We start from the raw sequence: 57,671 nt of genomic DNA, 5'->3' as shown, positions 1-57,671 counted from the left end.
GCGAACCCGCGGGCGCGGCTGGCCGGCTGGCTCGGCGTCGTGGCCACGTTCGCCCTGACCCTGCTCGGCCCGCTGTTCAAGCTGTGGAACTGGATCCTCGGCATCAGCCCGCTGTGGCACGTCCCGAACGTCACCGCCACCAGCCCCGACTGGTCCGGCCTCGGCATCGTCACCGTCGTCGCCATCGCCTTCACCGCCGTCGCGTTCGCCGGGTTCCGCCGCCGCGACGTCATCTAGCCCACCAGCCACCGACGGAAGGAGGTCTGATCATGGCCCGACGCAGCGGACGCCGCCCCGGCAGCCCCGACACCCGCGAGGCGATCCTCACCGCCGCCCGCACCGCGTTCGCCGAGAAAGGCTACGACCAGACCTCCATCCGCGCCATCGCCGCCGCAGCCGGCGTCGACCCGGCCCTGATCCATCACTACTTCGGGACCAAAGACCAGCTGTTCCTGGCCACGATGAACGCCCCGTTCGACCCGGCCGAGGTCCTCCCGCGCATCATCGACGGCCCCCGCGAGGAGACCGGTAATCGCCTCGTGCGGTTCATCCTGACCCTGTGGGACTCCCCGGCCGGCGCCCCCGCCGCAGCCCTGATGCGCTCCGCGGTGAGCAACGAGTGGACCGCCCGGCTCGTCCGCGAGTTCGTCGTCACCCGCATCCTCGCCCACGTCGTCAAGGGCCTGGACCTCGACGAGTCCGAGGCGCCGATGCGGACCTCGCTGGTCGTCACCCAGATCGTCGGCCTGGTCATGGTCCGCTACATCGTCAAAGTCGAGCCGATCGCCTCCACACCACCGGCGCAGCTGACCGCCGCGATCGGCCCGACCGTGCAGCACTACCTCACCGGCGACCTGCCCGCCGGGCTCCGGCACGCCGAGCTACCCGCCCGCACCTCCGCAACCTCCTAAAACCGATCGGATCGAGGCGTCATGTCGGTGCTGCCCGGCCAGACCCGTGCGGTCAGCCACGGGCCCGCCCAGCCCAGCATCTGCGGCGGCGCTGGCTGCGCCGCACCGCCGTGGTCGGAGTCGTCGTGCTGTTCACCGTCGAGCTTGTGCTGGGCTGGCCGTCGCTGGCCGGCGCGCTGACCCAGCTGCGCGCGCCACAGCCGGGCTGGCTCGCCGCCGCGGTCTTCGCCGAGATGGCGTCCATGACGGCGTACGCGCGGATGCAACGCCGCCTGCAACGCCGCCTGCTGCGCTCCGCCGGGCTCGTCGTGCCGTGGCCTGGGGAGACACCAAGGTCACGACCAGTGGCCAGGTGCAGTGGACGGGCAGCTGCGGTCCGTGGATCACGCCGACGGCCACGCTCGCCTCGCGGTGCGACGGCTCCATCGTCGTCGACATGCAGAATCCGAGCACTGGTGTCACCGCGCCCGTCGAGGTCTGACGGAACGCCACGGAGCTGGTGCAGAGTGTGACCCTGGCGCCTGGCGGGACGGCGACCGTTGTCGTGCCCGGCATGACCGGCTACCACGACTACCTCCAGGTCGCCAGCTGGGGCAAGCAGCTCGCCTACGGCGCCTGGGCCTGGCCCGACGGCTGCCTGCCGCCCGGGCCGTCGCACCCCGACCGGCTGCTCAACGGCGAGTCGCTCATTCGCGGGGCGCCACGATCTCGTCGCCGGACGGGCGGTTCACCCTCGTGCTGCAGGCCCTCGACGGCAACCTGGCCTTCGCGTCGGCCGACAGCCAGCCGAGGGGTTTGAACCCGGTGTCGCGCAGCCCCGCGCGCGCCAGGCGGGAACCGGAAGCCGGCGAACGCCGACTTCGGTGGCAGCCAGGGATGAGGACGGTGGGCAGCTTCACCGGTCAAGCAGGCCGCGATCATGCCAACGCTCAATGCAACAGAGCCCGGCAGTCTGCTCGCCGTTCCGTCCTGCCCACCGCGGGGTCCGTTCAAGCGGCCGGAGCCGGGACCGTGCGCGATCGGGCCCGACCCGCTCCCGGTCACCCCGCCGGTGTGACGCCGGCGGCCGCGGCCCGCAGTTCGGCGCGCAGCCGCTCGTCGTCCCACACCATGCGATGCGGGCGGTAGTCGTAGGCGACGGCGCGGTCCCGCTCGGCCAGCCGGGTCAGGTGCGGGGCCGCCGCCCGCGCGCCGATGGCCACGAGGGCCCGCACGGCCTCGGCGGGCCGGACGCCGTGCTCCACGACGGTGACCAGCGCGGGCGTGAGCTCCTCTGCCGTCGCCGCGCCGAGCCGCCACAGCGCTTCGGCGGCGGCCGGGGCCGACCAGTCGTGCTCGCCGTGGGCGAGGTCGCGGATGGCGTCGGTCAGCCAGTCCCAGCCGAGCTGCGCGGCGAGCAGCGCGGCCTCGCCCCCGGCCGCGCCGCCCTCGGCCATGATCTGGCGGATCGTGGCCCGGACCTCGGCCGGCGGGTGCGGCCCGGGCCCGTCGGTGGGGAGCAGACGGGCCGCGGCGAGCTGCGTGCGTCGTACCATGAGCGGCGCGCCGTTCGGCCACGGCGACTCGTGCAGTTCGGCCGGCAGGTCCGGCACCTCCAGGCCGGCTTCGGCGGCCATCGTCAGCCCCAGCGTCATCGCCGGCCAGTCCGACGTGTCGTGGGCCCGCCGGAGCGCCGCGAGGACGACGTCCCGGTCGCCGGTGAGCCGCCAGACGGCGAACGCGGGCTCCGGCTCGACGCCCTCGGCCGCAAGGACCCGCAGCTGGGGCAGGTCGACCGGCTCGGCCGCGTTCGCCCGGGCCAGCGCCAGTGCGACGGCCCGCGGCGCCAGTGCCCGCACCGCTCGTAGCCGCGACACCTGGCCGGCGCGGGCCGGTCGCAGCCGCTCCGCCAGGACCGCGACGGCGGCGGCGTCCCCCGCCGCGATCGCCTGGTCCAGCCGGTCGCCGACCGCGTCGAGCTCGGCCACGGTGCCCGCTGGCCCCCATCGTTCGAGCCCGACCCCGCGCGCGTCGCCGAGCTGTAGGAGCACCCAGGCCGCGGTCTGCCGAGCGACCTTCGGCGTCTCCTCGTCGGCCGACAGCCGGGCCAGGTCGTCGGCCCACGGCGCGGCGGCGGGCCCGGTCGTGGCGACCGCGGTGACCGCCGCGACCCGCACCGCGGGGTCGCCGTGGCGCAGCCACCGCCCAGCCCACGCGGCCAGCCCGGTCCGGGCCGGCCGGTGCCAGCGGCAGGCGTCCTCGACCCCGCGCAGCAGGGCCACCGCAGCGGCGAGTGGGGCGAGCGGGGTCCAGGGCCGGAGGGCCCAGATCACCGGTAGCACCGACGGCAGCCCGCGCGGCGCCCCGGCGGTCTCGTCGACCGGCTTCGCGCTGGACATCACGCTCTCGCCCACGACGACCGCGCCGACCATCGGGCCGCCCGTGACTCCCTCGGCCGGCAGCGCCCGCAGGAGCGCGTCGAGCAGCGCCGTCCCGGCGGCCGGCTCGGCCGCGCAGAGCAGGTCGGCCAGCGGCGACTCGCGGCGCAGCCAGTCCTCGGGCACCCTGACGCCGGCGGCGAGCGCGGCCGCGACCGCCTCCACCGTGCCGGCGGTCCACGGCACCCCGCTGCGGGCCGCGGCCAGCGCGCCTGCGACGACGACCGTCGGGTCCGCGTCGACGGGCGACGCCCTGGTGGCAGCCTCGCCCAGCCCGAGCAGCAGAGCCGCCCGCACGGCCGGCTCGGTCTCCACCGCCAGCCGCCGCCGCAGAACGTCCGGGCCGGCGCCCGCCTGGGTCAGCGCGTAGGCGGCCGCGGCCCGCACCGCCGCATCCGGGTCGTCGAGGAGCGGCGCGAGGTCGCCCGCCAGCCTCCGCAGCGCGGCCCGGGCCTCGGCCGAGGGGCGGCGCGAACGCTCGGGGTCCGCTGCGCGCCCGGCCGCGGACAGGGCCGCAGCTCGGCCGGACGCCGCCGACCGCGCCCGTTCCACGAAGCCCGGCACCGCGGCGGCGATCCCGGGCGTCAGCCGGTCCGGTCCCGGATACATCTCGTGCACGCCGAACATCCGCTTGAAGGCGTGCTCCCACGTGGGTGCCGCATCGGCCGTCACGGCCATCAGCGTAGGCGAGCGAGTTCCTTGTACTGGTCAGCGGCGCCTTCCACCAGGACGGCCGGCGGCTGCCACCGGCCGCGCCCGCCGGGTCATGAGCGACCAGCCCGCCGAGGTCTCGCCCGACGGCCCCGGCTGGCGGACCACCGTCATCGAGCGGACCGTAGCCTCGGCCGCGGCGGGTGACCGGGCCCGACCGGCGCGGATCCGCGGCGGTGCGCTGGCGCACCCTGGGGCGCTGTTGCGTTGGTCGCGGGCAAGATCCAGGCAGGCTTGAGCGGTGAAGCTGGCAACCCGTCACGCCCTGCGTTGCCGACCAGTTCTGCGTTTGCCGGGTTCCGGTTTCCGCCCGAGGTGATCGTGGTCGCGGTCCGCTGGTACCTGCGCTATGGCCTGTCCTACCGCGATGTCGAGGAACTGCTCCTGGAGCGTGGTGTCGAGGTCGACCACGTCCCGGTGTTCCGCTGGGTGCAACGGTTCACGCCGCTGCTGGCCGACGCGGCCCGGTTCCGGCACTCGCCCGGCGACCGCTGGTTCGTCGACGAGACCTACGTCAAGGTCGCCGGTGTCTGCCGGTACGTCTACCGCGCCATAGACCAATACGGCCAGATCATTGACGTGCTCGTCTCGGACCGCCGCGACGCCGCTGCGGCCCGCCGGTTCTCCCGGCGTGCCCTGAAGATGCTCACGGTGAAGCCCAGCGAGGTCGTGACTGACGCCGCGGCGATCTACCCGGCGGCGCTCGACGAACGCATCCCCTCCGCATGGCACCACGTCGAGCAGTACGCCAACAACCCGATCGAAGCCGACCACGGCCAGCTCAAACACCGGCTCAGACCGATGCGCGGACTGCGCACCGACCAAACAGCCACCGTGATCATCGCCGGACACGCCCTCATCCAGAACCTCCGACACGGACACTACGAACTCGGACTCGACGCCCCACGCGGACTCCGCGTTGCCGCCGCGTTCACCGAACTCACCCGCGCCATCTGAGTACAGACATGATCACGATCCACTGTGCCACCGGATCGGTCAACGCAACGGCGCCATCTGTAATGGCCGCAGCAGTGGCTGGGCGCGGACTGCGGGGCTGTAGGCTTCGAGTCTGGTAACGGCCTGCGTCGCCGCGGCAACGCCGAAGATAAATGGCGCAAAAGATACATAAACTACGAATCTATTTACGGGTCGACGTGCCGCCGTTGCAGAGTGCTTGCGCCTGGGGAACGTTCGCCGATCTCATGACGGGACACCCGTGAACGGAGTCGAGAAAGGCGGAACGTTGGCCCGTATCGGCATCGCCGAGCTCCTGCTGATCCTCATCATGCTCGGCGTGATCGTCACGGTGATCGTCGTCGTGTCGCGGCTCAGCCGCCGCCGCGCATCGGCCGCCCGGACCCCGGCCGCCCCCTCGTTCAGGCCCTCGCTGCCGATTCCCGCCCCGGTTCCGCCATCTCCCGTCTCGGCGTCCCCGGTTTCCCCCGCCTCCGTCCCCGCGGCGGCGTACCCCGTATCGGCGCCGCCAGTCGCCTCCCCCGTGTCCGCCCCGCCCGCCTCGGTGTTCACACCGTCCTCGTCAGGGCCGCACCTGGGGATCGACTTCGGCACGTCCAACACCGCGGCCGTGCTGCGTACCGCGGACGGCCGGCGGCTGCCGCTGCTGTTCGACGGCTCGCCGATGCTGCCCTCGGCGGTGTTCGCCGCCGAGAACGGCCGGATCGCCGTGGGCCGCGACGCGCTGCACCTGGCCCGCACGGCGCCGGAGCGCTTCGAGCCGTCGCCGAAGCGCTGCATCGACGACGGCCACGTGCTGCTCGGCGACCGCGAGTATGCCGTCGCCGACGTTATCGCCGCGGTGCTGGCCCGGGTCCTCGACGAGGCCCGACACACCCTGGACGGCGCCACACCCTCGATCACCGTCACGCACCCGGCCGCATGGGGCCCGACCCGCCGCGACACGCTGCTCGCCGCCGCCCAGCGCGCCGGCGCCCCGGCCGCCGACCTGCTGCCCGAGCCGATCGCCGCGGCCCGTTTCCTGACCCGTCTGCACGGCGCGACGGTCCAGCCGGACGCGGCGATCGTGGTGTATGACTTCGGCGCCGGCACCTTCGACGCCACCGTGCTCCTGCACCGCGACGGCCGGTTCAACGTCGCCGCGACCGAAGGCCTCACCGACACCGGCGGCCGCGACATTGACGCCGCGCTGCTGCAGCACATCGCTGGCATGTACGCGGCCCGCGACGCCGCGACCTGGCAGCGTCTCGAGCGCCCGGCCACGCCGGCCGACCACCGCGCCCGGTGGACCCTGCTCGACGACGTGCGCACCGCCAAGGAGATGCTGTCGCGCGCTCCCTCGACACTGATCCACCTGCCGCTCTTCGAAGACGAGCTGCTGCTCACCCGGGACCATGTCGAGGCCCTGGCCGGCCCGATCGTCGACCGTACGGTCGCCGCGACCAAGTCCGCGCTGTGGGCGGCGGGCCCGGCCGCGGCCCGGGTGGGCGCGGTGTTCCTGGTCGGCGGGTCGAGCCGGATCCCGCTGGCCGCCACGGCGCTGCACCGCGCCATCGCCGTCCCCCCGACGACGCTCGAACGCCCGGAGACCGTGGTAGCTGAGGGCGCCGCCGCGGAGGTGCTTGCCTAAGAGTTCCTAACAAAGATAGTCGATGACCCACTGGTGTCCTTTGTAGACGTTCGTCTACCATGCTGAGCTGTGCGGCGTGGTGAACAGCCGCCGTGGATCGTGCCCGATGGGCTGTGGCAGCGGATCGAGCCGCTGCTGCCCAGACATGTCCCACGCGATCCACGGCGACCCGGTCGGAACCGGATCCCGGATCGGCAGGTGCTGTGCGGGATCTTGTTCGTGCTGCATACCGGGATCCAGTGGGAGTTCCTACCCCAGGAGCTCGGATTCGGCTCCGGGATGACGTGCTGGCGGCGTCTGGAGGAATGGAACCGCGCCGGGGTCTGGCAGCAGCTGCACGAACTGCTCCTCGCCGAATTGCAGGGCGCGGGGAAGCTGGACTGGTCCCGAGCGGTCATCGACTCCTCCCACGTCCGCGCCGCCCGGCGCGGCCCAAAAGCGGTCCGAGCCCGGTCGACCGCGCCCGAGCGGGCTCGAAGCACCACGTCCTGACCGAGGGCGCCGGCATCCCCCTGGCCGTCTCACTGACCGGCGGCAACCGCAACGACGTCACCCAACTCCTGCCGCTGATCGACAAGGTCCCACCCGTGCGGGGCCGCCGCGGCCGGCCCCGCCAACGCCCCGACGAGGTCTTCGCCGACCGCGCCTACGACCACGACAAGTACCGCCGAGCGGTACGGGCCAAGGGCATCCGCCCCCGCATCGCGCGCCGCGGTCAACCGCACGGCTCCGGCCTCGGCGTGTTCAGGTGGGTGATTGAGCGGACGATCGCTTGGTACCACGGGATGAAACGACTCCGCATCCGGTGGGAACGCCGCGACGACATCCACGAAGCCTTCCTTGGCCTCGCCACCTGCATCATCACGTACCGACACGTCGTGCGACTTTGTTAGGACCTCTAAGCCTCGATCCACCGACTAACGATGACGTCGTGAGCTGCGAGGGTATGGGAAATGCCCTCTGACCTGGAAGGATGGGAGTTCTCTACGCTTCCATCACCCTGGTCGAGAGGGCATCTCGTAGGTGCGATTGTTGCATGCTCGCCGCGCGGTCGACGTGGTGTTCGACGAGGCGAATCTGGTGTCGTGCGCCGGCCTGGTCCCGGTGATGAGTCTCGCTGAGCAGGTCGATCTGGCCGGGCTGGTCACATCCCGGGTGCGGCCGGACCTGTCCACGGGGTCGAACCCGGGCGCCAAGGCCGCCGCCGTCGTGGCCGGCATGGCTGCCGGCGCGGACAGCATCGACGACCTGGACGTGTTACGCCACGGCGGGATGGCCACGCTGTTCGCCGGGGTGTACGCACCCTCGACGCTGGGGTCGTTCCTGCGGTTCTTCACCTGGGGCCACGCCCTGCAGCTGGAGGCCGCGGCCCGGGACCTGCTGACCGCCCTCGCCGCGGCCACGCCGCTGCTGCCCGGCGCGGGCAGGCAGGCGTACGTCGACGTGGACTCGTTGCTGCGGCGGGTCTACGGCCACGCCAAGCAGGGCGCGGCGTTCGGCCACGCCAAGGTCGGCGGCTACAGCGCGCGACTGCGCGGCCTGTCCCCGCTGGTGGCCACGATCAGCACCACCACGGCGGCGCCGGTGATCGCCACGACCCGGCTGCGTGGCGGCAACGCCGGCTCCGCCCGCGGCGCGGCATCCCTCATCCGCCAAGCGATCGCGACCGCGCGGGCGTGCGGCGCCACCGGCCCGATCCTGGTCCGTGCCGACTCGGCGTTCGGCTCCGGCCCGGTGGCCGCCGCCTGCCGCAACGCCGGAGTGAACTTCTCGCTCACCCTGCAGTCCAACCCCAAACTCCGCACCGCGATCGCCAGCATCGACGAGACCGCGTGGACCCCGGTGCGCTACCCCGGCGCGGTGTTCGACGAGGAGACCGGAGGCTGGATCTCCGAGGCCGAGGTCGCCGAAACGGTCTACACCGCGTTCGAGTCCACCCGCTACAAGATCACCGCCCGGCTTGTCGTGCGCCGGGTCAAGGAACGCAACCCCGCACCCGAAGGTCAGGAGGCGTTGTTCCCGCTGTGGCGGTATCACGCATTTCTCACCGACACCACGGAATCCACAGTGGATGCTGATCTGACTCACCGCGGTCACGCCATCGTCGAGCAGGTCTTCGCCGACCTCATCGACGGACCCCTCGCGCATCTGCCTTCGGGCCGGTTCGCCGCCAACGCCGCCTGGCTGACCCTGGCCGCGATGAGCCACAACCTGCTCCGCGCCGCCGGCTGCCTGACCAGCCCCCGCTACGCCACCGCCCGGGCCGCCACCATCCGCCGGCAGCTGATCACCATCCCGGCCCGGCTGGCCCGTCGAGCCCGCCGCCTCATCCTGCACCTGCCCACCCACTGGCCCTGGCAGCAGCCCTGGCAGACCCTCTTCGACCGAGTCCACGCACCACCCGCCACAGCCTGACCCGGACCAACCGCCCACCCCGGGCCCCACCATCGCCACGGAGCACGCCGGAGCGCCCGGCGGGTCCATCACACCCACCAACCAACCCAATCAGCACATATCGATGCAATGCCTACGACGCGAGCGCTCCAGCACCGATCGTAGGGTCGGGAGCTGGCGCGGTGGCCCGGGTTGGCGGTAGGTCCGACAGCCTTCTCGTTCCAGTGGTTTCCCGTCCGGTTGTCCCACTGCCGTAACCATGACCAGGGTGCTCCGTTTCCAGCTCCCGCCGCATCGAACCGTGCATGCGGTTCTCCCGCACACGGCTCACCGACGCCGTTCACCGCCGGCATTCGGCTTGTCCCGCCGCCACGGTTTGAATGGCCGTGGCGCGACGACGGTCCCCAGGCCGACCAGGCCCAACTCGTTGTCCGACTGGAACGACAGCACCTGCCAGCCGAACTCCCGGCTGCGCTTGTGCCGTTTGGCGATCACCAACGCCAGCCGCAGCTTCGCGTAGTACCTGATCTTCTCGAAATGGCGGGCCGAGTTGCCGTACTTGAAGAACCCGGCCCAGCCGCGCAGGAACATGTTGATGTCCTGCACGATCCACTCCGTCGACAGCAACAGCCGCGACCGGTCCGTCAACTGCCGGATCCGGTCACGGGCATGCTGCATAGCCTTGCTCGCGGGCCAGCGGGCCAGAAAAGTGACCTGCTTGCCACCCGTGCGGGCCCAGGCGCGCACCAGCCGGTGATGGAAACCGAGGAAATCCACGCCTTCCCCACCGACCTCAAGGTGCACGATCCTGGTCTTGGCCTCCTTCGGCTCCAAACCGAGGTCGGCCAACAGCTCCCGAAGCCGCTGCAACGCGGCCTCGGCCTGCGCCCGAGAGGCGCACATCACCAGCAGATCGTCAGCGAACCGGACCAGCACCCCATGCGCCCGCGCATCCCACGCCCGATCGAGTCGGTGCAGGTAGACGTTACAGAGCAACGGTGAAATGACACCGCCTTGGGGGCTTCCGGTGACCGGCCGCCGGACCTGGCCGTCCTCCATCACCCCGGCGCGCAGCATCGCCCGCAAGAGCTTCAAGACCGCCTGGTCACAGACCCGTTCCTGGACTGCTTGCATCAACTCGTCGTGCGGAATCGCCGAGAAGCAGTTGGCGATGTCCGTCTCGACCACCCACCGCCGACCCCGCCAGGACTCGTCAACGAGCACCTGCAGGGCATCGTGCACCGAGCGTTTCGGGCGGAACCCGAAACTGCACGGCAGCATGTCGGCTTCGAAGACCGGCTCGAGCACGATCTTCACCGCTGCCTGCACGATACGGTCACGAACCGCGGGAATCGACAACGGCCGCTGCTCGGTCGTTCCCGGCTTCGGGATAAACACCCGACGAGCCGGTAACGGCCGATAACCGCCGTGCCGCAGTTCCGCGGCCAGTTCGTCGAGCAGCCGGGCCACCCCGTACTCCTCGACCTGATCCAGGGTGATCTTGTCGATGCCCGGCGCGCCGTTGTTGCGGCGCACCGCGACCCACGCCCGCCACAAAACGTCCCTGCGGAAGACCTTGTCTCGCAGCGCATGGAACCGACGCCCGGGATCGGCCTTGGCCGCCCGGTAGAGCGCATGCTGCAAAGCTCGAACCGGGTCCAACACGAACCCCAACGCGGCGGGACTAGCCGAAACGGCACTCACCGGGCACCCCTTCACCAGCACTACGCATCGACGAAGTAGCGGCCCTTCCCATCACCGGCGGTTGTGTTGTCCGCCCGGCTCAATCGGTACTACGACCGCCTCCGACTCCCTCCCGGCACGAAATCCACTTCCCGGCGTGAACCGGTTATAGGACCCGACACTCCAGTGCGCATCCGCAGCACACCGGGCCGGGGAGGGTCTCCCCAGTTCCCGCCGCCACCATCTGAACGTTCCGCGCCCAGTACGCCGGGGAGTTCTTCGCGGCTGCAATCCAGGAGCTACACCGCTTCCATGGCCTTCACCCTGACATCGGGGGCTCGGCTCTCCCTCTGCCCCACCCTCAACAAGTGAGACCTCTAACGACGCCGCAGGCTTCGCGTCATGCTACGGACCGCTCAGTCGCTCCCCCATCAGGGCTTTTGACGCTGGGCTTCGACCCGACCCGTTTCCAGACCGAGCCGCCAGCCTGCTACCGGGCCTCCTGGCAGCTACCCGGACCGGACTTGCACCGGCAGGCGACGACGAGCTTACGACTGCAGCTGAGCTACACACTCACCTCCAGGTTCGCTGGGCGCACGGTGGATCCAGGCTAAGAGCCCGACGGCGATCGCCTCGGGATACGTCAACAACTGCACGGAGCCGCATGATCGCGCCGCAACGCTGAGAAAAGGCTGAAGAGCCTGCCAGCGGACACGGCATACTCGGGTTGGCGGACAGTTTGGTCCGGGCTGACGGGACATGAGAATTGGCTCTGTCGACGATCTTGTGACGGGGCGACCTATTGACTTACCAGGCCTCGATAGTTCAGAGAATCCGTAGCAGGTTGAAGTTCGAGCGGCCGAACATGGATCGTTTGATGGCCTTGAGTTTGCAGACGGTTCCTTCCACAGCGCCGGAGCTCCAGGGCAGGGTCAGGCCGTTGGTGATCGCGGCCCAGTCTCGACGCAGGCCGGTGACGAAGACGTGCAGGTCGGGCAGGTCCTCGGCGTCGGCGGCGTCGAGCCAGGCGCTCAGGCGGTCACCGCCGCGGGTGCAGAGGATCTTCGCGAAGTCGGTGACCAGTTCGGCGAGGGTGTGTAGTTCGGGACAGCGGGCGAGGATCGCCTTGAGCCGCAGCTTCTTGCTCTCGCTGACCTGGTCGGGGTGCCGGGTCATCCAGTTGGTGACCTGCCTGGGCTTGGGCGGGGCCGCGGTGCGGCAGGCCGGGCTGCCGGACCCGCGGATGGGTTCCAGGTAGCCGCGCACGGTGCGGGAGGTGCCCTGGTAGGCCTGCTCGCGTAGTTCCTCGGTCAGCCGCACCGCGTCGGTGCAGCCGGCGTTCCACCGGGCGTCGAGGTAGTCCTTGAACAGGTCGAGCTTGCTGGCGCGGGACTTGCTGACGAGCAGTTCGTCGATGCTGGTCGCGTCGGCGTAGCGGGCGACGGTGTCCGGGTGCAGACCCAGCCGCGCGGCGATGACCTTGCGCTGCATGCCGGTGGCGAGCAGTTCCCGCACGGCGGTGTAGCGTTCCCGCAGCCGGATCGTGGTCGGTGTTTCCGGTCGCTGGTAGGGTTGCGCGGTCGTCGGTAGCGGCTCACCCGGGTCGGCTGCGGCAGCGGTCGGCGGTTCGGGTAGACAGGCCCGGTGCCGAGTGACCGAACCGTGGCCTCGGTCAGCCGGCGCGGCACCTTGAACAGCGGGGTCCGTCCCCAAACCTGCGGCTGCAGTACTCCGCTGGCGGATCGTGCGGTTGGCGTTGCCGGAGTTTGCGCCGCCACTCCTCGCCCACCCGCGAGCCGTCTCCGATGCCGCGGTTCAACGGCCGGGCCATGTTGGCGTAGTCGCGCCCCGTGCCGAGGAGGAGCTGCAGGTGGCGTGGCGGTGCCCCGGGCAGCGCGGCCAGCTCGGCCTCGGTGCAGACGAACGGCCGGAGCTGGTTGGCCCGCGCCGCCCGCTTGCATTCAGGTGGCTAACCTCGCCGCACCGCAGGCCTGCGGAACCAGCAGGCTCCTGCTCGGGCAGCCGCAACAAGCGCGCACCGCACTGACTGGGTCACGAGATGACTTGCCGCAGGCCCACACCAAGGCACGTGCCGTGCTGAATCTGTTTCTCGCAGACACCGCCGCGCAGTCCGGCGACGCACCGCAGGCGGTCGATCTCGCTCGGCACGCCCTGCTCTCGACGATGCACCAGCCGATCCTGCCGATCCTGCAGCAAAGCCGTCGAGTCCGCCGGCTGGTGCAACGCAAGGCGCCGGCGGAAGCCGAGTTGCTCAGCGAAACGGTTGAGGAATTCAGCCACGCGCTTGCCGCCACCGCCGCGAAGGCGAACGTATGAACCTGACGGGTATTGGGATCTGCACTGCGCAGTTCGACTTCCAGCCCGCCACCGTGGTCCGCGACGCTGTCCGGGAACTGGAGGCTCTCGGGTACTGTTCGCTCTGGACCGGGGAAAACGTTGGGCGCGAGCCGATCAGCCAGTCCGCCCTGCTGCTCGGGGCCACCAGCCGCATCGTCATCGCTACCGGAGTCGCCAACATCTGAGCACGCGATCCAATGTCCACGCTCGCAGCACAGCAGACACTGACAGAGGCATACCCGGGACGGTTCATCCTCGGAATCGGAGTCAGCCACCCTAGGCTCGTCAACGACACACGCCGACTGAACTACCGCCAGCCACTGCGGGCCATTCAGGACCACCTCGCAACGATGGACGAACTCGCCCCGCGCTACCGAGCCGTGCCAGCAGACGGCCCGAATCGCGTCCTCGCGGCCCTTGGCCCGCGCATGATGCGGCTCGCCGCACAGCACGCAGACGGCGCGCACACCTACCTGGTACCTCCCGAACACACCGCCCAGGCGCGGCACATCCTCAGACCCGACGAGCTGCTGATACCAGAGCAGGCGGTAGTCCTCACCACTGACAAGCCCAGGCTCACGAAGTCGGCCGACGGCACCTACGCCGATACCTCTCGTTGCCCAACTACGCCAACAATCTCCGCCGGTTCGGCTACACGGATGACGACCTGGAACACGACGGCAGTGACCGACTCCTCGACGCGCTGACTGTCTGGGGCGACGAATGTGCGATCGCAGAGCGCACACGCCAACACCGGCGGGCCGGCGCGAGTCACGTCTGCCTCCAAGTCCTTGATCCCGAATTCCGGGCGCTACCACTCCCGCAGTGGCGACGCCGTATTGGTCGTTGGCGCGGTAGACGTACCGGCAGACACCGGCGACCTTGACGTAGGTCTCGTCGACGAACCACCGGTCGCCGGGCGGGTGCCGGCAGAACCGGGCCGCGTCGGCCAGCAGCGGCGTGAACCGTTGCACCCAGCGGAACACCGGGACGTGGTCGACCTCGACACCACGCTCCAGGAGCAGTTCCTCGACATCGCGGTAGGACCGGCCATAGCGCAGGTACCAGCGGACCGCGACCACAATCACTTCGGGCGGAAACCGGAACCCGGCAAACGCAGAACTGGTCGGCAACGCAGGGCGTGAACGGGATGCCAGCTTCACCGCTCAAGCCTGCCTCGATCTTGCCCTGCGACCAACGCAACAGCGCCCTTTGCCGAGGCCCTGGCCGCCGCCCCGCCACGTGCGCATCGATGAATCCGCGGGACCAAACTGTTTCGCGCCGGTTAACGGAGGCTTAACCTGACGGTGGGAGGAGATCGCCGAATGTATGTCACCCAGGCACTGCACAGAGCGGTTCAGCTGGACAGGCAGCGGCCGATGACGATCTTCGGGGACCGGGTACGGTCCACGGCCGAATCCGCGGACCGGGTCGGCCGCCTGGCCGCCGGCCTACGGTCGCTCGGGGTCGGCCGCGGGGACAGGGTGGCGCTGCTCGCGACGAACTCGGACCGTTTCCACGAGAGCCTGCTCGGTGTCGCGTGGGCGGACGCCGTCGCCGTGCCGATCAACCACCGGTGGGTTCCCGACGAGATCCTCTTCGCGGTGCGCGACTGCGGGGCGCACGTCCTGATCGTCGACGAAGGCCTGCTGGCCACCGTGGCCGCCGTGCGCGAGCGGGCCGACCTGTCGGCCGTCGTGGTCATGACCGACACGGACGCCCCGGTCGGCACTATCTCGTTCGAGCAGCTGGTCGCCGGCCACGTGCCGTTGCCCGACAGCCGCCGGGGCGGCGACGAACTGTTCGGCATCTTCTACACCGGCGGCACGACCGGACAGCCGAAAGGCGTGATGCTGACGCACGACAACCTGCTCACGTCCGCCTGGGGCAGTCTGGCGACCGGGCAGTTCGTGACGCCCGGCGGCCGGTTGCTGCACGCCGCGCCGATGTTCCACCTCGCGGACCTCGCGACCTGGGTCGCCGCGCTGGTCACCGCGGGCACGCACGTAATTGTGCCGGGGTTCACACCGGCGGGAGTTCTGGCCGCCGTGGAAAGCCACCGGGTGTCCGACATGCTGCTGGTGCCCGCGATGATCCGGCAACTGGTCGACTTCGCCGATGCGGACCGTTTCGACGCGTCGAGCCTAGCCCACCTGATCTACGGCGGTTCCGGCATGCCCGACGCGTTGCTTGCACGGGCACGCGCGATGTTCCCGCAGGCCGGGTTCGTCCAGGCCTACGGCATGACGGAACTGGCACCGGTGGCGACTCTGCTGCTGCCGGACGACCACAATCGGCCCGAGCTCGCGGGCTGCGCCGGGCGCGCCGCCCCACACGCCCGGGTACGCGTCGTCGACCACGACGGCGAAGAGGTGCCATCGGGCACTGTCGGCGAGATCGTCGTGGCCGGCGATCACGTCATGCGCGGCTACTGGCAACGGCCGGACGACACTGCCGACGTGGTCCGTGACGGGTGGATGCACACCGGCGACGCCGGTTACATGGACAGACATGGGTACGTCTTCGTCGTCGACCGCCTCAAGGACATGATCATCTCCGGCGGCGAGAACGTCTACTCGGCCGAGGTGGAGAACGTGGTGACGCTGCACCCGGCGGTGGCGGCCTGTGCCGTGATCGGGTTGCCGGACGAGCAGTGGGGCGAACGGGTCCACGCGGTGGTGGTGCTCGCGGCGGAAGCGGAGGTCACCGCCGAGGAACTGCGGGAGTTCTGTCGGCCACGGCTGGCCGGTTACAAGATTCCGCGCAGCGTCGAGTTCGCCGACTCGATGCCCGCATCCGGTGTGGGCAAGGTGCTCAAGCGACAACTGCGTGACGAACGGCTCGCGCGATGAGCCGTCGATCGCCGCCGGCCGCTGATGCGCCTCAATCATGGTCGGGCGCTGACGTGCGCCCGAGCCGCACCGGCAGGGCGCGCACGCCCCTGATGATGCGGCTGTGCCGCCACTCGATCGTGTCGACCGGTACCGCCAATTCCATATGAGCGAGGGCCGCGAGCAGTTCCTCGAGGGCCACTCGGGCCTCCAGCCGGGCCAGCGGTGCCCCGAGGCAAGTAGTGCAGTTCCCTCGTGCTCGACGTCGAGGGCCAGCTCCTCGCGGCGCCGACGAATGAGATCCCCCAGTATGGTCGCGAGTCGCCGCGACGCCTCCGCCTGTAGCTCGCCCTCGCTCTCGGAGGCGTCCGCGTACCTGTCGGTCCAGTAGCGGAACTCCCCCAAGCGCGCGATCGGCACCCCGAACAGCTCCGCGATAACCGCGCGTCCCCGGCCGGCAGCGCGGCGATCAGCTCCCGGGCGATCGTGCGGATCCGCGGCTCGAGAGCAGCCACCCCTCGTGGCGTGAAGACCTTCGACACCGGGCGCCGCAGCCGGGTGCAGTCCGGCGGGTCGACGCGCAGCAGGTGGGCCTGCACACCCGCGGTGGTGACGCCGGTCCAGGCAACGGTGTGTGCCTCCGGACCGGCGTACCGCAGGCCGTTGTTGCTCATCCGCGGGTCGACAGTATCCGCACGGCCTCGTCGTGGCGGGTGACGAGCCCGACGGGCAGGCCGTCGACGACCACCCGTGACAACGGCGCCTGTTCGCGCAGTGCCGTGAGCGAGGCGTACGGATCGCGGGTGTACTCCCGGTTCGAGGTGCTCAGCGTCGGTTGATCAGACATGAGTCAGGCCAGCATGAGGGGCAGCGCGTCCGGACGGTGCACGAACGTCGCCTGGCTCCACGTCATTTCGGCGGCGGGGACGGCGAGCCGCAGATCGGGGAAGCGCCGCAGCAACGTCCCGATCGCCAGCTCGCCCTCCAAGCGGGCCAGCGGGGCGCCGAGGCAGAAGTGGATCCCGTGGCCGAACGCGAGATGCCGGCCGTGCGCCCGCGTCGGGTCGAGGCGGGCGGGGTCGGTGTACCGGGCGCTGTCACGGTTGGCCGCCTGGAGATCGATGGCGACGAGGTCACCCGCCGAGATCCGGCTGCCGCCCAGGTCGAACGACTCGACCGCGGCCCGCAGGTTGGCCGTGGGAACCGGGCTTTCCAGCCGCAGGAACTCCTCGATCGCCCCTGGGAGCCGGCCGGCGTCCTCGCGCAGCCGCGCGGCCAGGTCCGGCTGCGTCATGAGCAGGTAGACGCCGTTGCCGATCAGGCTCACCGTAGTGTCGTGCCCGGCGACGATCATCAGGAAGATGGTCGAGGTGAGCTCGTTCGCGGTGAGGGTGTCACGTTCGTCGCGCGCCCGGATCAGCGCGGAGATCAGTGCGTCGTCAGGATGCTCGCGCCGGTCGGCGATCAGGTCGCGCAGGTAGTCCACGAACTCCACTGCGGCCGCCACCGGGAAATCGGGCGAGCCAAGGCCGGAGATGACGGTCCGGGACCAGTCGCGGACCCGCGGGCGGTCGGCCTCGGGGATGCCCAGTAACTCGCTGATGACCAGGATCGGCAACGGCTCGGCGAAAGCCGACATCAACTCGACCCGGTCGCCCGGCGCGAAGCCGTCGATCAGGTCCTCGGTCAGACGGGTGATCCACGGTCGCAACGCCTCCACACGGCGGGCGGTGAAGACGCTGGAGACGAGGCGGCGCAGCCGCGTGTGGTCCGGCGGGTCGGAGTTGGTCAGCCCCTTCAGTAGTGCGTCGCGGAGGTCCGGCTCGAGCTTCCCGCCGTCGAGAGCGCCGGCGGCCAGCATGGCGGCCGCCGACAGCCGGCTGTCGTTCAGCGCCGCGATGGCCTCGTCGTAGCCGGCCACCGTCCACACCGGCATGCCGTTGGACAGTGTCGACCGATAGACCGGGCCGAGGTCCTGACGCTCGGCTCGGGTATCGACGTTGACGGACGCCTTGTCGAGTGCGGTGACGTTACCGTCGAGATCCACAGTGGACTCCCTCCCGAGGCGGATGTGCCGCGATGCCGGCACCGGTGCGCGTGGACACCAGAATGGTCCGGGACGACGGTCGGACGGGTACGTCAATTGACTGCTTTCCGGGAGGCGGGCGTGAAGCACGTGATTGATGTGAACGCAGGCCGGCCTGCTCCCGTAGTTCACTTTGGACAGCCTCCAGCGAAGCCTAGGTTCAGGAGCCGGCATGAGCTTTACGACGAAGAGCGTCCACCGACGCACGCGCCGAGGGAACTGAGGAGTTCCGGTGGGTCGCGTGTTGCTGGCCGCCCCGAGAGGGTTCTGCGCCGGCGTCGACCGGGCCGTCGAGATCGTCGAACAGGCACTCGCCGATGCCGGGGCGCCGCTCTATGTCCGCGGCCAGATCGTTCACAACCGGCGTGTGGTGGACGACCTCGCCGCTCGGGGCGTGGTCTTCGTGGACCGGGTCGACGACGTCCCTGCGGGGTCCACGCTGGTGTTCTCGGCGCACGGGGTCCCGCCGTCCGTGCGGACCGAAGCGGCGCGGCGCGGCCTGCGGGTGTTCGACGCGACATGCCCACTCGTCGCCAAGGTGCACGGTGAGGCGCGCAGATACGCCCGCGGCGGGTACGACGTCGTCCTGATCGGCCAGGCCGGCCACGACGAGGTGGTCGGGGTCGTCGGTGAGGCGCCGGACCGCGTCGTCGTCGTCGACCCGGCAACCGCCGGCGACGTCACCCTGGCCCCGGACCGGCCCGCGGTGATGCTGAGCCAGACGACGCTGACGGTGGACGAGGTCGACGCGGCGGCGGCCCGGCTGCGCATACACCATCCCGAACTGCGCCGGCCGCCGACCGATGACGTCTGCTACGCGAGCCAGAACCGCCAGGACGCCGTCGAAGCGCTGGCCGCGCGGTGTCCCCTCGTCGTTGTCGTGGGCTCGGCGAACTCGCACAACTCGCGTCGCCTGGCCGAAACGGCGCGGCGGCACGGAGCCGCCGCCCATCTGGTCGACGGCGCCGGTGACCTCGACGTCGCGTGGTTCAAGAACGTCGAGACGGTCGGTGTGACGGCCGGCGCGTCGGCCCCGGAAAGGGCCGTCCAGGAGGTCGTCGCCGCCTTGGCCCGCCACGGCTTCGAGACGGTCGAGCAGCTCACCGTCCGAGTGGAGTCCGAACGCTTCGTGCTTCCCGCCGCGTTGCGCGGCAGCGGGAGTGCCGCGTCGCCCGGCCCGAAGGCCAACGTACGTCATTCGACGCAATCGTCGTCCGGGTCTCCGGTCTAGCGTCGTATGCGCAGGCAGCGGAGGTTTCAGGAGGGTACCGCCGATGACGGACGTGCGGTTCGCGGTCCTCGGGCCGGTGCGGGCGTGGCGGCGGGACACCGAGCTCGACCTCGGCTCACGTCAGCAACGGCTCGTCCTCGCCCTGCTGCTGGCCCGGCCGAACCGGCCGGTGAGCACGTCGGAACTGCTCGACCTGCTGTGGGACGACGAACCCCCGCGCAGCGCGGTCAACATCGTGCACCGGTACATCGGAACCCTGCGCCGCGTCCTCGAGCCGGATCTCGCGCTGCGGGCCAACGGCGAGTGGCTGCTCGGCCGGGGCTCCGAATACCGCCTGCGGGCCGACGCGCACACGTCGGACCTGGTGCGCTGCCGGCAACTGGCCGACGACGCCCGCAAGGCGACCGCACGCGGTCAGGCGGACGTCGCGATGACGCAGTTCGCCCAGGCGCTCGAACTGTGGCAGGGCCAATGCGCAGCCGGGCTGGAACCGGCCTCCGGCGTCCATCCCGCGTTCGTCGCCGTCGACCGTGAGTACTCGGCCATCGCGTACGACGCCGCGGAAGCGGCCCTCCGGTACGGGAGTATCGGCAAGATCCTGCCGGGAGTACGGCAGGCAGCCGAGCGCAACCCGCTGGACGAACCACTCCAGTCCCAACTGATCTTGATCTTGGCCGCCGACGGCAAGCAGGCCGAGGCGTTGGCCACCTACGAGCACGTCCGCCACCGGCTGGCCGACGAGCTGGGGGTCGAGCCGAGCCGCGAGCTGCGCTCGGCCCACGAGCGGGTCCTGCGGCAACACATCGGCGCCCACGACGCCGCACCCCCGGCCCCGCGGTCCTTGAAACCGGCGCAACTGCCGGCCGACCTCGCCGCCTTCACCGGGCGAGCCGACACGCTCGACCGGACGGCCGCCATGGTGTCCGCGAGCACCGAAGCCACGACGATCGTGGCCGTCGACGGCATGCCCGGCATCGGCAAGACCGCCTTCGCGCTGCGTCTCGCCCATCTCAGCACCCCCCAGTTCCCCGACGGCCAGCTCTACATCGATCTGCGTGGTTACGGGCCGCCCGAGTCGATGGTCTGGCCGGGCGAGGCTCTGCGCCGGTTCCTCAACGCGCTCGGCGTACCGCAGAACGACATTCCGACGGACCTCGCCGACCAGGCGGCCCTGTACCGCAGTGTCATGGCCGATCGCCGGATACTCGTCGTACTCGACAACGCCCGTAGTATCGAGCAGATCCAGGATCTCCTGCCGGGCTCGGCCACCGCACTGGTGATCGTCACGAGCCGCGGCACCCTCCTCGACCTCGTTGCCCGCAACGGGGCCCACAGGATCACGCTCGGCGTGCTCACCGCTCCCGAGGCCCGCACGGCGCTGGCCCGTCGCGTCGGCGCCGACCGCGTCGCGGCGGAGCCCGAGGCCATGGAGAAGATCATCCAGCAATGTGGACGTCTCCCGCTCGCCCTCGCGATCGCCGCCGCCGGCATCGTGAGCCATCCCGGTTCGTCGCTCGCCGACATCGCACACGAACTCGACCACGCACCGGACGCCCTCGACGGTCTCGACGGTCTCGGCCCCTCGCAGGGCGCGCGACCGGGCCTGCGCGGTGTGTTCTCGTGGTCCTACGACGCACTCAGCCCGCCCGCGGCCCGGCTGTTCAGGCTGCTCTCCGTCCATCCCGGCCCGGACATCGCACTCGGCGCCATCGCCAGCCTGGGCGGGTTGACGGCATCGTCCGCACGTGCGCTGACCGGTGAGCTGGCGCTGGCCCACATAGTCACCGAGCGGCGGCTCGGCCGGTTCGCCGTTCACGATCTGATCAGTGCATACGCGACGGAACTTTGCCGCGAGGTGGACACCGACGACGAGCGGCGAGCCGCGCTGGACCGCTGCTTCGACCACTACCGTCACAGTTCTCACGCCGCCAACCTGCGCCTGCTACCGCTGATGCCGCCACCCGAGCCGGAGCCGGCCCGGCCCGGTGTGACCGCCGAGACCTTCCCCGACGCCATAGGGGCGATGGCGTGGTTCGACGCCGAATGCCACGTGCTGAACACCGTCGTCCGGCACGCCGCGCAGCAGGGCGCCGAAGCGGTCGCCTGGCCACTCGCTCTGACGTTGCAGCAGTTCTACCAGCGCAAGGGCCGGTACCACGACTGGGCCGCGACCATGGGCTGCGCGCTGGAGGCGGCCGAACGCATCGGTGACGTCGCCGGGCAGGCGCACAGCCATCGCAGCCTCTCCGGGGCATTCCTCAAGCTGGGCGAACACGACCGGTACCGCCGGCATCTGGAGGCCGCGCGGGCACTGTACGAGAAGCTCGGCTGGTCGGCTGAACAGGCATACGTCCACTCCAACCTGGCCGACGGGCTGTTCATGCGCGGACGGTTCGCCGAGTCGCTTGCGAGCGATGAGCGGGCATTCGCGCTGTTCAAACAGATCAGCCACAACAAGGGCATGGCCGGATCGCTCTATGGCCAAGCCGCCTGTCTCATCGCGATGGGACTTCTCGACAAGAGCACCGGGCCCACGTATGAGTCAATGCGATTGTTCCAGGAATTGGGTGACGCCAATGGCGAAGGGCTCGTTTGGAACCTCCTCGCCGAGGCCTACCAGCGGCGCGGCGACCACCACGAGGCCGCACAGTGCCGGCGACGAGGCATCGACCTGTACCAGAAGGTGGACAGCCGGTTCAACGCCGCCGAGGCATTCATCCGGCTCGGCCTGACCGGGATGGCCACCGGCGACTACCGGTCCGTACGCGATTGCCTGACCCAAGCGCTCGAACTGCTCGACGACCCCGTGGACGAGAGTTGAACACCGAACAGTAGGCCCACTCGCCGCCGCCGAACCGGCTGCCGAGGTGAGCGAGACGGAGGCGACCACCCCGGCACCGCACCCGCACCGAGGCAACGGCGTTAGCACCTCGCCATACGCCCCGGCCGAGCCACCATCGGCCGGGGCGTTTTCCGCCTCCGCACCGGCTGCACTTCGCATGTCACTCGATGCGCACTATTGCCGCACAGGGTCTACCTAGGTTGGTTGCAATGGCATTGTTCCGCAACCACTAGGAGCCCCATGGCCACCGATCCATTGGCCGCCGGTGAGCATCTGCTCGAGGTCGACGGCCGACCCCAGTGGTACCACGTGGCCGGACGCGGGCCGGTGTGCCTCGTCCATCCCGGCGGCCCGGGCCTCGGCTGGGAATACCTGCGCATGCCGGAGCTCGAGACGCACCTGACGATGGTGTACCTGGAGCCGATCGGGACCGGCCGGTCGGCCCGCTTCGACCACGCCGACGACTACAGCATCGACCGCTACACCGAGTTCCTCGGCCGGGTGCTGGACCATCTGGCCGTATCCGCGCCTCTGCTGCTCGGTCACTCCCACGGCGGCTTCGTCGCCCAGACGTACGCGCTGAGCCGGCCAGAACGTCTGGGCGGGCTGGTGCTCTACGCCACCTCCCCGGCCACCGGGTCCGACTTCTGGACCGCGGCCGTGACCAACGTCCAGCTGTTCCCGCAGCAGTATCCGGAACGTCCCGCCGCGGCGGACATCCCGCCGGCCTTCCGGGCCGCACTCACCGCCGGCACCGACGCGGCCTACTGCGAAGCGCTGCGCCGCCTGCTACCGGTCTACCTAGCCGACCCGTGGGGTGAGCGGAGCCTGCTCGAAGACGTGCGGCACGGGTTGCGGGCGTGGGTCGCGCCGGCCCGTGCACAGGAGCCCCGGCCGTTCGACGTCCGCGCCTCGCTCGCCGGCCTCACCGTACCCAGCCTGATCCTCACCGGCGCTCACGACTTCATCTGCGGCCCCCGCTGGGCCCAGGCCCTTGCCGCCGCGATCCCGGATGCCCGGCTCGTCACGTTCGACGACAGCGGGCACCTCCCCCACCTCGAAGAAGCGCACACATTCGCCGTCACCGTCGCCGGCTTCGCCCACCGCCGCCAGCCCGGGCCAAACTGACCGCACAAGGACGGAGTCCACGCCATGACAAGCGCCAACGGGACTGTCACCTGCAGCAGCTCCGCGGACGAGCGGATGGCCGCCATCCACCGGGCCCACTCGGAGTCGCTGTACCGGTTCCTGCTCCGCCTCACCCTCGGCCAGCATCAGGCCGCCGAGGATCTGCTCCAGGAGACGCTGCTGCGCGCCTGGCAACACCGCGACGAGCTGCCACCCGGCGACGCCGTCCGGCCGTGGCTGTTCACCGTCGCCCGGCGGATTACGATCGACGCGGCCCGCAGCCGCGCGGTGCGACCCAAGGAGATCGACTCGATCGACCTCACCACATTCGCGGACGACGGTGCCCCCATCGAGCATCTCGTGAACGGCATCACGGTCCGGGCCGCGCTGAGCCGGCTCGCCCCCAACTACCGCAGCGTCCTGCTCGAGGTGTACATCCGGGAACGCTCGACCGCGGAGGCGGCGAAGATCCTGAACATCCCCGAAGGCACCGTCAAGTCGCGTACCCACCACGCGTTACAGAAGCTCCGGGCGGCGTTGCAAGACCGCGGCTGAGACGTACGACGGCGGCACCACCTCCGTCAGCGCCACCACAACCTGAACCGGCGGCGCCGACGGGGAGGATCCACCGTGCCGCCCGCCAGCAGGGCCGCCACCTCATGGTCGGGCATGCGGCTCAGTTCGGTCGCCACCGGGCCGAACTCGTCGCACTCCCGCTGGCACGTCCGGCACGAGGCGAGATGCTGTTCGAAGGCGTGCTCGCGCACCGGGTCGAGGGCACCGAGAAGGTACAGCGCGGCCGCACCATGGCCGAACTCATGCATCAGTGTGCCGTCCCCGCCGTGATCGCCACGGTCCGTCCCTCCGTCCGATGTCGTCACCTGCACGACGGGCCGGCCCGGGACTCAGTTCACACCCGATTCCGGCGGCGATAGGGTCCGCGTCGATCGACCGCCGACCTCGGATCGTCCGAACCGGTGCGTTCGCCGGCACGTAGTGGTTGCCAGGCACATCAATGCGGCCGCTGATGACCGGAGGAAGACATGCGACCCCAGGGGCAGAGCAACCCGCGGCAGTTGATGGAACAGGCCATGGCTTTGCGAGACAACCTGCTCACGCTCCAGCGCGACCTGAACGAGGTCGAACTGACCGGCAGCGCGGGCGACGGCAAGGTGGTGGTGACGATGCGCGGCAACGGCGAACCGGTCCGCGTGCAGATCGACCCGGCCGTCGCCGACCCGCACGCCGTGGCCACGCTGGAGCAGCTCGTCCTGGGCGCCATACGTGAGGCCCAGCAGGCGATCCAGGCGTACGGCCGGGCCAAGACCCGGATCGCCTGAGGCCGGTGAGCACATTGTCCGTCCGCAGCGAACCGGTGACATCACCTCAACACCGCACCCAGCACGCCGTCCCCGTCCGGACCGCCGACCCGGGGCCCTACGACCAGCACGTCTGGGGCGAGCTCTGCTATCGCGGCTCGACCCCGCCGGACACGGTCCTACTGCTCGTCCACGGTTCGTCGTACAACCACCTGTACTGGGACCCACCTGTCCACAATAGTCGATACTCGTTTGTTCACGCGGCGACGCGGGCCGGATTCGCGACCTTCAACGTCGATGCGCTCGGCACCGGCAACAGCTCAGTGCCGCCGTCGAGCGTGCTCACGGTCGGCGCCGAAGCCGTCGCTTTGCATGATGTGGTGACGGCGCTGCGCTCCGGTGCTCTCGGTACCTCGTTCCGGCGGGTCGTCTGGGTCGGGCATTCATTGGGTTCGACGGACGGCATCACGGTGGCGGCGCACTACCCCGACGACATCGACGCCCTGGTCGTGACCGGTCTGCTGCACGGCCAGAGCGTCGAACAGGGTGCGGCGCTGGCCGCGGAGGTGTATCCGGCGAACGACGACCCGAAATTCGCGGGATCCGGTCTGTATTCCGGCTACGACACCTTCCGGCCGGGCGGCCGGGCCCGTCTGTTCTACAGTCCGGCGACCGCCGACCCCGCCATGGTGCGGCTGGACGAGGAGACCAAGGACGTCGTCGCGTTCGGCGTCAAGCTGCCGGAGGTAAGCGCCCTGTTGTTCCCGCCGCGTCCGGAGGAAGGGCTCACGTACCGGGTCAACCTGCCGGTGCTTCTCGTGCTGGGCCAGCGTGATGCGATGTTCTGCGGCGCCGACTGGCTCGACTGCGACTCACGGACCGCGGTGCACGACTACGAAGCGGCGTACTACGGGCCGGACGCCGCCCTGACGACCATGCTGGTTCCCGACACCGGGCATTGCCTCGCCTGGTCGACGACCGCGCCGTCCACGCACGCGGCCATGCTGGCATGGACGGGCGGTGTGGTCCCGCCGCAGTCGTCACGGGTGCACCACCCGAAGCGCAGCGGCGAGTAGGGGACGGCCATGGCCGACGGCGCCAGCACCTGGGTGATCTGCAAAGACCTCCTGGTCGTTCCCGTGCCGTCCGGGCTGCTCATGCTCACCAACCGGACGACGGCATCGCCCGACCCGGTGCTCATGGCCCGGGCGTTGCACCAGTCACCGCTACCTGGCACGGTCGCGCTCTACCTCGACGCCGGCGCGGAGATGTCCGCTCCGGTGCAGCGGTACGTGAGCGCGCTGACCGGCCCCGAGCGCGCCCGGCTCGTCATCGTGCCCTCGCCGTCGGCCGGCCCGGCCGGAGACACCAAGGCGCTCGAGGGCATCGCGGACTTCTACGGTGTACGCGTCCACGCCGGGCCCGGTCTGGCTCCCTCGCCGCGGACCGTGTCCGTGGACGGCGATGAGCAGGAAACCGCGGCTGCGGACGCTACCGCGACACGCGTGCTGCCGCGGCTCCAGTCGGCGATGCGCGGGGCGGTGCACACCGCGGTCGACCTCGCCACCGGCGGGCCGGCGCCGTCCTGGCAGCGCCTGGAGCAGTACCTCGACCAGGTCCCTGAGATCCGGCCCGAGGCACCGCAACCGTGGCGGGTATTCGGCGGCGAGTCACCGTCACCGGCGCCTTACGCGCTGGGGGTGTATCTGGCCCGGTACGGGGCGCCCGCGGGAGTCGTGGAGGTGCTGCGACGGTCGGTGGCCCCGGTCACCTCGGCGCAGCTGTACGAGCTGCTCGGTGGTACTCCGGCCAGGGTAGATCCCGACGCCCTGATCGTCGGACTCCTCGACGCACCCGGGTCGGCGGCCCTCGTCCGGTCCGCGCCACGCGGTTCCGGGCCGGAACGGCTGATGTGGCTGATGTCCGACGACGGACCGGAGCCGAAGCTGTGGTGGGTCGAGCCGCCTGACGGCCGTGGGTCGCGTACGGACGGTCCCACGATGTCCGTGGCCCTGGCCGATCCTGCGTCGCACGATCGGCGGATGGCGGTCCTGCTGGATCCGGGTACCCGTGTGGTGCGGGTCGACCCGGCCGGTCGGGCGATTGTCGCGTCGACGTCCCGGTCCGGCCCGCCCGCGGCCCGGCCGGGAGCGCCCGACGTACCAGAAGAGCCTTTGCCAGCACCAGGTCAGCCGGCCGCGCCGGTCGAGCCGATCCCCGCGCCGGTGGGCACGCGATACGTGGGACCGGTCCTCGTAGTGGACACGGGAGATTCCTGGCGGCAGCGGGCCGACACCCTGACGCGGATCGTCCATGCGGCGCGGGACGCGCAGCGGCCGGTCGTCGCGATCAACGTCCTCCACGGTCTGGCCCAGGACGGACCTGAACTGACGGCGCTGCGTACCGTGCTGGTGCGCTATCAGCGGCTCGGCGCGCGGCCGGTCGTTGTCGCGACCTCCGGCTCAGACGCGTACGCGGCCGTCCGCGCGCAGTTCCGGCCCGTAACGGTCGAGGCCCGCACGGACGGGCTCGAACAGCGCTGGCAGGTGACCGATCCGGCCGGCGTCGTGCACACGACGGCGGCCGGCCTGACCCCGGCGTTGTTCGCCGCGGCCGACACGGTGCCCGTGGCACCGGACGATCGCGGGCTGCCGCCCGTGCTGGCCCGATGGCTGGCCCAGAACACCTGGACCGACGCCGAGCGGTACCTGCGGGACAACATCACCGATCTGCTCCGGCCGGATGTCGGCGAGGCATTGCACAACCTCCGCCGGCAGGAGCCCGGCGACCGTGAGGTGGGCGCCTATGACGTGATCCTCGGCTTGGTGCGCGCGGCTGGTGGGGTGGCGGACCCGTCGGCACAGCGGTTCGCGCCCACGGGACCCGTCGACCTAACCGCCATCGAACCCGGCCCCGTCCTCTCGGAGCCGCTTCGCGAGACGTTCGCCTTCGACTACCTGCAGCCACACGCCGCCGTGGGACTGGACGACGACGCCGGGGAGAAGCGGAAGCTGCGCAAGCCTTGGGACGACGAGTTGCTGTGGCTGACGTACACGGGCGGGCGGGCGCGCGGTCCACAAGAGGGCAGGGCCTGGATGGCGGACATGGCCGCCCTGGCCGGCGCCCTCGACGAAGCGGGCGAGCGCCGGGTCGTGGCGAAGGACGGCGCCGGGACGGTCAGACGGTTCAGCCACGGCCAGGCCAATGCCACGGTGTTCACGGCGGTCAGCACCGTACTCGGCATCGATGCGGAGACGACCCGGCACCTGGCCGCGCAGCCGGACCCGGTCGGGGCGAACCCGGTCTTGCGGGGTGCCGTCACACAGATCCAGGCCTGTCAGCTCAGTCCGATCGACCGGGTCGCGTGGGTGGTGCGGATGAGCGCCCTCGAGCAAAGGATCACCGCGGACGGGCGGCCAGAGCTCGCCGGGCTCCTGAGGATCCTGACCGAAACCCTGGCCAGTTGTCCCTGACCGACCCGCCCCGAGTCCCCTGGTGTCCACAATGGAGGCCGTCATGACGCTCCCCATGCTCAGCCGCTTGAAGGAGATCTGCGGCGACGGCGTGGTGCCGGTGCCCGGCGGCTGGGCCCTGAACCCGGGCCCACAGTCCGGTGTGGACGCCACGGGGCCGCAGCTGCCCGGTGTCACACAGTTCCACTCCGGGTCCGGCCCACTGGACCTGCCGCGGATGTCGCGCTTTCTCGACCGCCAGCCGCCCGAGGCGCTCGACCGCACGGTGCACACCCTGCCGCGGTCACCGGGCCGCCTCACCCTTTCCGGCCTGGGCGAGCAGGCCGATCTGCTTCGGCTTCCGGTCCAGGCCTGGGCGGCCGACCTGCGCCCGGACGAGCCCGGTGCGGCGTTGCCGTTGGCCCCGCACCGGGTGATCTATTTCGATCGGCACGGGCAGATGACCGTTGCCGGTCAGGGCGATGTGGTACGCGTGGTGCCACGGTCCAGCCGCGCACCCCGGCCCTACGCGGACGTCAACGACGACGTGGCGTCGATCGTCGCCGCGCACCCGCATCCGCCCGGCCGGATCGTGTTCAGTGACGGGGGTGTCGAGCTCGGGCTGCCGGCCGCGCTGGTGAACCATCGACGGCCGGTGGCCACCGGCCTGCGCGGTGCATTCGAGCGGGAGGATGTCGCGGCGGTTGGCGCGGTGCCGGTCGAGGTTCTCGACGGGTACGTCGAACTGCTTCGCCGCATGGAGTCGGCGACACCGGGCGCCCACGGCCTGGTCGCGGTGGACAGCACCGCCGGTACCTCGCTCTATCTGGGGGTGCGTGAGCCCCACGGGGTCTCGTTCATCGACCTCGCGACGTTGCGGGCGGCCCTGCTCCCCCACGATGCGGCCGGCATATCGTTCGGGATGCTGCCGGACTCGCGCTCCGTCCAGGACGTTCTGTCCGCGTTGACCACCATCGCCGCCGGGCGCTCCACTCACGTCGGGCGCCCGGTGGCGCCGGCGGGCGGGCCGAGCAATCTGTCCACAGTGCAGCGGCCGGGCCCGATCGGCCGGCCGGCCGGTGCGGGGCCGGTCGGGCCAACCCGGCTGAACCGGCTGCAGCTGGCGGGCGCGGTGCGCGACGCCGTCCGCGCGGTCGGCTCCGGTACCGACCAGATCAACTGTGTCGCGTTGCTGGACGCCCTGAAGGACCGGCTCTACCCCACCGGTGTACGGGCCACCGGGGTCCACGACGACCTCGCCCTGAACACCGGCCGGCCGGCGGACACGCTGGTACCCGGGGCCACCTGGGACAGGGTGCCCTCCTGGGACGACCTGCGCCGCGCCGTGTTCGCCGCGGGGCCGGGCGCGGCCGCGTTCGTCCTGCTCGGCCGCAGGTCCGGGATCGGGCACGGATTCGCCCTGTACCACCTCGCCGACGGGACGGTCGTCCGGGTGGACGTCCAGGCCGAACCGGACAGGCGGATCGTCGAAGGAGTGGACGGCCTGGAGCCGGTGGCGGCGACCCGAGCGGTTGTCGTCGACGACACGGGCCGGGTGGTCGACAAGGCATTCGCGCCGGTGGTCGAGTCGGCCGGCCCCGTCCGGGCCCAGCTGGACACACCGAACGATCCACGCTTCGGCATGTCGCGGCGGCAGCCCGGCCCGGAATCGCTGAACCTGGCACGGGCGGACACACCGACGACCGTCGAGGGGGCGCCACCGGACACACCGACGACGGTCGAGAGCGCCCAGGATGTGCAGAGCCGGCCCCGTCCCCGGCGCCCGCGTCCCTTCAGCGAGGATTCGCTGACGCCGCGGGAGCGCCAGATCTGGGACGGCACCCACCTCTCCGCGGCCGAGCAGGCGAGCATCAGGCCCGACGAGGTGTCACGCAGCCTGCGACGCCGGCGGATCACGGTCATCCTCAACCGGCGGCGCGATCTCGCCGAGACCCAGCGGTCGCTGCAGGCCGCCCGGGCCGCGCTCGAAGCGGCGCCCGAGGGCCGATTCGGCACCATCGCCGAGCGCGAGGAGCACGTCAACGCGGCGCTGGAAGGCGCCCGGCAACGGTGGAACCGCGAGGTTCCCATCCCGCAACGGGAGGAGCCACCAACACCACCAGCGGTCCTGCTGAGGATGGCCCGGGAGGCGCTCGGGCACGAGGAGCAGCGAGCCGCCATGTACCTGGTCGGCTCTCCGCGTGACATCCGCACCGAGCGTCAGGTGTACCTGGACCTCGCGATGGACCACGTCGATCACCCGCGGATGGCGCTGACCGACGACCAGCATCATGAGTGGGATCGCCACGACGCCGAGGCGGCGATGCAACGCGTCGCCGTCCTGGGGAACGCGGTGCGCCGGCTGGCCGCGACAGTCGACGGTGACGAGGTCGCAACAGCGCCTCCTGCGCCCGGAACCCGTCCGGTAGTCGACGGGCCGCCCCTCGACGGACTGTCCGACCGGGAGTGGCAGACGCTGCACGGCGGGCCACTGCACATCCGCCCGCCGATGTACCTCACCCTCACTCCCGAGCAGCACGACCGCGCCGGCCGGCACGAGGTGCGCACGTTGCGCCAGGAAATCCGGCGGCTGTCCAGAGCCCTCGAGGACATCACGGGAACGCATCCGCTACCGCAGGCGCACAGGCAGCGGACGTTCGAGCCCCTCGAGCCGATCGCACCGGGCCGGCCTCTGGCCCGGCCGCCGCTCACCCGGCCCGGGCGGCAACTGTTCCGCACCGTACTGGCGACCGGACGGCGGGAACTGGTCACCCTGGCCGCACACGACGAGCACCAGTGGCCGACCGGCGGGCAGCGGCTGGGTACCGCGGCGGACCGCGACGTCGACCCGGTCAGCACGTCCGAGGCGCCGGAGATGCCGGCGGGCATCAACCCGAGGACCAACACCGACACCAGCAACGCCGAGGAGGTTGCGGGACCGGTCCAGTACGAGTACTACACCGTCGACCGGACGACCGGACTGAGCACCAAGGAGGTCCTGGATCCGCGGGAACGCATCCACGAGGTCAAACCTCTCGGCGGGTACGAGCCGGGTGGCTACGCGTGGCGGCGCGGCCGCCGGGTGCCGGTAGGAGAGCCGAGGGCACAGGTACTCACCTACGACGAGGGCACCGGCCGCTGGGACGTGGTCCCGATGGACACCCGGCACGTGCCGAGCCCGCCGGACCGGGACGCGGACGGCCGGCCGGTCGGCTCGGCACTCCCCGCGCCGGCACCGGCCGCCAGCACCCGGTACCAGGTGTTGCGGCGTGATCCGGACGGCGTGATCGATCTGCTCACGTACCACGGTGCACCGAACGTGGCACCGGGTCCGGGCGGCCCCGGCGGCATCTATCAGTACCACCGGCTGGACGGTACCCGAACGGGCTGGCACGCCGGTGTCATTCCCGGCTTCCCGGCCACGACCGTCCGCCTGGAGGGCACGGTCGCCGGCCAGACGAGTGTGGCACTGGTAAGGGACACCGACACCGGGTTGTGGCGGCCGGTGCCGACCGTGACCGAGGACACCGCGCCGTCCGGGACTCCGGCACCACCCGCACCGCCGCGCACCTTTCACCGGCTCAACCAGACCACCGGCAACCTCGAGGACCTGCCGGTCAAGGCGATCCAGCTCGACGTCCTGGAGCTGGACCTGGGCACCGGTGCCGTCAAACGTGCCGCCTTCGCCGCCTCCTCCGGCCCGGACATCGGCGGCCTGTCGCTGGACCCGCTGAACAATCTGGTGCTGCCGCCGGCCACCGCGCGCGGCTCGCTGCGCTACGACCCGGACGCTCACGAGATCCAACTGCACCCGAGCGATGATTCGAGCGGGGGTGGTGGCACGTTCGGGGACGGCCGCCGGCCGACCGGTGGCGGCCGGCCGGGTACCGCCCGGCCCACCCTGGGCGGTACCCGCGGCGGTTCCCGGGTGGTCACCCGACGACCGATCACCACCTTCACCCGGACCGCGGACAGGTCGGCCGACCGACCGGCGGGCGACCCCCCGCAGCCGGTGGTCGACGACGCCGACACGCCGCCGCGTACGCCGCAGCCGGTACGTAGGCCGCAGCCGCCCACTGACCAGCGGCGATCGCGACGCTCGACGACCACTGCCGGCGTGGCGCGCCGGGTGATCCAGACGACCAGGAGGACCCCCTCTCCTGACCGGTCCGAGGAGCCGTTGGCCGGGGTGCTGGACCCGCGCCGAGCCCGGATGGCCGTAGGCAGCTTCAACCGGGTACTGGTCACCCACCGTGGCGTGGCGCCGGGCAGCCTGCCGCGGCTGTCCCCAGCCATGGCGGCACTGAGCACCCAGCTCAACCGATCGTCGGCGGGCGATGAGCCGGTAGCCAACCGACCGTCGTCATACGGCACGCTCGGAGGAGCCACCCCGGCCCGAGCCGGCGCCCAGGCAGCGGATCCGCCGCCACTCGCCTGGGGCCGGATGGACGATCAGCGGTTGAGCTCCGAGGCGGCATCCGTACTCGACCAACGTGGGCTGCACGCGGTGGCCGCGGACGAGTCGGGAGGCGTGATTGGTACCGTACTGTCCAGCGGGGTCCTGCACCGGGTGCCCGGGATGCAGGCGCTGACCACGAGTGCCGCGACGGTGTCGCCGGACAGCATCGCCGGGATGCTGCTCGCCGAGCGGATCGACGGCGGCTGGCCGACGCTCGGAGTGTCCATTGTGGACCAGACGATCGACGGTGCGATCGCGGGGTGGATCGCCGCCGGGCTGCCGGCCGACGCCGTACCGGAGCCGGTACGTGCGGGGTTGGCTGGCAACGACCGGCAACCCTTGCCCGGTGCCGAGGTATTGGTGCACCTGGCCGCGATACTGGCCGGGCGCCCGGTCGACGTAGTCCGGTCCGACGGCAGCCAGGTGCGATACGGGCCGGACTCCACGGAGCCACCGATGGTGCTGGTCGCGGACAGCACCGATACGTTGCTGGCGACCGTACCGCGCGACCTCGTACCGGCCGTGCTGGCGGCGGAGCCGGCCCAGGTGCTGCGACCCGGCCTGCCGGACGACCCGACCACGGTGCAGGACGACGTCGGTTCGCTCGACGAGCTGGGCCGGGCACTTGCGACCATCTCCGGCGTCGAGAATCTTCCGCTGCCGGACCGCGAGCAGTGGGCGGCCGGACTGCGTACCCAGCTGGTCGGCAGTGACTCCGTCGACCGGAACGGCGGCATTCCGCAGCGCGAGGACGCCACCCTGGACGGCGCGCTCGCCGCGGTGCGCGAAGCGCTGTCCGACACGCACCGTACCCCGGCCCCACCGCACACCAGCTGGCCGGGCGTCATCGAGCAGGCCGGCGACCCCAACATCCTCAACCGGGAACAGGCCGACGCGCTCCGCGATCGGGGGTTGGCCGCGGTCTGGACCCGGCCGGACGGCAACGCGCTGTTCGAGGCGCTACGACTGGCGGGTCGCCACGGTCCGGTCCGGCTGGGCAACGTCGCGGATGTACCCGCCGCGTCGTTGCGATCGGCGTTCGGCGCGCTGGTCCGAGCCGAACTGGGCCGGCCGGGTGAGTCGCCGTTGACCGCCGCGGAGCGCTCGGACGCAGCGGTCGGCCGCGCCGCCGTGCTGGACTTCGCGGCCCGGCTGGCCACCCCGACGGGGATGCTGTACCCGGAGACACCGCACCTGCTGGCTCGCACGATGACCGCCGTGTTCGGCGTGGATGTCGAGATCATCGGGCCGGACGGGACGTCGCACCTCTACCAGGCCCCCGGCGAGCGCGCGCCACGCCGGCCGTTGACCCTGGTCGTGGACGCGAACGGGCACGTGATGGCGACGGTACCGGTACGATCACGCCCCGGTACGGTCCGGGTACCCGGCCCGGGTACGGCCCGTGTATCCGGTCCGCGGACCGTCCAGCTGGAACCGGCGACGGACGTGCACCCGGCGGTGTTTCTCGAACCGCCGTCGGACTCCGAGAACAGCGCGGGGCACCCCGATCCGGACCTGTCCGGCAGCGTGTACAACGGCGGTTCTTCCGATCGAGAGCCGGCCGGTACGAGCGACGTGGCCGGCGGTGACGTCACCGACCTGCCTCCCGAGGGTGTGGCCAACCATGAGTCGACCGGCCACCAACCCACGAGCGACCGGGGCTCGCTCGAATACGCAACCGACCCGGAGCCGGGTGGCCCCGACGGCGGCCGGCCCGGTGCGGGCGGTGAGCCGCCGATCGATCGGGTGCGGCCTCCGCTGGTGCTGCCGCCCGCCCGTTCCACCGTGCACTCGATCGGGATCCCGCGCGGTACCCTGCCACACGTCGACGAACTGGTGAGCCAGGTACGGGCGGCGGCCATCGCGCGCGGCCGGCCAATCGCCGAGCGGCAACTCAACGAGCTGGGCCAGCGGCTGCTGGCCAACTACCGGCAGGTGGCCGGCGGCGGTCACTCGGTGACCCTCGACGGTGTCGAGCTGCTGATCACCATGGCGCCCAGTGACCCGCGGTTCATCCCCAACCCGGCCGGCTCGTACGACCTGGTGGCGCCAGGGCCCTCGCGGGACGCCGAGGCGGGCCGGGAAACGAGTGCGCAGGGACGGTTCCGGGCCAACGAGAACACCCACGGAACATTCAACACCGGCGGTGTCTCCCAGTCGCACACCGGGCAGGGCACCTCGCTGCGTGGCCGGCTCGCGGTCGGCTTCGGATTCGGGGTGGGTCCGGGCGTGCTTCAGGCGGGCAGGTTCGGCGGGAGCATCGCCGGTACCGCCAACGAATCGGCCTGGACCACGTCGCAGTTCAAGGATGCCGAGTCCGGCCGGGTGGAGTCCAACCGGGTTGACTCCACGCTGATCGCCTACCGGCCGAACTGGACCGTGCAGATGCGCAGCGACCCCGCGCTGGATTGGGACGACGTTCCACCGGTCTGGAAGAGCGACGGCGCGCACCAGGACCCTTTGCTCGTCTACATCCCTGACCACTACCTGGGCGACGCCGGGCCGCAGGTGATCGCCCACGACCCGGGTCCGGGCGCCCCAGGACAGGAGGAGTTCGAGGCCAACCAAACCCGGCTGCCGGACACCTACTTCGCCTCCGGACTGACCGGGCTGCCCAAGCTGTACGACAACATCGTCGACCAGGTACAGGCCGGCGGCGTCCCGATGCCGCTGGGCAGCCCGATGCGCGAGGAACTGCGGCAGAAACTGTGGAAGTTGGACGCCAACCTGGGCGCGGCGATCAACGAGCACGACGGCTATCGGATCACTCTGCACGACCAGCACGGTCAGGCGGTCGCCGTGGTGCGGGTACGGACCATCCGCAGCGCCCGGGCGCAGCGGGCCGGCGCCACCAGCAATGTGTCCCACCTGGAGCGGGTACGCACCGCGATCGTCGGGCAGAGTGCCAGCCACGGCGTCAAGAACGAGAGCAACGCTCAGGTCAGCGGTGCGGTCGACCTGGCATCCTCGCGCGGGTTCGGCTTCTCGGTGAGCGCTCATCTGGGCTGGACCTGGACCAACAACGACACGACGAACGCCGGCCGGACGGGGCTGTGGGTGCTGGTGTCTCGCTACACCGGGCACACCAACGGGTACACGATGCCGCTGCGCCATTGGGCGACCGTGTCGACCGTTGCACGACCGGCCGCCCGGCCTGCATTGACCGACTCGGTGGATGGCACCGCGCTGGTGCGGCTGCCCGAGCCGGCGGCCTACTCACATGGGCTGCCGGTTGACACCCGCGCGGTGAACGGTACACAGCCGAATCAGCAGCGGATTGCGTACCGGCCCGGCGCGACGCGCGACACCGGCGGGAAGCGGGCCACCGGCGGGGTGCTGCCCAGGCACGTGTACGACGGCCGGGGTATCGGGATGGGCCTGGCCCGGGTCGACGACGAGTCGGTGATGCGGCTGCGGAACCGGGTGATGACCGAGCTTCGCGAGCGGGGCTTCCTGCCGCCGGACGACGACCGGCCGTTCCACCATTCCACAGCGGTGTACGACCAGGTGACGCAGAACATGCAACTGGCGAACCTGAACGTGGTGACGAAGTTCGTCTCCGGCGACGGCCTCGATTCGCACTTCGACCAGTCCCTGCAGGACGGGCTGCCGTTCACGCTGACCGTGCGTGAGCCGAACGGAACGTTGCGCAGCGCCCGGGTCACCATCAACGCCCGCCAGTACCTCGCCGAGTACACACCGCCCCAGGGGCCGGTGACCGACCCGGAGCAGTCACCCAACTCGCAGTACTACCGGCGCCGGACCGGCGAGTACCACCTGGTGAACCTGGCCATCGGGACCGGCTCGGGCGGCACGCGGGCCGGCGGCGGCCAGACGTTCGCCGCCGGCGCTGGGGCGAGCCTCGGCCTCGGCCTGCTGAAGAGCATCGGCGGCGCTGTGGAGTACCAACGCTCGGTCGGCGCCAGCCAGGGTGTCGGGTTCACGGTCAACCGGCCGGAACTGCTGGAGTATCCGGGCGACGTGGACGAGTTTGTATTGCCCACCAGCTACTTCGCCACCATCGAGTACGACGACGGTACGCCGACGATGCGCAACGAGGACGACCCGGTGCGGGCCGAGGTGACCGTCCACCTCGTCCCGCTGCTGAACACCGGGATCGCCGAGGCCGGCCCGGCCGCAACCGCCGGCAGCCCCACCCCGCGCGAGGTCATCGACCAGGCCGTCGTCTACCACCTGGACACGTCTGGCTTGCTGGAGGCGGCACGCACGCTGCAGCCTCAGCTGACCGGCGTCGGCGCGACCAACGACGAAGAGGTCAACAACTTCGCCGGCCAGATCATGCAGCGCTCGTTCCTGAAGGAGGCGCTGAGTCACCAGTTGCAGACCAACCAGCTCTTCGAGTCCGGGCTCGTCGCCGACCGGCACGGCGCGCTCGCGGTCTCTGCCGATCTGGGCGCGTCCACGTTCGTCGGCGCGACCAAGGACCAGTTCACGCTCGGCCTGATCAAGCTGTGGCTGGCGCAGGCATCGCACTCGTCGTCGCGTGGTCGCGGGATCAGCGTGGACCAGCTCGACCTGGCACTGCACGGCAATCCAGGACTTCCTTGGCTCACCGACATCACCGGCGAGGTCGACCGACGCGCGCACTGGGGCTGGAACCGCAACGAGTCGATGAGCCGCACAGGCGGCAAGGAACTGCTCGAGCTGGACTTCCACCGGGCGTATGCCTTCGCCACGACGGTCGATTTCGTCGTCCAGGGGATCCGGGAGCGGGGCGGCAAACTCGTACCGGCCCGGCCCGAGCACAGTACCGTCAACGTCGACGGCAAGGCCATGGTGTACCTGCTGGCCGAGCCGGAGGCGCTCGCCGCGTACGCCGACGGTCACGTGCCGATCAGCCTGGCGCAGCTTCAGGACGCGTTGAACCGGTGGCAGAACGGCGAGCTGACCCTGTCCAACAACCTGGTCGGGCGGATTCTGCGCCGGCTGATGAACGACTACGGACCGGGTGACTCCGCGCTACGGGCGTGGTCGGGTGGCATCGCCGAAACCGTGGAGGACGGGCACCGGGACGCGCTTCGGGCGGCCCTCATCAAGGCCGGGCTGGAGAGCCCGAACGACCTGTGGTCCGCGCCGTACCTGACCCGGACCGGGCCGCGTGCCCTTGGGCACAGCGGCGTACACGACTTCACGTTCAACGATGGATCCAGAATGTTCGACCTGGTGTACGAGGGGGTGGAGGCGGCCGCACCCGGCCTGCTCGGCGTCCGGCAGGACGACTGGGCCCAACGGATGCGCGAGCTCGAGACCCAGGTGTGGTACCGCAAGGTGGTACCCGGTGGGCAGTCGTTGTTCGGCCGGGTACCGGGCGGCCTGGATCTCCTGCAGAGCATCACGTCCGGCGGCCGGGAACAGTCGATGCTCGAGGACATGCTGGGCACGCATGGGATCTCGTTCTTCCTGGTCAACCCGATCGGCGACACGCTGACCGACGTGGTTGAGGTGAACCTGCAGCTGCTGTTGACCTCCTCCACCCCGACGGTCCGGGACTTCGTCGGCGGCACCGGCCTGGAGAACTACGGGCACGCCTACGCGGAGCAGACCACCGGTACGTCGCGGGACTCGACCCATACCTCGACCCTGCCCAAGGTCGGCCTGGCCGGCGCGCACAACACCTCGGGGGGCCCCGAGCTGCACTTCGCCGACGGTCACCACGAAGGCGTCACCCACGCCACCCAGAACACCGAGGAACAGACCGCGTACGACTGGACCGGCGAGTACCGGTTCGACATAGACACCGAATTTCGCCTGACGGTCCGCCGGCTGGACATGGTCAGCCGGCCGTTGAACAACGCGTTGACCCACGGGTACCGCAGCTTGGCGGGTCACACCGAACCGGTGGTGGTGCGCCGTGCGGGCAACCTGGTCCTGCGGGTGCCGCGCGGACTGGCCGAGGCACAGCCACTGCAGGGGCCGGCCCCGGTCATCGACATGTCGGCGCTGCCCCGGCTGCCCGGCGATTCGTACATCACCGCCGCGCTCGTGGACGACGCGCTGCCGGCGGCCGAGGCGCTACTGGCCAGGGTGCTCGGCCCGGTCGCGGGCGACCCGGGGTTCCGTTCGTCGATCTCGCTGCCGGTGCTGCTGTCCCGAAGCCATCTGACCAATCACCTGACCAAGGCACTGGCCGGCCGGGAGTACCTGCTGGTCGACAACATGTTCATCCCCGGCCACTCCAGCGACCGGGTCAGTATGTGGCTCTCCGGCGACCTGTACAACCTGCGGGTGCTGGCGCCGATCGTCAACGCCACCGGCACCGGCCGCTATGCCAAACACCAGGCCGGCACCAGTTCCTTTTCGAACCATGACCGGCTGCGCCCCTCGTTCGTGGGCGGCGTCGACCAGGCCGCGCAGACCCATCTCAACGACCCGGCAAACCCGACCCAGCCAGGGGCAACCGACAACTTCGACGCGAGCACCTCGGCCAGCCGGGTGGCGCCGCGCGGAGTGAACAACTCCGCTGCCGACAACTACCGCAACGAGACACACATCAAAGAGCAGGGCGAGGTTTTCCTGGTCGAGGCGAACGTGGTGCTGCGCCTGGCAGCGGAGCGGAACACGGACAACCCCGTGCTGCCCGCCCGGCACCAGAGCCGGGAATACAGCGACCCGATCACCGGAACTGTGTTCCTGGAGATATTCGCCGACGAACTGGTGGAGCTGCAGGCGCGGGCGGCGGCCGCCAACGCCGCCGCGGCCGCGTTCGTCGATCCGGCGACCTGGCCGCGCGCGGACCGGCAGTCGCAGGAGTTCCCCCTCGATGAGCAGCTGATCAACGTCGGCACGGAGATCGGCGACGTGCGCCGGACCCCCATCGAGGTGGCCCGGCGCATCCAGCGCACACTCGACCGGCCGGGGCCGATCAGGTTGACCAGCCAACCGGGTCGCCGAGTGTTCCGGGCGTACGAAGCGGTGCGGGCCTGGGCGTTCGAGCAGCTGGAAAACGTCGACCCGGCGGCCGCCACACGGGTATATGCCGAGCATGCGCTCCTGCCACACCTCGAGTTGCAGCTCGCCGGGCCGAATCGGGCGGATCCGGCTGACGTGGCGGACACCTGGACGAGGATCTGGGATCTGGTCCGCGAGGTCAACAGACACCGCACCACGCCGGCGGTGCTTCCGCCGGAGGTCGCCTTGGCCGGGCTCGACAATGTGCACACGGCCCGGCAGGTTGCCCGGGCTCTGGGCCGCCACGTCCAGCTCGAAGACGTCGACCAGTTCGGCAATCCGGTGGTGCACCGCATCGACCCCGCCGGCCGGGTGTTCCGGCTGGACAACTTCGGCGAACCGTTGACCGCGCCCGCGGCGTACGCCATCCTCCTCGACGAGCTGAACCGCGCCAGCGCCGTCGACCCCGACGGTGAACCGGTGGATCCCGCGCGCTGGCACGGCCGGCAGCTTGATGAGGACCGGATCCGCGCCGGGATCGACCATTTCGCGCTCTACGGGCTGTACCGAACCTCGTGGAGCCGAGCGCAGACCTTCGAGCAGGCGATCCGGGGTGCGATCGCTGACCACGACCGGGCGCTCGCAGATGCCGTGGAATCGGTGGCTCCTGCTCCGCCGCCCCCGTCGGCTCCCGCGGAATCGGACACCCACAGCGTCCTGTCGCGACGCCCGCGTCCACGCGACGGGTCATTCGCCGAGTCGGATCACGACGAGGTACTTGCCCGGATGGCGTCGTTGCGGCGGCGATTTGCCGGCCATCGGCCGGAAGAGGGCACCGTGGACACCGACACGGAGTCGGACGACGAGGTGCGCGGTCCGAGCGACGCCGGATCGTCACACGACCCGCGCCCGGACGTTCGCCGCGAGGGTGCCCGGCGCCGGCCCGGTCCGGACAGCCTGCGCGCGGACAGCGATGCCGAGGACGTGGCGTACACGCCGTGGAGCGTGCCGAAACGTTCGTGGGGCACGATCACGCCACGCGCGGACCTCGGCGCGGGCGATCCGACGGACGACGGCCGGACCAGTAGCGAAGGCAACGGCGACCAGATAGGCGTCGTTGAGTCATCGGCGTCCGACGAGCCGGCGCCGCTACCACCGTCTGTCGCGGTGCGGCGTGATCGGGCGCTGGACGAGCTCGGCCCGGACGGGCGTGCCGCTCTGCGTGAGCGCGCCGCGCAGATCGTCCGGCGGATCACCTTCGGGCTGGCCGACAACGAGACTGCCGCCTCGCATTACCCGGGCCGAGCGATCGAGTCGGACGTCTCCCTGCACGAACAGATGCGATTCCTGCTGCCGAGCGAGCCGTTCGGCCGGCTGCAGGACGTGGCGGACGCGCTGCTCTTCGAGGGCCCGGGGCAGGCCGAACTGGTGGCCGACGGCCTGCGTTCCCAGGTGGAGACGGCGTTCGGCCGGCGATTGCGCCGACCGGCACCGGCCTTCGACGAGGTGGACCCGAACCGGATCGATACAGGACAGCAGGCCGCGCTGGGACGGCTCGGCCGGTACGCACGGTGGACTCCGCCGGGCGACGACAGTTGGTTCGTCTCGGTGCTGCGGGCCGCACGCGAGCTGGCCCAGATGCCGCCGGCACTGGCCGGCATCGACGTCCACGACCCAGACGCGCTGCGCGCGCTGATCCACGATCAGGTCGCCGACGCGCCGGGCTTGTCCGAAGACAACGGTTTCCTCGTCGACCAGATGTTTGATGTCCCTATGGCCGCCCAGTTCCTGGGAGTACAGATCGTCGTGGTGGACCGCAACGGCCGCCAACACGTTTTCGGAGCCGGGCCGGCGATCTACCTCGTCCGCAACGGCAACCACTACATGCCGGCGTTGCCGAGCCGGTCGGTGGGCTCGGTGGGTGCTGTTCCTGCTGTTGGGGCGGGTGTGGTGCCGGTTGGTGGGTGGCGTCGTGGGGTGGATGGTGGTTATGAGGTGTTGCAGCGGGTGGTGGGTTTGCCGGCTGATGTGCGGCGTGGTGTGGCGAGTGGTGTGGGGAACTTGTGTCTGGTGGATTCCTTGTCGCAGTTGATGCGGTTCCATGGTGTGGGTGGGGGGATGTCGGCTGAGCAGTTGCGCCGGTATTTGGAGGATGGGTTGCCGGCGTCGGCTGCGGGGCGGGCGGATTTGGAGCGGGGGGAGGAGTTGGATGTTTATGATCCGGAGATTTCTGCGCTGTTGTTGGGGTTAGGGTTCCGGATTCAGGTGTTGGCGGGTGCGGTGGACGGCAGTGTGGTGGCGCATCCGGTGCGGGGTGTGTCGGGTCCGCTGTTCCTGGTGTTCCGTACGGTGGTGCAGTCCGAGCTGCGGGATGGTCTGGGGCGGGTGGTGCGGCCGGAGGTGGGGCATTTCGAGCCGTTGTTCCCGCGCGGTGTGGCTCCTGCCGATGTGGTCCCGGCCGGTGTCGTCGCGGCAGGTGCCGGATCGGTGGTGGGGTCGTCGCCGGTGTTGTCGGCGGGGTCGGTGCTGCCGTCGCCGGTGGGGGGTCCGGACACGCTGTCGGAGGCGCAGCAAAGGGCGCTGGACGAGTTGGGCCGGTATGCGGGTGAGATGGTGATGGACGGTGATGCGTGGTTCGGTTCGATGATCCAGGCGGCCCGGGAGCATCAGGGCCGGACCGGCACGGTCGCTGTGATGGCCGGGATGAGTCCGGCGGATCTGCGGGCCTGGCTGCTGCTCCAACTCGGTGATATGGCCCCGAGCCGTAACTCGGTGTATGCGGTTGCGGCGGCGCAGGGCGAGGGGCAGTACGAGGCGTTCCTGGCGGCGTTGAGCCGTCCGGGTGGCTACCATCCGTTGTTCGAGGTGTTGGTGGATGTGGCGGCCGGTCTGCTGGACGTGCGGCTGCATGTGATCACCCCGGAGGGCGTGACGGTCTCGTCGGGGCGTGCGGGCGATCCGGAGCTGTATGTGGTGCGTACCGGGGGCGGCCATTACCTGCCGGCACTGGCGGGCAACCGCCCGGACGGGCTGGTTGGGTGGGATGTGGAGCCGTCGTGGCCGTTGTTCCTGCCGTCGGGTGCGGGTTTGCTGTCCACTATGGACTCTGGTGGTGTGTCGGGTGAGGTGGTGGTGGTCGGTTCGGGGGCTGGCGAGCCGGTGGGTGTGTTGAGTGCGGTGCAGCGCGCGGCGGGTGGCGTCGATCAGCCGGTGGTGGTGGTGTCGGTGCCGCCGGGTGGCTCGCCGGATGCCGGTCAGGTGGCCGCGGTCCGGACGTTGTTGAACGTGTATGGGTGGCGGGGCCGGGTGCCGGTGGTGGTGACCCGCGGGCGGCTGACAGCGTTGGAGAGCCTGCTGGACTTGTATGGCGTGTCGGCGGTGTATCAGACCAGTGCGGCGGGTGCCGGGCTGGGTGGCCCGTCCGGTGGCCTGGCCGCGTTGAACCTCAGCAATTCCTGGGTGCTGCGCCGGCCGGCCGGCGAACCGGAAGCGGCCGGGTTGTCGTCGGAGGTGTTGTCGGCGGAGTTGCTGCAGGCGGCGGCCGGCCGGCGCCGGCCGGTGTTCGACCGGCCGAGTACGCCGGTGGCCTCGTTCTTGTCGGTGCCGCTGCACGACACCAGCCGGATCCGTGAGACGTACGACACCTACCGGGCCCTGCTGGCACGGGATCTGCCGCAGGTACAGCAGATCGTGTCGAGGGACCCGGCGTTCGCCGGCCATCAGGCGGTGCTGGGCTTGGCCGAACTGGGACAGTTCGACGCGGCGGTCGCCTACCTGCAGGCCGGCGACGACCGTCCGGACGTCATCGCCGCGCCGCTGCTGAACATCGACCGTGACGCCACACCGGTGCAGCGGGAACGTGCGGTGGTCGGCATGCTGCCCCACCTGGCCGCACTGGCCCGGGCCGTGTCACACGACCTGGCCAGCGAGGCGATCCTCCTGGCCGTCGCCGACCTGATCACCGAGAACCGGTCCCAGGAAGACGTCAAGAACGACATCTGGTTCCACAAGAACCTCCTGCCCAAAGACGGCCGCCTCCGCGTCGGCTGGGTGACCCACCTGACCCAACTCACCCAACAACTCCCCGAACACAACGACAGCCTGGGATGGATCGCCTCCGCCATCATGAACTGCCCAGACTAACGACGAACTGAATCGGCCTGGCTTCGCCGGAGGGCATGATCTAACCGGGAGAGGATCATGCCAGCACCGAAGAAGTATGACGGTGAGACGCAGGCCCGTGCGGTTCGGATGTATGCCGACCGGATCGCCTCGGGTGACGTCTCGCAGTTGAAGGCCCGTCAAGAGGTTGGCGAGCTGCTCGGGATCAACCCGTCGACGTTGCGGAACTGGATCCGCCGGGATCTGGGCGAGGGGGTCACCCCGTCAACGGCCGGGCAGGGCAGTGCCGAGGACGAGCTGGCGCGGTTGCGGCGCGAGAACGCGCAGCTGCGGCGGGCGAACGAGATCCTGAAGACCGCGTCGGCGTTTTCGCGGCGGCGGAGCTCGACCGCAGACTCGGACAGTGATCGATGACGTCCGCACCCATGCGGGGCGGTTTGGGGTCGAGCCGATCCTGGCCGTGCTCAACGAGCACGGCATCGGGGTTGCCCCGTCGACGTACTACGCCCATGCCGCCGCCGGGTTCGGACCCACCGAAGCTGAGCTGCGGCGGGCGTATCTGGCGAACCGTCTGTTCGATCTGTGGTCGGCGAACCGGCGCCTGTATGGGCGCCGGAAACTGTGGATCGCCGCCCGCCGGGCCGGCCTGCACATCGGCCGTGACCAGGTGGAACGGCTGATGAAGCTGGCCGGGATCGACGGCGTGCGCCGCGGCCGGCACCGCACCGTCACCACCACCCCCGACCGCAACCGGCCACGGCACCTACACTCCGCGATCGGCCACGTCCCACCCGCCGAAATACGGAAACGCGCACTACGCTTCAACCCGAAACCACAACACGGCCGCTGCGGCCTAACCACGCCCTCCGGCAACTCCAGGCCGATTCGCCCACGGTGAGCAAAGACCTCACCCCCTGCTCCTCGAGTCTGCCGGGTCTGTTTGGGTGGCTGTCGGTGGTGGAGGGGTTCGTCGTTAGTCTGGGCAGTTCATGATGGCGGAGGCGATCCATCCCAGGCTGTCGTTGTGTTCGGGGAGTTGTTGGGTGAGTTGGGTCAGGTGGGTCACCCAGCCGACGCGGAGGCGGCCGTCTTTGGGCAGGAGGTTCTTGTGGAACCAGATGTCGTTCTTGACGTCTTCCTGGGACCGGTTCTCGGTGATCAGGTCGGCGACGGCCAGGAGGATCGCCTCGCTGGCCAGGTCGTGTGACACGGCCCGGGCCAGTGCGGCCAGGTGGGGCAGCATGCCGACCACCGCACGTTCCCGCTGCACCGGTGTGGCGTCACGGTCGATGTTCAGCAGCGGCGCGGCGATGACGTCCGGACGGTCGTCGCCGGCCTGCAGGTAGGCGACCGCCGCGTCGAACTGTCCCAGTTCGGCCAAGCCCAGCACCGCCTGATGGCCGGCGAACGCCGGGTCCCTCGACACGATCTGCTGTACCTGCGGCAGATCCCGTGCCAGCAGGGCCCGGTAGGTGTCGTACGTCTCACGGATCCGGCTGGTGTCGTGCAGCGGCACCGACAAGAACGAGGCCACCGGCGTACTCGGCCGGTCGAACACCGGCCGGCGCCGGCCGGCCGCCGCCTGCAGCAACTCCGCCGACAACACCTCCGACGACAACCCGGCCGCTTCCGGTTCGCCGGCCGGCCGGCGCAGCACCCAGGAATTGCTGAGGTTCAACGCGGCCAGGCCACCGGACGGGCCACCCAGCCCGGCACCCGCCGCACTGGTCTGATACACCGCCGACACGCCATACAAGTCCAGCAGGCTCTCCAACGCTGTCAGCCGCCCGCGGGTCACCACCACCGGCACCCGGCCCCGCCACCCATACACGTTCAACAACGTCCGGACCGCGGCCACCTGACCGGCATCCGGCGAGCCACCCGGCGGCACCGACACCACCACCACCGGCTGATCGACGCCACCCGCCGCGCGCTGCACCGCACTCAACACACCCACCGGCTCGCCAGCCCCCGAACCGACCACCACCACCTCACCCGACACACCACCAGAGTCCATAGTGGACAGCAAACCCGCACCCGACGGCAGGAACAACGGCCACGACGGCTCCACATCCCACCCAACCAGCCCGTCCAACGCCCGCTGCTGCGCCTCCGACAGCGCGTCCGGACCCCCCACCGTCGACGGCAGCACCGATCCCGCCGACAACACCGGCGACGGCCCCACCACCGATCCGGCACCAGCGACCGGCGTCGTCCCGGTTCCGTCCAGCGAGACAGTCGCGTCATGCCGCACGATCGGTGCCGGCTGCGGCCGGTGCTCGGCCGGACCGAGCGCCTCCTGGTGGCCCTCGTCGGGGCCGGCGGCCGGTTGGACCAACCGCGTGGCGGGTCCGTGCTCGACGATCTCTACTCCGTCGGTCAGCTGCTGGAGCAGCTGGTCGATCTGCGCCCGCACGGCCGGCGGCGGCTCCACGCCGGGCACGCCAACGACGACCCTGGGCGTGTTGCCGGCGCGACCGCCGACCGGCGGCGCCTCGGCACCGACAGGACGGAAATGCAGGCCAGCTACTGTCTGCGCCGCCTCCCACCCATCACCGAGCCGGAACGTCCCGGGCTCGTCTCCGGGCGCCAGATCGAACGGGGTGTCTCGCGGGGCGGGCCGGTCTGGTGGGTAGACGTCGTAGTGGGTGGCGAACTCGGGGAACGTGACCTGACCGGCGTCGTCTACAGGTACCAGGTGCCTGCTCTGCGGAAACCGCTGCTCCAGTTGATCGGGCCGCAGGTTCAGCCTTGCATTGCCGGGAATCGCGGTCAGAATCCGGTTGGCCAGGTCGGTGGCCGCGGCCCCGCCGATCTGCTGCGCGGCGGGATACTCGACGCGCAACCCGTCGATCCGGTCCGGCGGCAGGGCCGTGATGAGCCCGCGTACCGCCGCAATGTCCGTAACACCATCTACCACCACGGTGGTGTAGCCGATCGGGCGGCTCACCGGTGCGGGCTGGACATCGCGCGGGTGCAGGACGATCGCATCGCCGTGCACGGTGATGTCCAAGCCTGCGCCCAGCCCTTGCCGCAGCTGCACGAGGTCGTCCTGACGGGCAACGTCGTTCGCCACCTGCTGCGATGGCCACAGCGTCTCGTTGCGCCCGGCGTTCTGCCGCTGCGCCCACAGGTCCGCCGGCTCAGTACGGCGATGCGCATCGGCCTGCGCGGAAGCCGCCAAGACCTCATCATGGGGCGCCGCCGGGGCGGCGGGCTCCTGCGTAGTCGGGTTCCGAGGCGGAGGCTGGGGCAGCGACCCGGCCGGACGACCCAGCACAGGCCGCCCTTCCTGGGTGTAGGAGATCGTCCGCGAGCCCTTGGCCGCGTCCGAGGCCGAGACCGGCCCGGACGCGGAGCCGGCCTGCGGTCTGTGATGACCCCCTTCGTCGAGGACCCGGCCCTGACCGGGGAAGGAGCCAGGCTCTTCGAGCACGGTCTCCAGCCGCTGGACGACGGGTGGGCCGTCCGTGGCATTGCCCGGCTCGGTCCGCGGCTTCGGCGACCGCCTGAAGACCACGTCGTCGTCCTTGGCCAGCTGAGTGTGCGAACCGCGGGACGCCGGCTTGACGGACGTACCACCGCCCGAGCGGCCGGCGCCGGGCCGGCCGCCGCCGGAAGAGCCGCCCTCGCCTCCGCCTCCATCTCCGGAAGAGAACCCGCCCTTCGTCATCCTGATCTCGCCGGCGACCGCGTCGTATGACAGGTCACCCGGCCTGACCGTCGAGGTCTCCGGCCCTTCGAGCGCACCGTCACTGCGCAACCGCAGGTCCGGTTTCCCGCCGCCGGTGGGATGGAACTCGCCCACCTCCACTTTGCCGGAGTCGAGGTGCACCTCGACCGTGTCGAGCCCCCGGCCGCTCTTGACCGGGACCGGTTCGAGCTGGTTGGTCCGCCCGTTGTACCGGTAGTACGACGGCGCCGCGTCCGGCTCTCCGGCGGCGGGCCTGGCTCCCCCTTGACCGCTGGGGCTATCGGGCGCGGACTGCTTGACGACCCGCCATTCCTGGGACTGCGGGTCGCGTACCAGAACCCGTTTCGGCTCCCGGTCGGCTGGGATGTCCGCACGATCCTGCGGCCGTGCGGGCGTGGCGGTGTGCACCGGCTCGACGGTCGGCCGGGCGCCCGACAACCGGATCGACTGCCAGCCCCCGCCCGAACCGTCCAGGCGGTGGAATTCGACACCACCGCCCTCCGCGGGCGCCGGCTCGCGCACCGGCGGCCGGTCGAACGTCACCAGGTTGATGTCTCCGTTGGGGTTACGTTGCAGCCACTGTTCCCGCGGTCCGTCCCCGGCTGATGACGGTACCGGCTCGTTCCGCCCCGGCCGGCCGATGCCGGCGCTCCCGGCCGCCGCCCGGTCGCCGGCCGAACTGACGCCGGTGACCTCCCACTGCTTGCCCTGTGGGTTGTACGTGACGATCCGTTCACCGGGCTCCCGCGCCCCGATCCGGCCTCTGCCAGACGCAGAGTCACCTGGGTATTTGCCGCTGGCCGCCCTGACCTCGACCACCACGTCGTTCGGGGACAGTTTTCCCGGAACCATCGTGCCGTCCGACCGCAGCTCGACATACGTGTACCGGTCGGTCGCCAAGTCCGATTTCGCGGACACCGCCGGCCCGTCGCCGGGCGCCGCATCTCGCAGCGGGTTCGGCACACTTGCCGGCGTTTTGTTCGCTGCACCCGCCGCCCGAACGGGCGGCCCGTCAGTACCCGAACCACCAAGTGTTTTCCCGTTCTGCGGCCACGCGTACTCCTTGGCGAGGGTGACGAGATCCGCATTGCCCGATGAGTCGTACCGCAGCAACTGCCGCCCGGACCCGGTACCGGAGCCGGAAACCGACCGATCCGCAGTGGACGGTGGCCCGTCACCGGCCGACACCCGCACTTCGGAACCGTCGGCACCCCCCGACGCCCGCACCACCGGCTTACCCGGAACCGGCTCCGAACCCCCCAACCTCATCCCACCCGAACCCGAACCCACCCGATCCACAACCGAAGGCGGCTCACCACCAGCCGACACCCGCACTTCGGAACCCTCGGCACCCCCCGACGCCCGCACCACCGGCTTACCCGGAACCGGCTCCGAACCCCCCAACCTCATCCCACCCGAACCCGAACCCACCCGATCCACAACCGAAGGCGGCTCACCACCAGCCGACACCCGCACTTCGGAACCCTCGGCACCCCCCGACGCCCGCACCACCGGCTTACCCGGAACCGGCTCCGAACCCCCCAACCTCATCCCACCCGAACCCGAACCCACCCGATCCACAACCGAAGGCGGCTCACCACCAGCCGACACCCGCACTTCGGAACCCTCGGCACCCCCCGACGCCCGCACCACCGGCTTACCCGGAACCGGCTCCGAACCCCCCAACCTCATCCCACCCGAACCCGAACCCACCCGATCCACAACCGAAGGCGGCTCACCACCAGCCGACACCCGCACTTCGGAACCCTCGGCACCCCCCGACGCCCGCACCACCGGCTTACCCGGAACCGGCTCCGAACCCCCCAACCTCATCCCACCCGAACCCGAACCCACCCGATCCACAACCGAAGGCGGCTCACCACCAGCCGAACCCGGCGCCCGTACCGACGACACGTCGTTACTCACCGACGTCGGCGTGCGCACCGCCGGCGGACCGCCGGCGTCGAGGTTGGTCCGGCTCGGGTGCGGGCCCTCGGCAGCGAGATTCACCGGACGTACCGCGCTGGAGGAAAGCGGCGGCTCACCGGCGAACTGCGACTTGCTGACGGTCACCTCGTCCAGGGTGGGCGGCCGGTTGACCACCGAGGTGCGCGAATTCGGCAGCGCGGTCGGCTCGACCGTCGTACCCGCCCGTACAGGATCGACTGTGCGTGCCGGATCATTTCCGCGCCCGCCGGGCACCGACACCGCATCGGCCGGTCGCACCCCGCCCGGCACCTCGACCCGGTCGCCGTTCAGGCCGGGCACGTCGTGCGGCACGCTGCTGGTCGGCCTCGGCGTACGGACGCTGTCCACCACAGTGGCATCCGACGCTCGCACCGGAGTGACCGTGCCTGGTTCGACGGCAGGCGGCCCGCCCAAATGGAGGCCGTTGCCCGGCGCGCCGCCAGGGTCGACATCGTTGCCGGGTTTCGGTAACGGCGAATGATCACCGCCCAGCGCCGGCAACCCACCGGCTTCTTCGTTGTGCGGAAGCGTTGTGACGTCTTTGCCTCCTCTGCCGAACTTGGTGCTGAAGCCGCCCGCCACCAGCCCGCCCATCAGGCCGGCGATACCAACCGACAGCGGGTCGATATGCAGGTGTTCACCGGCGATCCCTTCACCGGCCAGCTGCGAAACAATGCTCGTGCCAGCTGCGATGCCGCCCCAGACAAGGGCGTTCGCAGCGAACCCGGCCAACATCTCGACCGAAGCCAACTCCACGCCCAGCGCGCTGATCACTCTCGTCAGAAGCGACGCCAGCGCCTCGATCAGCCCGGAGAACAGGCTCGCCAGGCCCAACGTCGCGACGTCGATGATCCAGCCGATGATGAACGCGTACGCCGCGGCCTTTTGCTGTTTCAGCATTTCATCGACTTTGCCGGCGAAATCCCGTAGCCCGTCAGCCATCTGCTGTGCGTTGTCGCCCGCGGCCCGGACGGAATCAGCGACGAGCTCGCTCGTGCCGACCGCGGAGTTCTTGGCCTCGCCCGACCAGTTCGTGCCCGCGACGGCGCTGACCACCTCCGAAGCCAGTCCGTGCATTTGGACGGCAAGCGCCTCCCACCTGTCCGCCAAGGCGCGCAGCAGGGCCGGATCGGGCAACGGATTCGGCTTGCCCGTGGCTCCTGCGCCCTGGTCGTGGGAGGGGCCGGTTGACTCATGACCTACGTCTGACGACACCTGGGGTCCCTCTCCGGCCGGGTCGGCCTGCCCGCGCTCCGGTCGTTCGGTCAGGTGTTCTCAGTGATCGGGCCGTCGTTGAGATGCCGGCTGGGGTCTCCGTGTGCCCCTAGCCCGCCCGCGACCCGGCCGGCGATCATCGAGGTGGACATCTGCTGGAACATCTTGTTCACCGAGTCCTCCGCCTCGCCGTAGTTGATGGACGCGAGAATCACAGCGTCCGCGATATGGGTAAGGACCCCCACATCAGGATTCGCGTCGGTGCCGAAGAGATTGATCATGGCGGTGGCCCACGCGTCGTTGAACGCCTTCGCCTCGTCAGCGGTGTCGCCGACCCAGCCGAGCTTCAAGTTGTTCCAGATGTCGACAATGCGCTTGATGCTGTCGGCGACACCTTGGCCGTACAACACCAGCGCCTGGTTCATGGTGACGAACATGCTGTCCGGATCGACCCTGATGACCAGCGATCGATCGCCGTAGTACGGAGGTACCGGCATCGAGCCCCTCCTGCCTCGGTTCGGACCGCGGGCGCGCGTCCGCAACACCACATTGCCTTCAGGGAAACGTATCGAGCGGTTTATCAAACCGGCCAGTCATTACATCCGGGACGTTGATGGGCCGCACGATCCGGAGCGACCATGGAGCGCCAGATCCATATCAGGAAGGTGATCTTCGTGGCTGACGATGTACCGCCGGACGTTACTCCGCCCACCCTCGGTCAGACATGGGAGCTGTTCGGGCCTCCCATGGACGGCACGCTCGACCTGCCGTCGGGCCCTCGGTTCGGCCACGCCGTCCCCGCCCGGGGTCCCAAGGAACCGCCGGTCGTACCAAACTATGTGGTGTCGCCGGGCAGCATCGAGGGCGCCACTTCGCAGATCCTGAACCGCACCCAGGACCTGACCGAAAGCTACAACTCGCTGAAGGACTACATCTCCAGCACCAAGTCCTGGATCTACTCGGTACCCGACGACCACACCATCGGCGAACAATGGGGCAGCAAAGTCAACCCGCAGCACCTGACGGATCCACACCCCGACTGGACGCAGCAGATGAGCGCCGTTTCGGACAACGTCCTGCTTCAGGTGGCCGACGCGGTGGAGACGACCGGCGAGTTCGTCCGTGCGCTCAACAACGCGGGCCAGTTCTACACCAGGGCGGACAAGGACTCCGACCTGCCCACGCTGCCTGTCCATCTCGAGGGCCATTCGTCGAAGATGGAGAACCAGGCCCCCGACCAGAGCTGAGGAACGGCGTGCCACCAATGCAATGGAACAGGCTGAGCGCCCGCGGTCGACCCGCCGGCGCTCAGCCTGTTCAGTGCAGGTTCTGCACGTTGGTGTTCTCGGTGTTGACGTAGTTCTCGTACGCGGTCTGCATTCGGTGGATCGCGTCGTCGAGCAGCGTCAGCAACGACTGCGTCACGGTGTTGAAGGTGTCGGCCAGCGGCGGGAACGATGCGCCAGCCGGGCTTTGCCAGAGGCTTTCGATCGTCGCGAACTTATCCTTCATCGCCGTGAAGTCGGCGTTTATCGAGTCCCGCTCCGCGGACACCTTACCAATCGCATCGTGCAGCGCGGGAATCTCGACCGCAAAGTCGATCTCGGTGCCGTCCGGTGTCCATATCTTGATGACTTTCCCGTCCGGCCCGATCTCCACGACGGATCCGTCGTCGTTGTGCTCGAACGCGTCACCTTGGTCGTCATAGGTGATCGTGAAGGAGTGGCCATCCTTGGTGACACCGGCGGTCGGCCGGCCCTTGTCGTCGAACCCGGTGAACGTCGTCCCGTCCGCCGTGACTTCCTTGATGACCTTCCCGTCCGGCCCGATCTCCACGACGGATCCGTCGTCGTTGTGCTCGAACGCGTCACCTTGGTCGTCATAGGTGATCGTGAAGGAATGGCCATCCTTGGTGACACCGGCGGTCGGCCGGCCCTTGTCGTCGAACCCGGTGAACGTCGTCCCGTCCGCCGTGACTTCCTTGATGACCTTCCCGTCCGGCCCGATCTCCACGACGGATCCGTCGTCGTTGTGCTCGAACGCGTCACCTTGGTCGTCATAGGTGATCGTGAAGGAATGGCCATCCTTGGTGACACCGGCGGTCGGCCGGCCCTTGTCGTCGAACCCGGTGAACGTCGTCCCGTCCGCCGTGACTTCCTTGATGACCTTCCCGTCCGGCCCGATCTCCACGACGGATCCGTCGTCGTTGTGCTCGAACGCGTCACCTTGGTCGTCATAGGTGATCGTGAAGGAATGGCCATCCTTGGTGACACCGGCGGTCGGCCGGCCCTTGTCGTCGAACCCGGTGAACGTCGTCCCGTCCGCCGTGACTTCCTTGATGGGCTTACCGCTCGGATCAGTCACCATCACCGAGCCGTCGTCGAACGTCTCGGTGGCACCGCCTGACGGGTCGTAGGCGATGGTGAAGCCGAGGCCGTTGGGCGTCGTCCCCCGCGTCGGCCGGCCCTGGCCGTCGAAATCCGTGTAGGTCGTGCCGTCCGCCGCTATCTGCCGGATCGGCTTACCGCTTGGATCGGTCTCCAGCACCGTACCGTCGTCGAACTTCTCGAACACGTCACCCTGCGCGTCATAGGTGATCGTGAACCCGATACCGCCCGCCGTCACACCCGACGTCGGCCGACCACCACCATCAAAGCTCGTGTACGTCGTGCCGTCCGGCGCCACCTCCCGGACCGGCTTGCCACCCGGATCGGTCTCCAGCACCGTACCGTCGTCGAACTTCTCGAACACGTCACCCTGCGCGTCATAGGTGATCGTGAACCCGATACCGCCCGCCGTCACACCCGACGTCGGCCGACCACCACCATCAAAGCTCGTGTACGTCGTGCCGTCCGGCGCCACCTCCCGGACCGGCTTGCCACCCGGATCGGTCTCCAGCACCGTACCGTCGTCGAACTTCTCGAACACGTCACCCTGCGCGTCATAGGTGATCGTGAACCCGATACCGCCCGCCGTCACACCCGACGTCGGCCGACCACCACCATCAAAGCTCGTGTACGTCGTGCCGTCCGGCGCCACCTCCCGGACCGGCTTGCCACCCGGATCGGTCTCCAGCACCGTACCGTCGTCGAGCTTCTCGAACACGTCACCCTGCGCGTCGTACGACAACGTGAAATGAGTGCCGTCCGCCGACACACCATCCGTCGGGCGCCGCTGGTCATCGAAACCCGTGTACGTCGTGCCGTCCGGCGCGATCTCACGAATCGGCTTGCCGCCCGGATCGGTCTCCAGCACCGTACCGTCGTCGAACGTCTCGAATACGTCACCCTGCGCGTCGTACGACAGCGTGAACCTGACGCCGGCCGGTGTCACGCCCGACGTCGGGCGTCCCTGGCTGTCGAAGCTCGTGTACGTCGTGCCGTCCGGCGTCACCTCTCGAACGAGCTGGCCGGACTGGTCGAGGTACAGGCTCGAGCCGTCGGGCAGCTGCTCGGTCGACGTGCCGTCCGGCTGGTACGTGCGCACCGAACCGTCCGGGTTCCATTGACGGGTGGGGTTGCCGTCCGCGTCGTACTCCACGCGGGTTCCGTCCGGCATGGTCTGGACGGCTGGTTGCTGCGGCGTGGTCGGGAGCGCGCCGACGCGGGCGGTCATCTCGGGTGGTCCGTCCGAACCGGTCATGGCGGCCTCCTGTCAGCCGACCATGGTGCGGCCCATGCCGACCAGGTCGTCGAACACACCGAAAACCCCGAGCGCCAGCGACACCGCCGCGACGTTGCAGAGCACGCCGACGATGTCGATGAAGCGGTACCGGTCGGGCCGCATCGTCGCGCCCGGCACCGCACCCGCGGCCGTGGTGAGGACCGGCATCGTTTCCGGCTGGCGGCGCATCATCGACCCGGCCATGCCGACGCCGACCAGTGCCGCGCCGAGCGCCGCGAGGCCGGCGACGGTCACGGTCCCGTTGAGGTGGTAGCGACTCATCAGCGCGACCAGCGCGCTGAACAGGCCGACCACGCCCGCGCCGCCGATGAGGATCAGCTCGTTGGTGAACCCGCGCTGCCGCGCACGGACGAGCAAGGCCACGCCGACGACCGCGGACAGCGCGATGGCGAATCCGCCGCGCGATGCGGCCAGGACCACGAAGGCCACAGCGAGCGCCAGGGTGGGCCCGGCGATGACGACGGTCAGCAGCCGGCGTGAGCGGATCAGCAGCTCGGTTACCGACCGCTCCATCGACGCCGGGCCCTTCGACGGCCGCCGCGACCACGCGGCGATGCCCGCGGCGAGCAGTTTCGCGACGCCGAGGAAGGCCAGCGCGGCGATGACGACGGCGGCGCTGGTCTGCACTGCGTTCGTGTGCAGGGCGATGAATACCGGCGCCACGACGGCGGCCACGCCGAGTTCGACCGCCAGGGCGATGATGACGGCCTCGGGCAGCGCGGCGAGTGCCATCAGCGCGGCCACGTTCGCCCCGCCGACGGCGCCGGCCCAGGCGTACCCGCCCCCGGCCAGCGCGGTCGCCACGAGCGCGCCGGCCGCGGCGAAGCACGGCACCGCGGTCACCATCATCAGCAGCCGCAGGCCCGCGGGTACCGGCGTCTCGCGCTGGCTGAGCGACCAGCCGCCGGCCACCATGACGAGGCCCGCCGCGATGAGGGCGAGCGCACCGCCGATCGCACTTCCCTGGTACCACAGCGCGAGCAGCCCGGTGGCGAGCAGCCACAGCAGGCCGAACCCGATGACGACGAGTCCAGCCGGCGGGGCGTTGTCGCGCTGCGACTGGGCCTGTTCGGCGACGATCTCGCCGACGTCCTCGACGATCGGTTCGGTGTCCGGGTCGCGTGCGACATCCCGCAGGTACAAGATCTGACCGTCGGTGACGCCGGCCGCCCCGAGCGAGGTGTCCAGCGGCAACGCCGCCTCCCCGGCCAGGGCCAGCGACCAGGCGGCGGGGAGCGCGTTGCGGCGCTCCTGCCCGCACAGGTCGGCCAGGCCGGCCGCGTATTCGCCGATCGGTGCGGTGGTCGGCAGCGCCACGTCGACGCGCTTGCGCACGCCGACTACCGTCACTCTGCTCCGCGCGTCAAGCATGGCCGCGCTCAGCGCTTCCAGGTCTGCACGTTGGAGGACTCGCAGTCGGTGTAGTTGTTCCAGTTCAGGTTCATCGTCTGGGCGATGACGCCGAGGACGCCGGTCGGGCCGAACAGGCCGTCCGCGGCGATGTTCCACTCCTGCTGCAGGCCCTCGTAGTACGCCTGCGCCGCACCGGTCCAGGTCTGCATCAGCGGGGCGAGCTGGCTCTTCAGCGACGACAGCTCCCCCTCGATCTGGGTGGCGACGCCGTTGATGTAGTTTCCGGCTCCCTGCAGGTCGCTGGGTACTTGAAGCATCGATCCCGTGACGTCGGGCATGGCAGTCTCCTTGTGTGGTCGGTCGGATGGGGAAAGCGGATCAGAGTCGCGCGCCGGGCAGGTCGCCCTGGATGGGAACCAGGTTCGAGATGTTCTGCTGCTCGGTGTCGGTGTAGTTGACGTAGTTGCCGCGCAGGCCCGAGCCGATGTCGGTCAAGGCGTTGTTGAGCATCTGGCCGAACGTGTCGTAGTCCTGCATCAGCGCCTGGAACGTCGTGGCGGCCACGCCGTGGTAGGTCGCCTCGAGGTTGACGACGTACGACTTCAGCGCCGCGAGCTGGGCCTGGATCTCGTTGGCCGTGGCGTCGCAGTTGGCCGCCGCGTTCGCGACGTACTCCGGAGTGACTTTGAAGTCCACTTCTGCACCCTTTCTTCACATCAACAGGTTTCATTTGGTACCGCGTACGACAGCGCTTGTGGACACCTCCTCAGTTGGGTGCCAGTGCCGATGCCGCCGATTCGGCGGCCTCCTGGGGCAGCGCGATCTGCACCAGGGCGTTGGGGGCGCTGCGCCGCACCAGCACGCCGCGACCGGGTGGCCGCGGGGCCGCGCGCTCGTCGCCGAGCAACGGCCCTTCCCGCGGGTCGCCGTCGAGCACCAGGCCGTCACAGCCGAGCTCGCGGATGCGGGTCATCAGGACGTCGGCCATCGACGCGCGGCTCATCCCGGTGACCCGGCGGGCCAGCACGATGTGCAGGCCGACCTCACGCGCGTGCGGTACGAACTCGGCCAGCGGTGCGAGGGGCGAGCCGTGGCCGGTGCCGACCAGGTCGTAGTCGTCCAGCACCACGTAGATCTCCGGCCCCTCCCACCAGCTGCGCGCCTGCAGTTCGGCCATGGTGACGGTGGACGGCGGCAGCCGCTCGCGCAGCTTGTCGCAGACCTGCTGGACGTACACCTCGGCGGCCCGGCCGTCCATGGCGTACGCACCGAGGTGGTCGGCCGGAACGGCGTCGAGCAGCGAACGCCGGTAGTCGACGAGCACGATCCGGATGTCCAGGGAGGAATGCCGGTCGACCAGCCCGGCGATCCAGGTCCGCAGGAACGAGGTCTTGCCCGACCGGGAGTCGCCCAGCACCATGAAGTGCCGGGTCTCGCCCGACAGGTCTACGGTGACCGGAGCCAGGTCGGCCTCGGCCAGCCCCACCGGTACGCCGGTGCTGCGCACGGGGAGCTCCCGCAGCTGTGCCAAGGTGAGCCGGGCCGGCAACATCCGCACCGCCGGGGCCGGCGCCCCGGTCCAGCCCGCGCTGATCTTCGCCAGCGCGTCCTCCTGCGCCTCCCCGATACCCTCCGCGGTCTCCTGACCGTCGAGCCGGGGCAGCAGGAGCTGGAAATGCACACCCGGCTGGGCGATACCGCGGCCCGGCACGGCGGTGGCGATCCGGGCCGCCAGCCGCCGGTTGACCTCCGACTCGGCCGGGTCGTTCAGGCGCAGCTCGACCCGGGTACCGATGCTGTCCCTCAGCGCGGGCCGGATCTCCAGCCAGCGGCTGGCCGACAGCACCAGGTGAACCCCGACACCCAGCCCTCGGGCGGCGATGTCGGCGACCAGCGGCTCGGCGTCCTCGAGCTCGCTGCGCACCGCGCCCCAGTTGTCGATGAGCAGGAACACGTCGGCGGTCCGCAGCCCGGCCGGCAGGCGACCGGCCGCACGCCGGGCCCGGAAGTCCGCGATCGAGTCCACCGACAGCTCGCGGAACAGCTTCTCCCGGGCCACGATCAGCCCGCGGATCTCGGCCAGGGTACGCCGGACGAGCTGCTGGTCGCCGCGGCCGGCCACCGAGCCGACGTGCGGCGCGGACTGGTACTGGTGCAGCGTGCCGCCGCCGAAGTCGATGGCGTAGAACTGCGCCTCTTCCGGCGTCAGCGTGAGCATCCCGGCCAGCATGATGGTGCGCAGCGCGGTGCTCCGCCCGGTCTGCGGTGCGCCGACCACCGCGAGATGGCCGTGCGGCCC

General features: G+C 70.3%; 37 protein-coding genes and 4 pseudogenes (2 of these 41 cut by a window edge). 22 read left to right on the top strand and 19 right to left on the bottom strand.

Annotation, left to right across the window (positions count from 1 at the left end; translation table 11 throughout):
* Window positions 1-237 carry the 3' end of an ABC transporter permease gene (locus tag ACQEVU_RS14995; protein WP_433323752.1) on the top strand. The gene continues 1,356 nt to the left of window position 1, outside the view, so the window shows 237 of its 1,593 coding nt (coding positions 1,357-1,593); its start codon lies off the left edge, out of view; its stop codon occupies window positions 235-237.
* Window positions 238-269: 32 nt separating this feature from the next.
* Complete coding sequence (locus ACQEVU_RS14990; RefSeq protein ID WP_433323750.1) at window positions 270-911, top strand: TetR family transcriptional regulator; 642 nt, start codon at window positions 270-272, stop codon at window positions 909-911.
* Here ACQEVU_RS14990 and ACQEVU_RS14985 read toward each other — a convergent pair.
* On the bottom strand, window positions 908-1,189 hold the full coding sequence (locus ACQEVU_RS14985) for a hypothetical protein (RefSeq protein ID WP_433323748.1): 282 nt from the start codon (window positions 1,187-1,189) through the stop codon (window positions 908-910). The two genes, ACQEVU_RS14990 and ACQEVU_RS14985, sit on opposite strands and share 4 nt — an antisense overlap.
* Window positions 1,190-1,224: 35 nt before the next feature.
* Here ACQEVU_RS14985 and ACQEVU_RS14980 point away from each other — a divergent pair, with 35 nt between their 5' ends.
* On the top strand, window positions 1,225-1,392 hold the full coding sequence (locus tag ACQEVU_RS14980; protein ID WP_433323745.1) for a hypothetical protein: 168 nt from the start codon (window positions 1,225-1,227) through the stop codon (window positions 1,390-1,392).
* Between the two features lie 559 nt (window positions 1,393-1,951).
* Here the strand turns inward: ACQEVU_RS14980 and ACQEVU_RS14975 are convergent.
* Window positions 1,952-4,000: a hypothetical protein gene (locus ACQEVU_RS14975; RefSeq protein WP_433323743.1), complete on the bottom strand. Its 2,049-nt coding sequence runs from the start codon at window positions 3,998-4,000 to the stop codon at window positions 1,952-1,954.
* Between the two features lie 309 nt (window positions 4,001-4,309).
* Between ACQEVU_RS14975 and ACQEVU_RS14970 the strand changes: the two genes are divergently transcribed.
* From ACQEVU_RS14970 to ACQEVU_RS14955, 4 genes and pseudogenes are all read left to right on the top strand, one after another.
* On the top strand, window positions 4,310-4,996 hold the full coding sequence (locus ACQEVU_RS14970) for an IS6 family transposase (RefSeq protein WP_433334938.1): 687 nt from the start codon (window positions 4,310-4,312) through the stop codon (window positions 4,994-4,996).
* 286 nt (window positions 4,997-5,282) lie between these two features.
* Entirely contained in the window at window positions 5,283-6,644 is a 1,362-nt protein-coding gene (locus tag ACQEVU_RS14965; RefSeq protein ID WP_433323741.1) for an Hsp70 family protein, read from the top strand.
* A 69-nt stretch (window positions 6,645-6,713) separates the two neighbouring features.
* Window positions 6,714-7,537 (top strand): annotated as a pseudogene (locus ACQEVU_RS14960) (IS5 family transposase).
* Between the two features lie 130 nt (window positions 7,538-7,667).
* The gene (locus ACQEVU_RS14955) at window positions 7,668-9,059 is read left to right on the top strand and encodes an IS1380 family transposase (protein ID WP_433323739.1); all 1,392 of its coding nucleotides are present in this window, start codon (window positions 7,668-7,670) and stop codon (window positions 9,057-9,059) included.
* Window positions 9,060-9,365: 306 nt separating this feature from the next.
* On the opposite strand, the gene ltrA is transcribed toward ACQEVU_RS14955, so the two are convergent.
* Together ltrA and ACQEVU_RS14945 are read right to left on the bottom strand one after the other, a co-directional pair.
* On the bottom strand, window positions 9,366-10,682 hold the full coding sequence (ltrA, locus tag ACQEVU_RS14950) for a group II intron reverse transcriptase/maturase (RefSeq protein ID WP_433322606.1): 1,317 nt from the start codon (window positions 10,680-10,682) through the stop codon (window positions 9,366-9,368).
* Window positions 10,683-11,546: 864 nt separating this feature from the next.
* Entirely contained in the window at window positions 11,547-12,236 is a 690-nt protein-coding gene (locus ACQEVU_RS14945; RefSeq protein ID WP_433323737.1) for a transposase, read from the bottom strand.
* Between the two features lie 579 nt (window positions 12,237-12,815).
* On the opposite strand from ACQEVU_RS14945, the gene ACQEVU_RS14940 reads away from it, so the two are divergent.
* Both ACQEVU_RS14940 and ACQEVU_RS14935 read left to right on the top strand, forming a co-directional pair.
* The gene (locus ACQEVU_RS14940; RefSeq protein ID WP_433323735.1) at window positions 12,816-13,058 is read left to right on the top strand and encodes a hypothetical protein; all 243 of its coding nucleotides are present in this window, start codon (window positions 12,816-12,818) and stop codon (window positions 13,056-13,058) included.
* Window positions 13,055-13,786 (top strand): annotated as a pseudogene (locus ACQEVU_RS14935) (LLM class flavin-dependent oxidoreductase). Before ACQEVU_RS14940 ends, ACQEVU_RS14935 begins: the two are co-directional and overlap by 4 nt.
* A gap of 6 nt (window positions 13,787-13,792) precedes the next feature.
* Here ACQEVU_RS14935 and ACQEVU_RS14930 read toward each other — a convergent pair.
* Window positions 13,793-14,212 (bottom strand): annotated as a pseudogene (locus ACQEVU_RS14930) (IS6 family transposase); the annotation flags it as partial.
* Window positions 14,213-14,404: 192 nt separating this feature from the next.
* Here ACQEVU_RS14930 and ACQEVU_RS14925 point away from each other — a divergent pair.
* On the top strand, window positions 14,405-15,931 hold the full coding sequence (locus tag ACQEVU_RS14925; protein ID WP_433323733.1) for an acyl-CoA synthetase: 1,527 nt from the start codon (window positions 14,405-14,407) through the stop codon (window positions 15,929-15,931).
* Window positions 15,932-15,962: 31 nt separating this feature from the next.
* Here ACQEVU_RS14925 and ACQEVU_RS14920 read toward each other — a convergent pair whose 3' ends face one another.
* The 3 genes from ACQEVU_RS14920 to ACQEVU_RS14910 form a co-directional block, all read right to left on the bottom strand.
* Window positions 15,963-16,112, bottom strand: a complete 150-nt coding sequence (locus ACQEVU_RS14920) for a hypothetical protein (RefSeq protein ID WP_433323731.1) — start codon at window positions 16,110-16,112, stop codon at window positions 15,963-15,965.
* Between the two features lie 468 nt (window positions 16,113-16,580).
* A complete protein-coding gene (locus ACQEVU_RS14915; protein ID WP_433323729.1) occupies window positions 16,581-16,757 on the bottom strand; it encodes a hypothetical protein in 177 nt (58 codons plus the stop codon).
* Between the two features lie 3 nt (window positions 16,758-16,760).
* The gene (locus ACQEVU_RS14910) at window positions 16,761-17,957 is read right to left on the bottom strand and encodes a cytochrome P450 family protein (protein WP_433323727.1); all 1,197 of its coding nucleotides are present in this window, start codon (window positions 17,955-17,957) and stop codon (window positions 16,761-16,763) included.
* 271 nt (window positions 17,958-18,228) lie between these two features.
* On the opposite strand from ACQEVU_RS14910, the gene ispH reads away from it, so the two are divergent.
* From ispH to ACQEVU_RS14885, 5 genes and pseudogenes are all read left to right on the top strand, one after another.
* The gene (gene ispH / locus ACQEVU_RS14905; protein ID WP_433323725.1) at window positions 18,229-19,227 is read left to right on the top strand and encodes a 4-hydroxy-3-methylbut-2-enyl diphosphate reductase; all 999 of its coding nucleotides are present in this window, start codon (window positions 18,229-18,231) and stop codon (window positions 19,225-19,227) included.
* A gap of 43 nt (window positions 19,228-19,270) precedes the next feature.
* Window positions 19,271-19,447: pseudogene (locus ACQEVU_RS14900) on the top strand (transcriptional regulator MoaR1); the annotation flags it as partial.
* Between the two features lie 144 nt (window positions 19,448-19,591).
* Window positions 19,592-22,048 carry an ATP-binding protein gene (locus ACQEVU_RS14895; RefSeq protein ID WP_433334936.1) on the top strand — a complete coding sequence of 819 codons (2,457 nt, stop codon included), beginning with the start codon at window positions 19,592-19,594 and terminating at the stop codon, window positions 22,046-22,048.
* A gap of 261 nt (window positions 22,049-22,309) precedes the next feature.
* Entirely contained in the window at window positions 22,310-23,197 is an 888-nt protein-coding gene (locus ACQEVU_RS14890; protein WP_433323723.1) for an alpha/beta fold hydrolase, read from the top strand.
* 24 nt (window positions 23,198-23,221) lie between these two features.
* Window positions 23,222-23,752, top strand: a complete 531-nt coding sequence (locus tag ACQEVU_RS14885; RefSeq protein WP_433323721.1) for a sigma-70 family RNA polymerase sigma factor — start codon at window positions 23,222-23,224, stop codon at window positions 23,750-23,752.
* A 26-nt stretch (window positions 23,753-23,778) separates the two neighbouring features.
* On the opposite strand, the gene ACQEVU_RS14880 is transcribed toward ACQEVU_RS14885, so the two are convergent.
* Complete coding sequence (locus ACQEVU_RS14880) at window positions 23,779-24,078, bottom strand: zf-HC2 domain-containing protein (RefSeq protein WP_433323719.1); 300 nt, start codon at window positions 24,076-24,078, stop codon at window positions 23,779-23,781.
* 162 nt (window positions 24,079-24,240) lie between these two features.
* Between ACQEVU_RS14880 and ACQEVU_RS14875 the strand changes: the two genes are divergently transcribed.
* From ACQEVU_RS14875 to ACQEVU_RS14865, 3 genes are read left to right on the top strand one after another with little or no spacing between them, the layout of a single operon-like run.
* Window positions 24,241-24,537: a YbaB/EbfC family nucleoid-associated protein gene (locus tag ACQEVU_RS14875; protein ID WP_433323717.1), complete on the top strand. Its 297-nt coding sequence runs from the start codon at window positions 24,241-24,243 to the stop codon at window positions 24,535-24,537.
* Window positions 24,538-24,542: 5 nt separating this feature from the next.
* On the top strand, window positions 24,543-25,592 hold the full coding sequence (locus ACQEVU_RS14870) for an alpha/beta fold hydrolase (protein WP_433323715.1): 1,050 nt from the start codon (window positions 24,543-24,545) through the stop codon (window positions 25,590-25,592).
* A gap of 9 nt (window positions 25,593-25,601) precedes the next feature.
* Window positions 25,602-27,989: a hypothetical protein gene (locus ACQEVU_RS14865; RefSeq protein WP_433323713.1), complete on the top strand. Its 2,388-nt coding sequence runs from the start codon at window positions 25,602-25,604 to the stop codon at window positions 27,987-27,989.
* Window positions 27,990-28,272: 283 nt separating this feature from the next.
* On the opposite strand, the gene ACQEVU_RS14860 is transcribed toward ACQEVU_RS14865, so the two are convergent.
* The 3 genes from ACQEVU_RS14860 to ACQEVU_RS14850 form a co-directional block, all read right to left on the bottom strand.
* Window positions 28,273-28,866: a hypothetical protein gene (locus tag ACQEVU_RS14860; RefSeq protein WP_433323711.1), complete on the bottom strand. Its 594-nt coding sequence runs from the start codon at window positions 28,864-28,866 to the stop codon at window positions 28,273-28,275.
* Between the two features lie 990 nt (window positions 28,867-29,856).
* Window positions 29,857-30,594, bottom strand: coding sequence for a hypothetical protein (locus ACQEVU_RS14855; protein ID WP_433323709.1), 738 nt, complete (start codon window positions 30,592-30,594; stop codon window positions 29,857-29,859).
* A 491-nt stretch (window positions 30,595-31,085) separates the two neighbouring features.
* Entirely contained in the window at window positions 31,086-31,268 is a 183-nt protein-coding gene (locus ACQEVU_RS14850) for a hypothetical protein (RefSeq protein WP_433323707.1), read from the bottom strand.
* 442 nt (window positions 31,269-31,710) lie between these two features.
* On the opposite strand from ACQEVU_RS14850, the gene ACQEVU_RS14845 reads away from it, so the two are divergent.
* The 3 genes from ACQEVU_RS14845 to ACQEVU_RS14835 are packed head-to-tail and all read left to right on the top strand — an operon-like array spanning window position 31,711 to window position 44,356.
* Complete coding sequence (locus tag ACQEVU_RS14845; protein ID WP_433323705.1) at window positions 31,711-43,479, top strand: hypothetical protein; 11,769 nt, start codon at window positions 31,711-31,713, stop codon at window positions 43,477-43,479.
* A 57-nt stretch (window positions 43,480-43,536) separates the two neighbouring features.
* Complete coding sequence (locus ACQEVU_RS14840) at window positions 43,537-43,872, top strand: transposase (RefSeq protein WP_433323703.1); 336 nt, start codon at window positions 43,537-43,539, stop codon at window positions 43,870-43,872.
* Window positions 43,862-44,356, top strand: coding sequence for an IS3 family transposase (locus ACQEVU_RS14835; protein WP_433323701.1), 495 nt, complete (start codon window positions 43,862-43,864; stop codon window positions 44,354-44,356). Before ACQEVU_RS14840 ends, ACQEVU_RS14835 begins: the two co-directional genes overlap by 11 nt.
* Before the next feature lie 75 nt (window positions 44,357-44,431).
* Here the strand turns inward: ACQEVU_RS14835 and ACQEVU_RS14830 are convergent, their stop codons facing one another.
* Complete coding sequence (locus ACQEVU_RS14830; protein ID WP_433323699.1) at window positions 44,432-50,257, bottom strand: hypothetical protein; 5,826 nt, start codon at window positions 50,255-50,257, stop codon at window positions 44,432-44,434.
* 128 nt (window positions 50,258-50,385) lie between these two features.
* Window positions 50,386-50,832 (bottom strand): WXG100 family type VII secretion target, encoded by a 447-nt coding sequence (locus ACQEVU_RS14825; protein WP_433323697.1) that lies wholly within the window; start codon window positions 50,830-50,832, stop codon window positions 50,386-50,388.
* Between the two features lie 141 nt (window positions 50,833-50,973).
* Here ACQEVU_RS14825 and ACQEVU_RS14820 point away from each other — a divergent pair, with 141 nt between their 5' ends.
* Window positions 50,974-51,582 carry a hypothetical protein gene (locus ACQEVU_RS14820; protein ID WP_433323695.1) on the top strand — a complete coding sequence of 203 codons (609 nt, stop codon included), beginning with the start codon at window positions 50,974-50,976 and terminating at the stop codon, window positions 51,580-51,582.
* A gap of 70 nt (window positions 51,583-51,652) precedes the next feature.
* Here ACQEVU_RS14820 and ACQEVU_RS14815 read toward each other — a convergent pair whose 3' ends face one another.
* The 5 genes from ACQEVU_RS14815 to eccCb form a co-directional block, all read right to left on the bottom strand.
* Window positions 51,653-53,977, bottom strand: a complete 2,325-nt coding sequence (locus ACQEVU_RS14815; RefSeq protein ID WP_433323693.1) for a hypothetical protein — start codon at window positions 53,975-53,977, stop codon at window positions 51,653-51,655.
* A 12-nt stretch (window positions 53,978-53,989) separates the two neighbouring features.
* Window positions 53,990-55,390 (bottom strand): EsaB/YukD family protein, encoded by a 1,401-nt coding sequence (locus tag ACQEVU_RS14810; RefSeq protein ID WP_433323691.1) that lies wholly within the window; start codon window positions 55,388-55,390, stop codon window positions 53,990-53,992.
* A gap of 8 nt (window positions 55,391-55,398) precedes the next feature.
* Window positions 55,399-55,710, bottom strand: a complete 312-nt coding sequence (locus ACQEVU_RS14805; RefSeq protein ID WP_433323689.1) for a WXG100 family type VII secretion target — start codon at window positions 55,708-55,710, stop codon at window positions 55,399-55,401.
* Window positions 55,711-55,750: 40 nt separating this feature from the next.
* Window positions 55,751-56,068: a WXG100 family type VII secretion target gene (locus ACQEVU_RS14800; RefSeq protein ID WP_433323687.1), complete on the bottom strand. Its 318-nt coding sequence runs from the start codon at window positions 56,066-56,068 to the stop codon at window positions 55,751-55,753.
* A gap of 70 nt (window positions 56,069-56,138) precedes the next feature.
* Window positions 56,139-57,671, bottom strand: the end of a protein-coding gene (eccCb, locus tag ACQEVU_RS14795; RefSeq protein ID WP_433323685.1) for a type VII secretion protein EccCb. It continues 2,520 nt past the right edge of the window; 1,533 of the gene's 4,053 nt are visible here — the last part of the coding sequence; its start codon lies off the right edge, out of view — the gene reads right to left on this strand; its stop codon occupies window positions 56,139-56,141.

Origin of the sequence: Dactylosporangium sp. CA-139066, assembly GCF_050936175.1 — a bacterium.
GTDB lineage: Bacteria > Actinomycetota > Actinomycetes > Mycobacteriales > Micromonosporaceae > Dactylosporangium.
This window is presented reverse-complemented; position numbering and strand designations above follow the sequence as displayed.

Bases quoted from the DNA above. Each gene is read 5' to 3' on its own strand.
- ACQEVU_RS14840 (WP_433323703.1), top strand. From the start codon at position 43,537: ATGCCAGCACCGAAGAAGTATGACGGTGAGACGCAGGCCCGTGCGGTT.
- ACQEVU_RS14820 (WP_433323695.1), top strand. From the start codon at position 50,974: ATGGAGCGCCAGATCCATATCAGGAAGGTGATCTTCGTGGCTGACGAT.
- ACQEVU_RS14805 (WP_433323689.1), bottom strand. From the start codon at position 55,710: ATGCCCGACGTCACGGGATCGATGCTTCAAGTACCCAGCGACCTGCAG.
- ACQEVU_RS14825 (WP_433323697.1), bottom strand. From the start codon at position 50,832: ATGCCGGTACCTCCGTACTACGGCGATCGATCGCTGGTCATCAGGGTC.
- ACQEVU_RS14815 (WP_433323693.1), bottom strand. From the start codon at position 53,977: ATGACCGGTTCGGACGGACCACCCGAGATGACCGCCCGCGTCGGCGCG.
- ACQEVU_RS14885 (WP_433323721.1), top strand. From the start codon at position 23,222: ATGACAAGCGCCAACGGGACTGTCACCTGCAGCAGCTCCGCGGACGAG.
- ACQEVU_RS14865 (WP_433323713.1), top strand. From the start codon at position 25,602: ATGGCCGACGGCGCCAGCACCTGGGTGATCTGCAAAGACCTCCTGGTC.
- ACQEVU_RS14890 (WP_433323723.1), top strand. From the start codon at position 22,310: ATGGCCACCGATCCATTGGCCGCCGGTGAGCATCTGCTCGAGGTCGAC.
- ACQEVU_RS14875 (WP_433323717.1), top strand. From the start codon at position 24,241: ATGCGACCCCAGGGGCAGAGCAACCCGCGGCAGTTGATGGAACAGGCC.
- ACQEVU_RS14925 (WP_433323733.1), top strand. From the start codon at position 14,405: ATGTATGTCACCCAGGCACTGCACAGAGCGGTTCAGCTGGACAGGCAG.
- ACQEVU_RS14810 (WP_433323691.1), bottom strand. From the start codon at position 55,390: ATGCTTGACGCGCGGAGCAGAGTGACGGTAGTCGGCGTGCGCAAGCGC.
- ACQEVU_RS14915 (WP_433323729.1), bottom strand. From the start codon at position 16,757: ATGTCTGATCAACCGACGCTGAGCACCTCGAACCGGGAGTACACCCGC.
- ACQEVU_RS14855 (WP_433323709.1), bottom strand. From the start codon at position 30,594: ATGCGTTCCCGTGATGTCCTCGAGGGCTCTGGACAGCCGCCGGATTTC.
- ACQEVU_RS14990 (WP_433323750.1), top strand. From the start codon at position 270: ATGGCCCGACGCAGCGGACGCCGCCCCGGCAGCCCCGACACCCGCGAG.